General features: G+C 41.8%; 47 protein-coding genes (1 of these 47 running past the window's edge). 12 read left to right on the top strand and 35 right to left on the bottom strand.

The window, feature by feature from the left end; genetic code table 11:
- Positions 1 to 1,783: the 5' portion of a penicillin acylase family protein gene (locus MHN81_RS11610; RefSeq protein WP_239425780.1), read on the bottom strand. The gene continues 584 nt to the left of window position 1, outside the view; 1,783 of the gene's 2,367 nt are visible here — the first part of the coding sequence; it begins with the start codon at positions 1,781 to 1,783; its stop codon lies off the left edge, out of view.
- A gap of 1,080 nt (positions 1,784 to 2,863) precedes the next feature.
- Here MHN81_RS11610 and MHN81_RS11605 point away from each other — a divergent pair.
- The 7 genes from MHN81_RS11605 to MHN81_RS11575 all read left to right on the top strand — a co-directional run bounded on the left by MHN81_RS11605 (position 2,864) and on the right by MHN81_RS11575 (position 23,627).
- Positions 2,864 to 3,622, top strand: coding sequence for a thioesterase domain-containing protein (locus tag MHN81_RS11605; protein WP_023398711.1), 759 nt, complete (start codon positions 2,864 to 2,866; stop codon positions 3,620 to 3,622).
- A 133-nt stretch (positions 3,623 to 3,755) separates the two neighbouring features.
- Positions 3,756 to 5,000 (top strand): HlyD family efflux transporter periplasmic adaptor subunit, encoded by a 1,245-nt coding sequence (locus MHN81_RS11600; RefSeq protein ID WP_023398710.1) that lies wholly within the window; start codon positions 3,756 to 3,758, stop codon positions 4,998 to 5,000.
- 27 nt (positions 5,001 to 5,027) lie between these two features.
- Complete coding sequence (locus MHN81_RS11595) at positions 5,028 to 5,738, top strand: ABC transporter ATP-binding protein (RefSeq protein ID WP_023398709.1); 711 nt, start codon at positions 5,028 to 5,030, stop codon at positions 5,736 to 5,738.
- Complete coding sequence (locus MHN81_RS11590) at positions 5,735 to 8,155, top strand: ABC transporter permease (RefSeq protein ID WP_239425779.1); 2,421 nt, start codon at positions 5,735 to 5,737, stop codon at positions 8,153 to 8,155. Before MHN81_RS11595 ends, MHN81_RS11590 begins: the two co-directional genes overlap by 4 nt.
- Positions 8,156 to 8,333: 178 nt before the next feature.
- A complete protein-coding gene (locus tag MHN81_RS11585; protein WP_239425778.1) occupies positions 8,334 to 9,365 on the top strand; it encodes an aspartyl/asparaginyl beta-hydroxylase domain-containing protein in 1,032 nt (343 codons plus the stop codon).
- Positions 9,366 to 9,538: 173 nt separating this feature from the next.
- Positions 9,539 to 16,261, top strand: a complete 6,723-nt coding sequence (locus MHN81_RS11580) for a non-ribosomal peptide synthetase (RefSeq protein ID WP_239425777.1) — start codon at positions 9,539 to 9,541, stop codon at positions 16,259 to 16,261.
- On the top strand, positions 16,248 to 23,627 hold the full coding sequence (locus tag MHN81_RS11575) for a non-ribosomal peptide synthetase (protein ID WP_239425776.1): 7,380 nt from the start codon (positions 16,248 to 16,250) through the stop codon (positions 23,625 to 23,627). Before MHN81_RS11580 ends, MHN81_RS11575 begins: the two co-directional genes overlap by 14 nt.
- Before the next feature lie 232 nt (positions 23,628 to 23,859).
- Here the strand turns inward: MHN81_RS11575 and MHN81_RS11570 are convergent, their stop codons facing one another.
- From MHN81_RS11570 to MHN81_RS11465, 22 genes are all read right to left on the bottom strand, one after another.
- Positions 23,860 to 24,252 carry a hypothetical protein gene (locus MHN81_RS11570; RefSeq protein ID WP_239425775.1) on the bottom strand — a complete coding sequence of 131 codons (393 nt, stop codon included), beginning with the start codon at positions 24,250 to 24,252 and terminating at the stop codon, positions 23,860 to 23,862.
- A gap of 957 nt (positions 24,253 to 25,209) precedes the next feature.
- Positions 25,210 to 25,641 carry a glycoside hydrolase family protein gene (locus MHN81_RS11565; RefSeq protein ID WP_211012451.1) on the bottom strand — a complete coding sequence of 144 codons (432 nt, stop codon included), beginning with the start codon at positions 25,639 to 25,641 and terminating at the stop codon, positions 25,210 to 25,212.
- Between the two features lie 3 nt (positions 25,642 to 25,644).
- Positions 25,645 to 25,875 carry a hypothetical protein gene (locus tag MHN81_RS11560; RefSeq protein ID WP_239425774.1) on the bottom strand — a complete coding sequence of 77 codons (231 nt, stop codon included), beginning with the start codon at positions 25,873 to 25,875 and terminating at the stop codon, positions 25,645 to 25,647.
- The gene (locus MHN81_RS11555) at positions 25,865 to 27,757 is read right to left on the bottom strand and encodes a hypothetical protein (protein WP_239425773.1); all 1,893 of its coding nucleotides are present in this window, start codon (positions 27,755 to 27,757) and stop codon (positions 25,865 to 25,867) included. The genes MHN81_RS11560 and MHN81_RS11555 overlap by 11 nt, the downstream gene beginning before the upstream one ends.
- Positions 27,754 to 28,137 (bottom strand): hypothetical protein, encoded by a 384-nt coding sequence (locus MHN81_RS11550; RefSeq protein WP_211012448.1) that lies wholly within the window; start codon positions 28,135 to 28,137, stop codon positions 27,754 to 27,756. The genes MHN81_RS11555 and MHN81_RS11550 overlap by 4 nt, the downstream gene beginning before the upstream one ends.
- Complete coding sequence (locus tag MHN81_RS11545) at positions 28,134 to 29,507, bottom strand: hypothetical protein (protein WP_239425772.1); 1,374 nt, start codon at positions 29,505 to 29,507, stop codon at positions 28,134 to 28,136. The genes MHN81_RS11550 and MHN81_RS11545 overlap by 4 nt, the downstream gene beginning before the upstream one ends.
- Complete coding sequence (locus tag MHN81_RS11540) at positions 29,504 to 30,760, bottom strand: hypothetical protein (RefSeq protein ID WP_239425771.1); 1,257 nt, start codon at positions 30,758 to 30,760, stop codon at positions 29,504 to 29,506. The genes MHN81_RS11545 and MHN81_RS11540 overlap by 4 nt, the downstream gene beginning before the upstream one ends.
- A gap of 1 nt (position 30,761) precedes the next feature.
- On the bottom strand, positions 30,762 to 34,133 hold the full coding sequence (locus MHN81_RS11535; protein ID WP_239425770.1) for a hypothetical protein: 3,372 nt from the start codon (positions 34,131 to 34,133) through the stop codon (positions 30,762 to 30,764).
- Complete coding sequence (locus tag MHN81_RS11530) at positions 34,133 to 34,495, bottom strand: hypothetical protein (protein WP_239425769.1); 363 nt, start codon at positions 34,493 to 34,495, stop codon at positions 34,133 to 34,135. Before MHN81_RS11530 ends, MHN81_RS11535 begins: the two co-directional genes overlap by 1 nt.
- On the bottom strand, positions 34,492 to 38,334 hold the full coding sequence (locus tag MHN81_RS11525) for a phage tail tape measure protein (RefSeq protein ID WP_239425768.1): 3,843 nt from the start codon (positions 38,332 to 38,334) through the stop codon (positions 34,492 to 34,494). Before MHN81_RS11525 ends, MHN81_RS11530 begins: the two co-directional genes overlap by 4 nt.
- A 44-nt stretch (positions 38,335 to 38,378) precedes the next feature.
- Positions 38,379 to 39,128, bottom strand: coding sequence for a hypothetical protein (locus tag MHN81_RS11520; RefSeq protein ID WP_239425767.1), 750 nt, complete (start codon positions 39,126 to 39,128; stop codon positions 38,379 to 38,381).
- The gene (locus tag MHN81_RS11515) at positions 39,115 to 39,276 is read right to left on the bottom strand and encodes a hypothetical protein (protein WP_211012441.1); all 162 of its coding nucleotides are present in this window, start codon (positions 39,274 to 39,276) and stop codon (positions 39,115 to 39,117) included. Before MHN81_RS11515 ends, MHN81_RS11520 begins: the two co-directional genes overlap by 14 nt.
- Positions 39,266 to 39,586: a co-chaperone GroES family protein gene (locus MHN81_RS11510; protein WP_239425766.1), complete on the bottom strand. Its 321-nt coding sequence runs from the start codon at positions 39,584 to 39,586 to the stop codon at positions 39,266 to 39,268. The genes MHN81_RS11515 and MHN81_RS11510 overlap by 11 nt, the downstream gene beginning before the upstream one ends.
- Positions 39,583 to 40,020: a hypothetical protein gene (locus MHN81_RS11505; RefSeq protein WP_239425765.1), complete on the bottom strand. Its 438-nt coding sequence runs from the start codon at positions 40,018 to 40,020 to the stop codon at positions 39,583 to 39,585. Before MHN81_RS11505 ends, MHN81_RS11510 begins: the two co-directional genes overlap by 4 nt.
- Complete coding sequence (locus tag MHN81_RS11500) at positions 40,017 to 40,652, bottom strand: hypothetical protein (protein ID WP_239425764.1); 636 nt, start codon at positions 40,650 to 40,652, stop codon at positions 40,017 to 40,019. Before MHN81_RS11500 ends, MHN81_RS11505 begins: the two co-directional genes overlap by 4 nt.
- On the bottom strand, positions 40,649 to 40,966 hold the full coding sequence (locus tag MHN81_RS11495) for a hypothetical protein (protein ID WP_211012437.1): 318 nt from the start codon (positions 40,964 to 40,966) through the stop codon (positions 40,649 to 40,651). Before MHN81_RS11495 ends, MHN81_RS11500 begins: the two co-directional genes overlap by 4 nt.
- On the bottom strand, positions 40,967 to 41,302 hold the full coding sequence (locus tag MHN81_RS11490) for a capsid cement protein (RefSeq protein WP_211012436.1): 336 nt from the start codon (positions 41,300 to 41,302) through the stop codon (positions 40,967 to 40,969).
- Between the two features lie 15 nt (positions 41,303 to 41,317).
- Positions 41,318 to 43,354, bottom strand: a complete 2,037-nt coding sequence (locus MHN81_RS11485; protein WP_239425763.1) for a prohead protease/major capsid protein fusion protein — start codon at positions 43,352 to 43,354, stop codon at positions 41,318 to 41,320.
- On the bottom strand, positions 43,341 to 43,556 hold the full coding sequence (locus tag MHN81_RS11480) for a hypothetical protein (protein ID WP_211012434.1): 216 nt from the start codon (positions 43,554 to 43,556) through the stop codon (positions 43,341 to 43,343). Before MHN81_RS11480 ends, MHN81_RS11485 begins: the two co-directional genes overlap by 14 nt.
- Positions 43,543 to 45,057 carry a phage portal protein gene (locus tag MHN81_RS11475; RefSeq protein ID WP_239425762.1) on the bottom strand — a complete coding sequence of 505 codons (1,515 nt, stop codon included), beginning with the start codon at positions 45,055 to 45,057 and terminating at the stop codon, positions 43,543 to 43,545. The genes MHN81_RS11480 and MHN81_RS11475 overlap by 14 nt, the downstream gene beginning before the upstream one ends.
- 76 nt (positions 45,058 to 45,133) lie before the next feature.
- Entirely contained in the window at positions 45,134 to 45,328 is a 195-nt protein-coding gene (locus MHN81_RS11470) for a hypothetical protein (RefSeq protein ID WP_239425761.1), read from the bottom strand.
- Positions 45,325 to 47,313 carry a terminase gpA endonuclease subunit gene (locus tag MHN81_RS11465; protein WP_239425760.1) on the bottom strand — a complete coding sequence of 663 codons (1,989 nt, stop codon included), beginning with the start codon at positions 47,311 to 47,313 and terminating at the stop codon, positions 45,325 to 45,327. The genes MHN81_RS11470 and MHN81_RS11465 overlap by 4 nt, the downstream gene beginning before the upstream one ends.
- A 107-nt stretch (positions 47,314 to 47,420) precedes the next feature.
- On the opposite strand from MHN81_RS11465, the gene MHN81_RS11460 reads away from it, so the two are divergent.
- A complete protein-coding gene (locus MHN81_RS11460; RefSeq protein ID WP_239425759.1) occupies positions 47,421 to 47,663 on the top strand; it encodes an adhesin biosynthesis transcription regulatory family protein in 243 nt (80 codons plus the stop codon).
- A gap of 19 nt (positions 47,664 to 47,682) precedes the next feature.
- Here MHN81_RS11460 and MHN81_RS11455 read toward each other — a convergent pair whose 3' ends face one another.
- The 4 genes from MHN81_RS11455 to MHN81_RS11445 all read right to left on the bottom strand — a co-directional run bounded on the left by MHN81_RS11455 (position 47,683) and on the right by MHN81_RS11445 (position 49,957).
- Complete coding sequence (locus MHN81_RS11455) at positions 47,683 to 48,315, bottom strand: hypothetical protein (protein ID WP_239425758.1); 633 nt, start codon at positions 48,313 to 48,315, stop codon at positions 47,683 to 47,685.
- Positions 48,316 to 48,320: 5 nt separating this feature from the next.
- Complete coding sequence (locus MHN81_RS11450) at positions 48,321 to 48,815, bottom strand: terminase small subunit (protein WP_239425757.1); 495 nt, start codon at positions 48,813 to 48,815, stop codon at positions 48,321 to 48,323.
- Positions 48,808 to 49,044 carry a hypothetical protein gene (locus tag MHN81_RS28090; RefSeq protein WP_343224730.1) on the bottom strand — a complete coding sequence of 79 codons (237 nt, stop codon included), beginning with the start codon at positions 49,042 to 49,044 and terminating at the stop codon, positions 48,808 to 48,810. The genes MHN81_RS11450 and MHN81_RS28090 overlap by 8 nt, the downstream gene beginning before the upstream one ends.
- Before the next feature lie 295 nt (positions 49,045 to 49,339).
- Positions 49,340 to 49,957: an LPD29 domain-containing protein gene (locus MHN81_RS11445; protein ID WP_239425756.1), complete on the bottom strand. Its 618-nt coding sequence runs from the start codon at positions 49,955 to 49,957 to the stop codon at positions 49,340 to 49,342.
- Between the two features lie 551 nt (positions 49,958 to 50,508).
- Here MHN81_RS11445 and MHN81_RS11440 point away from each other — a divergent pair.
- The 4 genes from MHN81_RS11440 to MHN81_RS11425 all read left to right on the top strand — a co-directional run bounded on the left by MHN81_RS11440 (position 50,509) and on the right by MHN81_RS11425 (position 52,045).
- A complete protein-coding gene (locus MHN81_RS11440; protein WP_211012425.1) occupies positions 50,509 to 50,760 on the top strand; it encodes a hypothetical protein in 252 nt (83 codons plus the stop codon).
- Positions 50,761 to 51,015: 255 nt separating this feature from the next.
- A complete protein-coding gene (locus MHN81_RS11435; RefSeq protein ID WP_211012424.1) occupies positions 51,016 to 51,279 on the top strand; it encodes a helix-turn-helix transcriptional regulator in 264 nt (87 codons plus the stop codon).
- A 23-nt stretch (positions 51,280 to 51,302) separates the two neighbouring features.
- Positions 51,303 to 51,440, top strand: coding sequence for a hypothetical protein (locus tag MHN81_RS11430; protein ID WP_239425755.1), 138 nt, complete (start codon positions 51,303 to 51,305; stop codon positions 51,438 to 51,440).
- Positions 51,441 to 51,460: 20 nt separating this feature from the next.
- Positions 51,461 to 52,045 (top strand): hypothetical protein, encoded by a 585-nt coding sequence (locus tag MHN81_RS11425; protein WP_239425754.1) that lies wholly within the window; start codon positions 51,461 to 51,463, stop codon positions 52,043 to 52,045.
- A 103-nt stretch (positions 52,046 to 52,148) separates the two neighbouring features.
- On the opposite strand, the gene MHN81_RS11420 is transcribed toward MHN81_RS11425, so the two are convergent.
- The 8 genes from MHN81_RS11420 to MHN81_RS11385 all read right to left on the bottom strand — a co-directional run.
- Positions 52,149 to 52,586: a hypothetical protein gene (locus MHN81_RS11420; RefSeq protein ID WP_239425753.1), complete on the bottom strand. Its 438-nt coding sequence runs from the start codon at positions 52,584 to 52,586 to the stop codon at positions 52,149 to 52,151.
- 101 nt (positions 52,587 to 52,687) lie between these two features.
- Complete coding sequence (locus MHN81_RS11415; protein WP_239425752.1) at positions 52,688 to 52,918, bottom strand: hypothetical protein; 231 nt, start codon at positions 52,916 to 52,918, stop codon at positions 52,688 to 52,690.
- The gene (locus tag MHN81_RS11410) at positions 52,911 to 53,123 is read right to left on the bottom strand and encodes a hypothetical protein (RefSeq protein ID WP_239425751.1); all 213 of its coding nucleotides are present in this window, start codon (positions 53,121 to 53,123) and stop codon (positions 52,911 to 52,913) included. Before MHN81_RS11410 ends, MHN81_RS11415 begins: the two co-directional genes overlap by 8 nt.
- A complete protein-coding gene (locus MHN81_RS11405; protein WP_239425750.1) occupies positions 53,113 to 53,502 on the bottom strand; it encodes a hypothetical protein in 390 nt (129 codons plus the stop codon). The genes MHN81_RS11410 and MHN81_RS11405 overlap by 11 nt, the downstream gene beginning before the upstream one ends.
- 782 nt (positions 53,503 to 54,284) lie before the next feature.
- Positions 54,285 to 56,699, bottom strand: a complete 2,415-nt coding sequence (locus MHN81_RS11400) for a phage/plasmid primase, P4 family (protein WP_239425749.1) — start codon at positions 56,697 to 56,699, stop codon at positions 54,285 to 54,287.
- A complete protein-coding gene (locus MHN81_RS11395) occupies positions 56,699 to 56,947 on the bottom strand; it encodes a hypothetical protein (RefSeq protein WP_211012415.1) in 249 nt (82 codons plus the stop codon). The genes MHN81_RS11400 and MHN81_RS11395 overlap by 1 nt, the downstream gene beginning before the upstream one ends.
- The gene (locus MHN81_RS11390) at positions 56,944 to 57,360 is read right to left on the bottom strand and encodes a hypothetical protein (RefSeq protein WP_211012414.1); all 417 of its coding nucleotides are present in this window, start codon (positions 57,358 to 57,360) and stop codon (positions 56,944 to 56,946) included. Before MHN81_RS11390 ends, MHN81_RS11395 begins: the two co-directional genes overlap by 4 nt.
- A gap of 4 nt (positions 57,361 to 57,364) precedes the next feature.
- The coding region (locus tag MHN81_RS11385) for a hypothetical protein (RefSeq protein WP_239425748.1) at positions 57,365 to 57,671 on the bottom strand (307 nt) is incomplete at its 5' end.

Raw genomic sequence — 57,671 nt, 5'->3', positions numbered from 1 at the left:
GCCTAACTAATTCTTCTCTAAGATGCTCAATAAATGACACGTATAACGCTGGGTAAGGGGAATCCGAAGACATATCACCATCCCAAGCCAGAAAACCTTTTCGAATCGCTTGTTCAGGGTTAAACCCATATTGTTCAATCAGAATACGTTGAAGGTGGCGTACATTGTCATCCACGACATCCAGTTGCATCACTCGGTTAAACTCAGCATCGACCTTTTGTCCATTGTCGATACGTTTTTTCAGGATACGCTTTATACGGTTTGCTCTTGTCGGCTCAGCCCAATCGCTGCCGACAAAATATGGATAGCTCGTTGGCAGATAATTTTCATTTGCATTGGCAATAAAACCTTCAGGTGGGTTGTAAATATATGGCATCTCTTCCCAAGGTACATAGCCTGTCCACGCGAATTGAGTATTCGGTACCGGTACTTTGCCTTGTCCCACCTTTCGAATTGGAATAAGGCCTGATGCACTCATGCCAATATTGCCCGCTCTGTCAGCGTAAAATACGTTTAATGAAGGTGACACTAAATGGCTTAAAGCACTTCTGAAGCTGTGCCAATCTTTAGCGTAGTTGAGCTGCAACAGTGCTTTTAAGCTCAAATCAGTAGCGTCTAACGCAGTCCATTTTAGCGACATACCATTTAGAGAACCCGGCACGTAATCAAGGATTGGGCCACTTTCAGTACGCGCTATAAAAAGTTCATACGGCGGTTGTTTTGTTCTCAACGCATCAGGAAATTCTGACTTGATATGTATTTGTTGAACTTCGATATCGAGTGGCTTCCAGCCTGTGCTCGATGCGTATTGGTTAGGCGAATTAGGATTAAACTCATGTAACACAACATCCTGTTTATCTATCGTAAAATTTGCGCCTCCCCAAGCTATATCTTCATTTTTACCAAAGATGACAAAAGGCAGGCCGGGGAAAGTCATACCAGCACTGTTAATTTTGTCCCCTTTGATTTTTGCTGCATACCACATCGAAGGCAGTTCGATACCAAGATGCGGATCATTTGCCAAAATAGGCACGCCATTTGTCGTGTGTTCACCCGAAACAACCCAGCCATTACTGCCTAAATCTTTCTGTTTGCCAAATCGCTGAGCTTGCAATTGCGCATAGTTGCTTTCAATATCCAGCGTGGTTTGCTCAGCAAGAGAAGTAGAAATATGCGCTTGAGGAATATCGGGATAAAGCGCTCTGAAGTGCTGTTCAGGCAGCAAACTCATCGCTCTAACAGCATCTAACTCTCGAGATAAATTGAAGCTCAACATAAGCGAGAACAACTTGCCGATCACAATTGAATCAACGGGAGTCCAAGGTTTAGGCTCAACATTAAACAGCGAAAACTCGACGGGTAATTCGTCCGTTTGAGCAAGCCATGCATTATAACCTGCAGAAAAAGCCACCATTGCGGCCTTAAAATCATCGTCGTAATTTTCCCATGAAGCTTCCGCAACAGCGTGCAAACCTAGGGTTCTCATCCAGATATCTTGAGACAAGCTACTTCGTCCGAATATCTCGGCTGTTTCGCCTTTGCCCATTCGCCTTTGGACTTCCATTTGCCACATACGGTCTTTGGCATGCAAGAAACCCATCGCAAAAAATGCATCTGAGTCAGAATTTGCATCTATCGACGGCACCCCAAATTCATCAACAGTAACAGAAATATCCTGTTCAATACCTTGAACAGTAAAACTTGAATCCTCTTCAAATATTGTCGACTTCACCCAGGAGAATGTATACAGGACAGCCAGAATAAGAGGTAGCAACAGAAACACGCCTGTCCTTGACAGCATGGGGTAGCGGTTAAACATAAATTTAATCTCTTGATTTTTATTATTTTTATATAAGAACAGTGATTGACATGTGACAGTTCAGCCAATGCGAAGGGGGCTTGATCAACAAAATGAGACTAAGCTAAGAGATCCGTTTATAACTAAACGAACAACACTTTTGCCACTAAAAACCTTCCTTTTGCATATGAAAATCCATTTTCGCAACTAAAAAACCAACTGATCACCACTGCGTTATTATTTTCAATCTAGAACTCACTATTAACTCCTTAACATTTTGGTTCTAGATACCGTTATTATGATTAAACCAGTTATTACAATAGTTGCACAATTGAAACAGCATTGTCAACGAAGTAAACATCAAAAAAACAGACCTATACCATTAAGAATAATGGATAATTTCGCCTGATTTTTAGCCGCACTGCGCTAACAAAGGGCTGGAAAGGCATTCGCTAAAGTAAATTTTAAAAATGTTATTTTCACCCTCCTTGAAAATTATGAATGTTTTAATATTCTCAATAGAAATTCAGAAACCCATACACAAAAAACAAAACACCATTAAAACAATAAGATCAAATCAAAAACAAACAAGTAACAATGCCGTTGATAGGAGCGACCATGTCGTTTAGACATATAAAAACTCACCACAGACTGATACACAGCAGCGTTACATAGTCGAATCAAGCTGCCTGCACACGCCTGGCCACCATTTCTACAACCCAACATCAAAAGCCACAAAACTCGTTAATTAAAAGTATCAAAAAGAAACCACATCAAAATCACAACCCCATCTCTCCCTCGCCAAAGCCGATTTCAACGTAAATTAAAGCTAACCAAATTGTTGACAAAGTTAGACTTATGATAATAACATCACCCAATAGGTTACAGGTGCGTAAACTGGAATTTCTGACAGGTTTTCACTTGTGCAGAACATCAAACCTGGTTGTAGTAAGGCAAGAAGTGTGTAGCCAACTGGAAAATGCATTTCAGCAATAAGCCGCCCCTTATCCTCTAACCTATTGTTAATATTTTAGGAATAATAATTATAATAATAAGGAGCATTAAGTGCTTAAGTCCTTCCTGTCTATTAATCAGGTTTCAAGCCCCAGATTCAGGGTCTTTTGCTTTCCATATGCAGGTGGTGGTCACACCACATTTTCTGATTGGCCTGATTATATTGATAATGACATTGAAGTCCTTGTCGCCAGCTTTCCAGGGAAAGGAAAAAGGTTTTCTGAACCCGCTATAGATAATATGGAAGAACTAATTAATTCTTTGCTTCCTGATTTTAAACAACTCAGCGATGTGCCCTACTTATTTTTCGGCCATAGTTTGGGGGCAAGAGTTGCGTTTGCACTCGCCAAAGAATTAGAGCAATTAACAATTAGACAACCTCTACGGCTTGTCGTGTCAGGAAGCCCAGCACCGAATCCAAATGAAAATGTGCTCAAGCTGAGTGATAAACCTGACCATGAATTCATTGAAAAGCTTCATATTATTGGGGGGACCCCACCAGAAGTACTCGCACAAGAAGAACTTATGGAACTCATACTTCCCTCTATTCGAGCGGATTTCAAAATCGCAGAAGAATACCAAAGCCTACCCCACCAGCTCAATGTGCCAATCACCGTTTTTACAGGTAAAGAAGACCTAGATGTTAACCAAAGCAACCTATCTCTATGGCAAGATTTTAGTAAAATTCCCATAAGTATAAATCACTATGAAGGTGGCCACTTCTTTATTGAAACGCAAAAAAACCCACTTAAAGATCTCGTAACAATTATCAATGATAATGCAATAGAGCCTGAACAACTTGTTATATAAATAAACACCTTAAATAGAAAAAAATAATTTTATTTACCATATAACATAAAAACAAAAAGCATAATTATTTGATAACCCCCCTACTCACTATGATAGATTTGGAAATTAGTGAGGAACTCAAAGGTTCATTGAAATGGATATTAAAAAAGAAAAAAAGAAAAAGCCAAAAGTATCTAAACCAGTTATTGTCGCAGCGAGCTTAGCACTCATCGCCAGTGCATATATGTTAACAACCAAATCTGGAGCATCCGTAGATGGAGAGTCTATGGTTACCTCTAAAGTAGAAAAAGGTTTATTTACTGTAAAAGTTGAGGGGTTTGGCACCTTAATACCTAATGACCTCCGCGTATTGACGACCATGACTCCTGCCACGGTTAAAAAAATAGTCCAACGTCCAGGCGCAATTGTAAAACCGAATGACTTACTTGTCGTACTCGATAACCCTGAACTGCACCAGCAAGTACAAAGTGCACAAAAACAAATGTCCCAAGCCCAAGCAAATCTTAAGCAACTAGAACTCTCTCAAGAATTGGCAATGTTGGATGAGCAGTCAACGCTCAGTCGACTCAGCGCAGATATAGAAGCGATGGAACAGCAACATGAGGCTGAAAAGCAATTAGTTGAATCGGGTGTAGTATCTAGGCTCAATTATATAAAAAACCTTTCTACATTGAACAAACTCAAAGTTCAACATGACATTCAAACCACAAAAATCGCGACTTTAGAAAAAGTTCATGAGCAAAAAATTATTATTAGCCAACAACAAATGAGGCAAACTGAAGGCGAGCTACATATTGCACAAGAGCGGGTAAATCGCCTCGAAGTACGTGCTGATTCAAATGGGGTTATCCAACGCCTGTCTGTTGAAGAAGGGCAAAGCCTCACCACCGGGCAAGAAATCTTAATGATAGGAAGTAGCAATAGTCTGATGGCTATGCTTCAGGTGCCCCAAAGCCAAGCTCAATATATAGAAATTGGCCAAAATGCAGTTATCGATACATACCAAGACAAAATTAATGGCACGGTGAACCGAATCGTCCCCGAAGTACAAAACAATACGGTCACTGTAGAAATTGCCTTGCCTAACCAACTCCCTAAAAGCGCACGTCCTCAGCGTAGTATTGACGGACACATTGTCATTAATGAAATTGAAAACGCGCTATTTATCGAACACCCAAAAGACGCACGAGCATTTCAGCCTGCGATGCTGTATGCACTTTCAAATGACGGCCTAAACGCAACAAAGAGAAATCTTATGTTTGGCTATAGTAGTGGTAAATACATCCAAATTAATTCTGGAGCAAAAGAAAATGATGAGTTCATCATCTCTGATGTACCTACACAGGTCAAAGGGAAAGCGAACTTTGACATACAGTAGCCAGTAAAAAACAATAAAGGAAAACCCATGAACAAAGACATCAAGATTGAAATAAATCATGTGTCCAAGGTTTACGATACAGATCTTGTCGAAACACATGCTTTAAAAGACATTAATATTAAAATATACGAAGGCGACTACGTTTCTATATCTGGACCTTCTGGTGGGGGTAAGTCAACCCTGCTATCGATCATCGGCCTGTTAGACGAAGCCAGTGGTGGAGAGTTAAAAATTGAAGGTAAAGATGTCACATCACTTACCCAAGATCAGGCTGCCGAAGTAAGAAATACCAAGCTAGGTTTTATTTTTCAATCATTTAACCTAATCGAAGAACTGTCAGTATATGACAATGTGGCTCTGCCATTGACTTATCGCACAGACGGGCTTGCAGCGGAAGAAATTGATAAAAAAGTAACAGAATGCTTAGAAAAAGTTAGCTTGTCACACCGACTCGACCACTTTCCAAATCAACTCTCTGGTGGTCAGCAGCAAAGAGTCGCGATTGCCAGAGCGCTTGCCGCAGATCCCGCCATTTTATTAGTTGATGAACCGACAGGTAACCTTGACTCAACAACTGGTGATCAAGTCATGCAGCTTTTAGAGGAACTAAATGCGCAAGGTACTACGATTTGCATGGTAACTCACGACAGCAGATACGCGGACATGGCTAGAACTAAATACCAGCTAAAAGACGGGGTTTTGCAAGTTGAAGAGGAACAGTTGAGTGAAGCCGTATGAAGAATTCAACGTTAGTAGTCAAACAATCCATTAAGAGCCTGAGTCGCAAGCCAACCTTAATGTTTGGTGTCATTGCAACACTTGGCTTAACACTCGGCGCATTTATATCTGTTTTAACGCTTGCATACTACATGTTTCTCAAACCACTTCCCTACCCTGATCAGGAGAGATTAGTCACGGTTGAGTACAGAGCGCTAAATGCGGAAGGGGGCGTGATGGGTAATGCATTTACCTACCCAGGCGCCATTGAAATCTACAAAAATAATGACTCTTTTGATGCTAGCGCACTGATGTTTTATGCAACCTCAGTGATGACATCAGATAGTGCTCAACCAACCCTTGCTACCACATCGGTGACACCTGAGTGGTTTGATATCACTAGTGCGAAAACGTCTTTAGGTCGCGTATTTACAGCTGATGAAGGATTGAATAGTCACATACCCCTAGCAGTTTTGAGCCACAAAACGTGGCAAGAAATGTTCAATTCAGATGAAAGTGTACTAGATCAAAGTGTGAGTTTTAATGGCATCTCTTACAAAATTGTCGGGGTTTTATCACCCGATTTTATTGAACCAAGGATCCGTGCAGATCAGTCATCTACAAGCGTTTGGCTAACTTGGGACCAAAACTCCGCAATGGCCAAAGAAACTTGGTCGTACATTGATGGTGGTATCGTCTACGTTGCGAAAGTAAAAGCAGGTGTGACAGCAGATATTGCCGCTCAGCAATCATCACCAAGAGCCAGTGAGCTTTTTAACCAAAATAATGTCGGTATTCCTTTTTTCAAAGGGTGGTCAATCGAGCTAATCGTCACTTCATTGAAGGATAAAGTATTAGGGGACAGCCAAAAAACGGTGACCATGTTGGTTCTAGGCGCTTTTGCACTCTTGTTGATAGCAATGGCTAACATCACAAACCTATTTATTTCAAGAACAATCGAACAACACCGAAAACTCGCAATCAACGCTGCTCTGGGTGCTAAAAAATCTCAATTGCATGTCATATTCTTACTAGAAGCAACATTACTCATGTTACCAGCGGCACTATTTGGTCTTGTTATTGCTTATGTGGGCATCGAGATCATGCAAACATTTTTCACTGACCTGCTTCCAAGAAGCAATGAACTCCAGCTCAATTTCATGAGCGTCATGTCTGCATTTGTACTTATGATAGTTCTGATACTCACTTTCTCTCGAGTAAATTTATCAATGATAAATTACAAAGAGCTAAGAGCCGCAATTCAATCAAGTGGTAAAGGCTCCGGTTTACAGGTGTCACAAAAAACTCGCTCCAGTTTAATGATTGCCCAAATTGCCATTGCAAGCATTATCATCTTCGCAACTTCAGTTCTGTTTTCCGAAGCCTATAAAAAAGTTAACCAACCTCTAGGCATGAAAATCGATGGCTTAATCAATGTCGACTTCTCACATATGGAAAAGCACTCTGTAAAGTGGGATGAAATGGCTGCACTACTCGTAGAAACGAAAGCCCAAATTGAAAAACTACCGCAAGTTGAATCTGTCACATTTGGTGAATCCCCACTGTCCTCTTTCAGTATGTGGGCCGCAACTGACGTCGAAACAAATGAAAACTATGTACCTATTGGCAATAGTGTTGATAACAACTATTTCAACACGCTAGATATTTCCTTCATCGAAGGGAAAGGCTTTGATCGAAGCGAACTCAATGGTGAGAGCAACGTGCTTGTTGTCAATCAGGGATTTGCTAAGCTGCTGGCTGGCAATGACAGTGCACTAGGTAAAAAACTCTTAGTAAGAAATAAAGAGCACGTCATTGTAGGTGTAATAGACAATATCATGGTGCCGGGCGCTGAAAATGATGCTGCACGTTTGTACACTCCTATGAATAAAGCAAGCCAGACCATGCTGATCAAAATTAAAGACAACCAGACACTTGATAGAACTGATATCGTTAACATTATTTATGGTATTGATTCGAAGTTGGCCGTGTTTGAATTTGAGTCACTTGCACAGACAAAATACATGTCTCAATTTGGCGAAATCGTCACCATTATTTCTACTCTCGCCATTTCTTTGATAAGCACAATCCTAGCTGGATTGGGTCTTTACGGTGTTCTCAATTACACCACGCAGATGAACAAATTTGAACTTGGCACGCGCTTAGCACTTGGATCTAAACGCAAACAATTAATTTTGTTTGTCTTTAAAAACAATTTTAAATCGTATGTTGTAGGAGTCTCCATTGCAACTGCTATGCTGATCATCGCTTATCTAATAGACCCTAACTTACTCTCTCAATATATAGGCTTTGAACTTGTTGCAATTGGCGTATACACACTTGCGCTGATTTTAGCAATTTCTTGGATTGCCTGTTATGTACCTTTGAGACCTATCTTAAATAGACCCCTTGTCTATAGCTTAAAATCAGGAGATTAACTAGCCCTATAGGTGAGTTGAATGACAAGGTTCAACTCGCCGAACCTCGATAAAAATAAAAACGAAAAGCAAAAAATAAAAAGATGGCAAATAAAAAGCCACAACACAAAAAACTAAAATAAAAATAATACGACCCAAAAGTTAAATAGTTATATTTAGCAAGTTAAAGGAGCTTGAAATGTCACTTTCAATATGCAGTAAATTAAATATGGATATTGACCTACCAGAACTAAAAAAAGAACTAGAAATTATCCAAAGACTTCAGTGGCACAAAGAGTCTCCTTTTATTGCTGAAAATGTCCCAGGATTAAATACTACTGTTTATCATAGTGGAAACTGGAAAGTGGTCAGTTTACGCTCCTTAGGAGGCAGCGAGTCCCGGACAGACCCTGGAGGCCCAAGCATCCATGACTATGAATATAACGAGATGAGTAAACACACACCATATATTCGTAAGCTGATGTCATATTTCGGTGGTGATATTCGTACCGTTAGACTGTCCTCAATGGGACCAGGCATGACAATACAAGAACACTGCGATACTTTTGTAGCACTCCAATATGGTCAAGTCAGATTACATATCCCCATTCAAACCGATGAGAATGTCATTATGAGGTTTGGTAAAGAGGAGTTTCACTGGCCGGAAGGTGAGTTGTGGTACGGTGATTTCTCAGTGCCTCATAGCGTAGATAATGGCAGTGACAAACATCGTATTCACTTAATCTTTGATGCCTATATCACTGATAAACTACTTGAATTATTCCCGCAGTCAGAGCAAAAGGCGATCGCTGCAAAACAGATACTATGCCATCAAAATAGCCAACCACTCGCTGTTGAATCTCTAAAAAAATACCAGTGTGACTTTGATATCTCAGCCGCCTTGTTAAAAGGTATATTTGAAACAGATGATGGCATCCTAGGTATTATTTCCGGTCAAATAAAGTTAATCGACAATAGTGAACTGCAATTTTGGTTAGATGAAAAACCTCTCTTTACTTTAGAACCGCTTAGCGATGGACTATTTAAATTCCGCGGGTGGAGTGTCGAGCGCACCATCGAATTTAAATGGCACGAAGATACGCTATCCGAAATGGTATGGCAGTTTAATTGTGGACTGCATAAAACATTGGTGTCAATTCCCGTCACCGCCACTACAGAAAAAAGTACAAAACCAAGGTTAGTTGAAAAGCAATGTGAACCATGCGTTTAAAAATAACCCAGTAATAAGAAATGGGGTTTATAACAATAAAATCAACACGCCCAATCGTTAATAGCTAAATGATACCCGCCTTGGTTAAAGCCGGGGGGGTCAAACTATTGAAGTGGTTAAATTGTCTAAAACCCCGCCCTAACTAACCTTGTATATAAGCACTGTAGAACATTATGGCTAACGACTTAAATATCATTAGAAACTTTATAAAAGAAAAAATTCAAAACGGGTTAAAGGTCAGCTCACAAAATGGCAAACTTATCATCAAAGGTAATCTTGCTGCACTGTCTGACGAAGACAAACAATTTTTTAAGCAAAATAAAGAAAGTATTATCTCTGTTGTTTCACAACTCTCCAATACTCGCGCAAAACTAAAACCCCATACCTGCCCTAAAGACCGTATTCCACTTTCATTCTCGCAACAGCGATTATGGTTTTTAGACAAGGTACAAGGAGGGGGGGTAGAGTATAACGTCCCGCTTGTATATAAAATCACCGGTTCATTAGACTTAGCTTCGGTAAAAAAAGCCTTACAGTCCATACTTGAGCGACACGAAGTGTTAAGAACCGTTTATATTGAAACTGAACAAAGCCTTGTTTACCAAAAAGTATGTGATAACACAAAAGTCGATATTGAACAGCATGACCTCACTGAAGTAGCAGAGGATCAAAAGCAGTCGCTAGTTAAAAATATCATAACAAAGAGTGCTGCCAAACCATTCGATCTTAGTTCAGACCTTATGCTCCGCTGCCTCTATATACATACTTCAAAGGCGACTGACACTCAACCTAGCTCTGGTGTGCTGTTTTTCAATATACACCACATAGCCTCTGACGGCTGGTCAATGAATGTTATGTCCAGAGAGTTTATTACTTTCTACCAAGCCTATACAGCAGGAGAAAGTGCTGATCTTCCAGCATTGCAATTTCAATATGCCGACTATGCATGTTGGCAACGAGAGTGGTTGGACGGTAAAGTTTTAGAATCGCAATTATCGTACTGGCAGAAAAAATTAGACGATGCCCCTGCACTCCATGGCATAGCGACTCGAAACACCAGACCAAAGGTCAAACAAAGTGCAGGCAAAACAGTCAGCGAAACACTCCCTTTAGACATTGCCTCTACACTACAAAAAATAGCAAATGACTTTCAGCTAACGCCATTTATGCTCATTCACGCAACATTGGCTTTGGTCATATCAAAACACAGTAATTCTCAAGATATTGTCATCGGTACACCCGTGGCTAATCGACTGGTCGCTGGGCTTGAGCCGTTAATTGGTTTTTTTGTTAATTCTCTTCCATTAAGATTGAATACCAATCACACCAACATGGCAGCCTATTTTGAACACGTAAGAGAGGTTCACTTAGGAGCCCAATCCAATCAGGATGTGCCATTTGATCAACTGGTTGAACATTTAAAACTGGAGCGCAGCACCAGCCATTCTCCACTTATTCAAATTATGCTCACCACAATGACGGACTACAAACTGCAAAGCGACGTCAATTATGAGCTGCCAGGTGTTGATATTGAGCCACTCAGTTTAGCCGAATCGACGTCGAAATTTGATATGGATATCGATGTGAGCTTCACAATGAATGGCCTGTGCATTGACTGGACGTATGACGAAGCCCTGTTTGGCGAGTCGCAAGTTCAACTACTTGTACAGCACCTGTGTAATGTGCTTAGCGCCATCAGTGAATTGGGCGAGCAGTCGAGTGGCCAAGTAGCACTTGCCAACATCGCAATATTGTCTGACAACGAAATCGACAAGCTACTTGATAAGGCTGCGGGCCCGAAAATAGCTCGGGAAACACCGCAGTGTTTACACCAAATATTTGAACAACAAACCAAACTTACGCCCGATGCATGTGCAGTTATCACTGCTCAAGGCGCCACCAGCTATCGAGAGTTAAATCACAAAGCCAATCTTATCGCCCACAGGATAAAGACATATACAAAAGAGATGACGAATCCACTCATCGGTTTATACATCGAACGCTCTGTGGAGATGATCGCAGGGCTTCTCGGCATATTAAAAGCTGGCTGTGGGTATTTGGCGCTGGACATCAAACACAGTGACAAGATTATTGTCGAGCGTGTACAAGATGCAAACGTCGGGCTCATTCTCTCCAATTCAGCCAATGCCCAAGCCCTAAGCGACACTGCCAATATTGATGTTATTCATTTGGACAAAATTAACTGGGAGCAAGAAGTATCAGATCTCAACATTTCTGTAGACCAACAAGCTCTTGCTTACGCGCTCACAACGTCGGGGTCAACAGGCAAGCCTAAATTGATTGGTATGCACCACAAGCCGTTGGTCAATCTCATTTATGCGATGCAGGAAAATTGCCAAGAAATAGCTAAGCCACACACTGTTTTGCAGTTTTCGTCGATTGGCTTTGATATGAGTTTTACCGACATATTTTTAGCCTTGTTACAAGGCGGTTCATTGCAATTGGTTACTGAGACTGAGCAATTTGATGTTGAAGAGATAGCTACTAAGCTTCACGCAGCCAACATTAGTCTCGCTAATTTACCCTACTCTATGTTGCAAACATTAGCCAGTTACAGCAATGAAAAACAGCTTCAATTCCCATCACTTGAAGTTGTTATTTCCACCGCAGCGCTTTTGGTCATCACGCCAGAAATCCGTACGTTCTTTAAACGCCACCCCAATATCAGACTTGTGAATCAATATGGTCCATCAGAAACTCACGTGTGTACCTCGACCGTACTGACCAGCGAGGTGGATGAGTGGCCAGAAAGTATCGCCATTGGTGCCCCTATCACTAACACGCATTGCTATGTTGTAGATCACAACGGTAAATTGGTACCAGACGGTGCTATCGGCGAATTATTTATTGGCGGTGAATGTGTCGGTAAAGGGTATCTAAACAATACAGCGCTTACTGAACAAAGCTTCATTCCTAACACCTTCCCCGGTGATACTTCGCCATTGCTATATCGCAGTGGTGATCTCGTACGCTGGCTAGCCAATGGCGAACTAGAGTATATCGGCAGAAAAGATGAGCAAGTTAAAATCCGCGGATTTAGAATAGAAATTGGTGCAATTGAAAGTCAAATAACGAACTGTGACAAGATTGCCAAGACGTGTGTGATTGCCATTGAAGACCGTGAGATGCTGGTCGCCTATATTTTGCCAAAAGAACCGATTGAGATCTCTGAATTAAAAGCAGAGTTATCTCAAAAGCTGCCAGAGTACATGATCCCTAACAGGTTTGTCGTAGTCGAAAATTGGCCACTAACGACCAATGGTAAAACCGATAAAAAAAGGCTTCCTGCCTATGACGATGTGATAGACGATGAACATGCTCTGTCTCCAGAAACAATCACAGAACATGCATTGGCAGCAATATGGGCAGAGCTATTGGGTGTGCCAAAAGATTCAATTGGCCAAGAATCTAGCTTCTTTTCACTGGGTGGGCACTCTTTATTGGCGGTCCGCCTCACGTCAGAAATTCGTACTCAGCTTGATTGTGAAGTGGCCATAAAAGACGTATTTCAATCGCCAACCCTCACTGCGCTGGCTAACATAATTGACACTCAGAGTAACCGTGTTGAACGCCCGCCAATCATCCCAGTAGAGCGCACTGGTAAATACCTTCCCCTGTCATATTCACAGCAACGATTGTGGTTTCTGGACTCGCTACAAGGGGGGACGCCAGAATACAATATGCCGATTATTTTTGAGCTGCATGGTGACATAAACTTGGCACTGCTCAATCTCGTCTTCCAGACAATTGTGGATCGCCACGAAGTTTTGCGCACCAACTTTGTTAATACTGATGGCGAAGTCACACAGCACATTAAGCGCTCAGAAAATGCGCCATTTGCAATCAAGGTCATAGATCTTACTACCACTGACAGTACAGATCAGACTGCCCAAATACAGCAATTAGTTGAACAAGAGGTACGTACTCCATTTGACCTCGCTCACGACTTAATGCTACGAGCCAAGTATATTAAGACAAGTGAGCGTGAAGGCGTACTCACGGTAAACATGCACCATATTGCCTCAGATGGATGGTCGTTAGAGATTTTCACTAATGAGTTCATAACGCTATATAACGCTTTTCATTCAGGGCAAGCCAACCCCCTACCAGCGCTCGACATTCAATATGCCGATTATGCCCATTGGCAGCGAAGCTATTTAAATGAAGAAATGCTTGAGTCGCAATTGGCCTACTGGCAGCAACAATTGGCAGATTTACCAGAAGTACATAACCTGCCAACACAATATCCACGCCCTAACATCAAACAGTACGAAGGCGATATTGTAAAACTCAGTTTGCCAGAGCACGCTGCGCAGCAACTACAAACAATGGCCAAAAAGCATGGGGTGACCCAGTTTATGCTCTGCCATGGTATTTTTGCACTGTTGCTCGCCCGCTACAGCGGCACCAATGACATTGTGATAGGTGTACCGGTCGCTAACCGCCTTCATACGGAAGTGGATAATTTAATTGGCATGTTTATCAACAATCTGGTTTTGCGACTAGACGTCGAACAAGGCTCTATCGCAAAATACTTACAGCATGTGAAAAACACACATTTAGAGGCACAAGAAAACCAAGATGTACCGTTTGAACAGTTAGTTGAAAGCTTGAATGTCGCCCGAAGCACAAGCCATGCTCCGGTTTTCCAAATTATGATGACAACCAACACAGAGTATGGCATCACCTCCAGCGAAGAAGATTTCACATTACCAGATATAGAGCTCAAGCCCTACTCTTCAAATGTGATTCACGAAAAGTATGATCTTCATGTTGATTTTCGAATTACCAATGACGGAGTCGATTTAAGCTGCACCTTTGATTGCCACTTATTTGACAAGGCATTTATCACTCAATTTATGAGCCACCTAGAGCAAATGGTGTTTGCTGTGAGTGCACTACCTTCAGTAACGGATCAGCAACTGTGCCCCTCTAAGTTACCTATGCTTAGCAAAGAGGAAACAGGCTTCTTGCTCAATGCGCTAAACGATACGGCTTCGGACTACCCAACGGATCTATGTATCCACGAGTTATTCGAACACCAAGCAACAGTACACCATGATAATATCGCAATTGTATTTGAAAATGAGCAGCTGACTTATGGTGAATTGAATGCGCGAGCAAATCAGTTGGCTCACTGCTTAGTCGCTCAATATGATGTTAAGCCAGATACATTGGTTGGCCTATGTATCGAACGCTCTCTAGAAATGGTCATCGGTATACTCGCCATACTTAAAGCGGGTGGCGCATATGTGCCGTTGGATCCAAGTTACCCACAAGCACGCTTAAGCTATATGCTTGACGATGCATCCTTAGATGTTGTGCTGAGCGCAAATAGTACATCCGTGGTACTGGGTGAAATCTACAACGGCAGGATCATTGATATAAAAAACAATGTACACTTTGCTCAATTCCCTACTACAAATGTCAATCTTACAGCACAGGGCTTAACTTCATCTCACTTAGCGTATGTCATTTATACTTCTGGTTCGACAGGTAAACCTAAAGGCGTCATGGTAGAGCATCAAGCGTTGGTGAACCGCATTCACTGGATGCAAACCCAATACAATATGACTGTCGACGATACTGTGCTCCAGAAAACACCATATAGCTTTGATGTGTCGGTTTGGGAGTTTGTTTGGCCACTGTCTTATGGAGGACGGTTAGTCATTGCAAAACCAGAGGGGCATAAGGACTCAGCTTACCTATGTGACCTAATTCAGCGCAGCGCTATCACGAAACTTCATTTCGTACCTTCGATGCTCGGAGCCATGCTCGAAAATGAAGCGTTCAAACTCTGTACCAATTTGAAACAAGTCTTTTGTAGCGGTGAAGCACTGCAGGTGAGCCATGTAGAAGGAGTAAGGCAAGCATTACCGAATACAGAATTACACAATTTATACGGCCCAACAGAAGCTGCAATTGATGTAAGTTACTGGAACTGCTCTGGAGATATCAGTCACGGTGTACCGATAGGAAAGCCCATTGATAACATTCAGCTTATGGTGCTGGACAAGTTCCTAAACATGACCCCACATGGCGTAGCTGGAGAATTATTCATTGGAGGTACTGGTTTAGCCCGTGGCTACCTCAACCGCCCTGAACTAACGACAGAGCGCTTTATTGATAATCCGTATTTCGACGCGGGCAGCCCTAATAGCTCCAAACGACTGTACCGTACTGGTGATTTAGTTCGTTATTTATCCGATGGAAATTTAGAGTTTATTGCCCGAATAGACCACCAAGTTAAGATCCGTGGTTTTAGGATCGAACTTGGTGAAATAGAAGCACAATTATCTCAGCAACCTAGGGTGGAGTCATCTCTGGTTGTGGCAACGGAACTTGCAGGCAGCCAGCAGCTTGTAGCGTATGTAAAACCAACCGATACGTTAAGTGAAGCAGAGCAGAGTAACTATATCAGCGGATTAAAATCAGCACTTAATAGTGTACTGCCTGACTATATGGTGCCGAGTGTTTTGATGATAGTCGATGAGTGGCCTTTAACCCCTAATGGTAAATTAGATAGAAAGGCATTAGCTCAACCACAGCAAAGTATCGAAGTAGAATACGTTGCTCCCCAAACAGATACAGAGCGTACGCTCGCCAAAATTTGGGCTGAGTTACTCAAAATTGAAGCGCACCAAATCAGTATTCACAACGGTTTCTTTGAGTTAGGTGGACACTCAATACTCGTGATCCGTTTACTGAGTCGTATAGAGCAGGAACTCGGTCTCAAGCTGGATCTGCAAGGTCTTTATGAAGTCTCAGAACTTCGGGAACTCGCACAAATTTGCGACTCCTTAAAACTGAATTTAAATGCACAAGACAAACTCAATGAACTAGAAGAAACGGAGTTTGAAGATGTCGAATTCTAAAACAAATATTCCAGCACTGCTGCAAAAATTAGCATCACTCGATATCACTTTGTATTTAGATGAAGCGACAAAACTACGCGCAAAGGCACCTAAGGGTGCCATTACGCCTGAGCTATCGAAAACAATTAAAGAAAACAAAGTAGATCTGACGGCCTATTTGCAAAAATTAGCCTCCATGACGGCTTCGCAAGTGACTCAAGAGCAAATCGTGGCAGTAAAAGACAAAGGTAATAAACTGCCTTTATCTTTCGCCCAGCAACGGCTTTGGTTTATCGATCAGCTTAAACAAGGCTCTCCTGAGTACAATATGCCCATAGCCTTTAAGATTTCAGGCGTACTCAACTTGGCCTTGGTTAAACGTGCTTTTTCCTGCATTGTAAGCAGACATGAGATATTGAGAACCAACTATATCAATGATAACGGCACGGCTTATCAGCAAGTAAAGCCTCTATCTGAATTCAATTTTGCCATTGATGAAATGACACTAAGCTCTGCGCAAACAGACTCTGAGCTGGCAGATATTGTACAGCGAAATATGTACACACCGTTTGACTTAAGCAAAGACCTAATGCTGCGTGTGAGTTATATACACACCAGCCAAGCCAGCGGTATTTTAATCTTAAACATGCATCATATTTCATCGGATGGTTGGTCTATCGAAGTGCTTATCAAAGAGTTTTTTGCGCTATATGATGCATTTAAAACGGGACTCTCAGATCCGCTTCCTCCATTGAATATTCAATATAGCGACTATGCTGTATGGCAGCATGAGCATGCACCTAGCCTTGATCAACAATTTAAATACTGGCAACAACAATTAAGTGATATGCCATTAATACATGGTTTGCACCGCGAACCTACGCCGTTAGAAGATCATACGCGTCAAGCACAGACTGTTTCAGGTGGGCTCCCTACCGATTGCGCCAATAAGCTTTTAAAGCTTGCGAAAGACCTAAATGTCACACCATTTATGCTAATGCATGGCATTTTCTCCATTGTGATGTCAAAACACTCCAATAGTGACGATATTATCGTAGGCACGCCAATTGCCAACCGTTCGCAAGCACAATTGCAGCCGCTCATTGGCTTTTTTGTCAATACACTCGTATTGCGAGTAGACACAAGCATTAATATGTTAGAAGAGTACTTTGCTGCACTGAGGAAAGTTCACCTATCGGCCCAGCAATATCAGGAAATGCCCTACGACCAACTGGTTGACCGATTAAAAGTGCCTAGAGACGGTGGGTACAACCCGCTCTTTCAGATCATGTTTACCAGTAATACTGAATACGGATTAAACGATCAGCAAACTCTGAATCGCTCGGCGTTGGCAGATGTAGATGCAACGGTTTTTGAATCACAGGGCACTCCTGCTCAATTCGAGCTGCATATCTCGCTGAATATCAGTGACAGTGGTGTTGATATTTGTTGGCAGTATGATCCGAGTATCTACAAACAGTCTTACATCGAAAAACTTCATACCCACTTGCAAGTACTGCTCGAAAGCTTTTCTAATATCGCTCACCCTGCTACAACCAAAATATCAGATCTGGCACTCTTGCCACACACCGAACAAGCGCATTTAATTAATACTTTGAATGCCAGAGAGATTGAATACTCGCAATCACACAGTGTATGTACACTCTTTGACCGGCAGGCAAACTTAAATCCACATAGCGTAGCTGTCATATTTGAAGCGCACTCCATTACTTACAAAGTGCTCAATGACAAAGCAACTGACTTAGCTAAACTACTGATTAAAAATTATAAGCTCGAGAGTAACAAGCCGATAGGACTGTTTGCCGAGCGCTCCATTGAAATGGTCATTGGTATGCTGGCGATTTTAAAAGCGGGCTGCTCTTATGTTCCCATGGAAATTAACTCCCCAGCCCAGCGGTTAGCGCATATTCTCCAAGATGCGTCACCTCAGCTTATTCTAAAGCACAGCAAAAATGACCTCGATATTGCCAACTGGCATGGTGAAATATGCAACCTGTCAGAAGCAATCAGCGCACTCGATAACACCGAGATAGACCAAGATCAAACGCTTCTCTTGCCCACAGCGCCAGATGCGCAGACTCCGGCCTATATCATTTACACATCAGGCTCGACGGGCAAACCCAAAGGGGTTGAAATACCTCACATCGGTATCATAAGACTGATCACCAATCCAAGCTTTATGCAATTGGATAGCAGTACTGTAATGATACATACCGCAAATATCGCTTTCGATGCGGCGACACTAGAAGTTTGGGGGCCATTACTCAATGGTGGTAAGGTTATCTTATACCCAGATAATATCCTCACTCCGCAACAGCTCAATGCCACCATAGATAAACATCAAGTCAACTCTATGTTCCTCACCACTGCATTTTTTAAAGAGTGGTTATTGCTCGAAAATAGACTCGAATCCCTACAACAGTTAATTGTAGGAGGTGAGGCGCTAGATCTGGCGACAGTGCAGCTTGCACAGAAAAAGCTCACGCACGTACAGCTCATCAATGCATATGGTCCAACAGAAAATACGACGTTTACAACATCCCACAAGTTTAAGTTTCCGCTGCCTTCTAAAGTCGTCCCTATCGGTAAACGACTACATTGTGATGAAATTTATATACTTGATAAATATAACAACTTAACGCCTCATGGTGCTATTGGCGAACTCTGTGTAGGTGGTGACGGACTTGCAACAGGGTATGTCAACAAACCAGAGTTGACCGCGCAAAAATTTATTGCCAACCCTTTCGTGTCATCAAGAACATCAGATGCATCGGATCGTTTGTATAGAACAGGCGACTTAGTTCGATACCTACCTGATAACACACTTGAATATATTGGTAGAACAGATGACCAAGTTAAAATTCGCGGTTTTCGCATTGAACTGGGAGAAATAGAAAGCAAACTGGTTGAGCATCAAAAAGTAACATCTGCGTCTGTCATCACTTTTAATAGTGGCAAAACAGTGAAACTAGCAGCTTATATACAGTTGTGCGATACAGTGCGAAGTGAAAGTGTTGACACCACTTTAGCCGACATCAAGAAAAACCTAGTCGATAAGTTGCCAAGCTACATGGTGCCCAGTGCATTTATAGTTGTAGACAGTTGGCCTATGACTGCAAATGGAAAATTAAATAAACGCGCTCTTCCCAATCCAGATACGCACACACCAGCAGCAACCATACCCGCACGCACCGCAACAGAAAAAGACATCGCAAAAATATGGGCCGAATTATTGGGCGTTGACGCAACGACCATTGGCATTGATGCCAATTTCTTTGAGCTAGGCGGACATTCACTACTTTGTATCCGGCTCGTCGCTGAAATATCTCAGGCCTTTAGTATCGACATCTCTGTTGAGCAAGTGTTCAATGCTCAGAATTTAGCGCATTTAGCACAGCAAATAGACTCCAGAAACGCCGAGGAAAGCAATACTATAGCGCTCGTCCCCATCGAACGGACTTCAGAGCTACTTCCCGTTTCCTATGCACAGCAACGCATGTGGTTTATGGATAAGCTACAAAGCGGCTCTGCAGAATATAACATGCCTGTGGCCTTTAATATCGAAGGTGACGTAGATTTCGGACTTCTCGAGCACGCCTTTAACGAAATTATCAGACGCCACGAAATTATTCGAACAACTTACCATGAACAAGATGGCGAAATTAAGCAAAAAGTACGACCAGTAGAGCTGATTGACTTTAAAATTGAGGTAACAGATCTCACAGCCTATAGCACGGTGTCTCAAACACAGAAGCTAAATGAAAAGCTCGATGCTGAATTTTCGAGACCTTTCGACCTTGCCTCCGATTTGATGTTGCGCGCGCACATCGTAAAGCTCAGCGAGCGCAAAAGCACATTGATTTACAATATGCACCATATCGCGTCTGACGGCTGGTCGATGGAGGTTATTACCAGAGAGTTTACTGCCTTATATTCAGCATATAAACAAGCTCAGCCATCTGCGCTCAACGATTTACCTATTCAATATGCCGACTTCGCACTTTGGCAAAGAGCATATTTGGATGAGACAAAGCTAAAACAGCAACTTCACTACTGGCTGGATAACTTACGAGATGCACCTGCCACACACTCGTTACCGCTTTGCCAACCTAGATCTCAAAACCTGACCAATCCTGCCGCAGTGGTTGAGTCAACGCTTGGTGAACAGCCATCGGCTAAGTTAATGGCCATCGCGAAAGACGCCAAGTTAACGCCTTTCATGCTGATGCATGGTTTGCTCTCACTTATCATAACCAAACACAGTAACTCTCATGACATCATCGTTGGCACGCCAACCGCGAATAGATTGAAAACAGAACTGGCACCACTTGTAGGACTATTTGTCAATACACTCGTACTACGTGTGAATACCGAACAGGCTGATTGGCAGGACTTTTTTAATCACTTACGTGAAGTCCACCTAAATTCGCAAAAGCACCAAGATATTCCTTTCGAACAATTGGTTGAACACTTATCAGAGTCACGCTCTACGCAAGTCACCCCTATCTTCCAAATTATGGTCACCATAAACTCAGAGTTTGGGCAAATGGATAATGCGCAGCAGTCAACAGAGGAACATGGTGATGCGCGTTTTGAACTGTTAACTGCGCAACAAGGGTTGGCCAAGTTTGATTTGGAAGTTGACTTTGTTATTTGTGAAAGTGGTATCAAGGTGCACTGGCAGTACAACTCAAGTCTATTTACTCAGCAAAGAATTCAAAAGATGAGTGATCACCTGTGTACGCTTATGGAGAATTTATCTGCAAGCTATACAGATCTCAAAGATGCCCCGCCTCTGACATTGCCAGCGTACAGCCGCGAAGAAGAAAGTCAGCTTTTGCGCCTCTCACACGGTGTAAGCAGAGCCTTTAACGACAATCAATGTATCCATGAACTTATTGAGCAAATGGCCCATGAAAGGCCTGACAAAGTCGCGCTTATAAACGGTGATACTCAGTTAACCTATGCGCAGCTCAATGCACAAGCAAACCAACTTGCTCGATACATCATGAACAACTTCGACGTATCAGCCGAGACTATGGTTGGCCTTTGTGCAGATCGCAGCGTTGAAATGGTGATCGGTGCGATTGCTATCTTAAAAGCGGGCGGCGGGTTTGTGCCAATCGATCCTGCATACCCTTTGCCTCGCATTGAGTATATGCTTGATGATGCTCAGTTAAAACTGGTGCTAACTCAAGGTAACGGCAACAAGGCTCTGAGCCAAAGTTCTGTCGATAAAATAGATTTAGACCACGTTGTTAATCAAACGGGCGTACTGAGTACCTATACGATCGAAAACATAACAAAAGATCAGCTATCGCTGTGCGCATCAAGCACGGCTTACATCATCTATACCTCTGGTTCAACAGGCCAACCAAAAGGCGTAATGGTAGCACATAGTGCTTTACTTAATTACCAAGAGCATATCAAAACGGTATATCAGGTCAGTGATAATGACGTTGTGTTGCAATTTTCAAACATTTCATTCGATATCTTTATTGAAGAATTGTGTGCGAGCTTGTGTATTGGTGCTCAGTTGGTCCTAAGGAATGAGCAATCAGCTTATAGTTTCGACCACTTCATACAATTTTGTAATCAGCACAACATCACCATTGCTAGCTTACCCACCGCTTTTTGGGCACAAACCACCTCGGGTGAACTTGCTGTACCTGTACATAGTTTACAAAAAGTCATTGTCGGCGGTGAAGCGCTCACAGCAACAACGGTTAAAAATCACTATCAAAAATTAGGCAATGGCACTTCTCTTATTAATACCTATGGACCGACAGAAGCAACCGTCACAGCATCAAGCTATGTCACCTCACCTAAGGATGCCCAAGCGCACAACATTCCTATTGGAAAAGCAAACCCGAACTATCAATTGTTGGTTCTAGATCCCTATCTTTCACCCACTCCTCTTGGCAGTATTGGAGAAATCTACATTGGTGGTCCAGGATTGGCAAAAGGGTATTGGCAACGCTTAGACTTAACCAAAGAGAAGTTTGTAGTAAATCCCTATCATGACCCTCAACATAAACAAAGCTCTGAGTTGCTGTATAGAACAGGAGATCTAGGATACTTACTAGAAGATGGCACTGTGCATTTTGTCGGTCGACAAGACAGTCAAGTCAAAATTCGCGGTTTTAGGGTAGAGCTTGGCGAAATAGAGTCGCAAATTGCCCAAATTCCGGAGATTGACTCTGTACTAGTCAACATCACTGAACTTAACCACAATCAGTACTTAGTTGCTTATGTCAAAGCTGAAAGCCAGATTGTTACGGCCAACTCGACCGAACTTGAGCAAACAATTCAACAAAGTTTAAAAGCCGCGTTACCAGATTACATGCAACCACATAAGATTGTAATCGTATCTGAATGGCCTTTAACTGCGAATGGTAAAATAGATAAAAATGCATTGCCTGCAATTAGCTTTGAAATAAGCGCTCAGCAGCACGAAGCGCCTAGTACCGAAGCTGAAATTGCTCTTACAAAAATTTGGGCTGATGTGCTAGACACCCATATTGATACCTTAAGTATAGGCTCAAGCTTTTTTGAAATTGGTGGGCATTCATTACTTGCTGTGAAACTCATTTCAAAAATCCACACTGTATTACAAAAACCGGTGAGCTTGTCTCAAGTATTTGAATTTAATACCATCAAGACACAGGCCGAGCTAATTGACTCTCTTCGCTCAACACATCTTTGGGATCAGCCACTTCTTCAACTAACGCGTAAAGTGGCGGCTCCAGCCATCGGGTGTTACTTCATACCAGGTGTTGCCAGCACAGATAAAGATTTTATCGACATTATGCAGCACATGAATGAGTTTGAAGGCGAAGTTGGAGTTTTCAGGCATAAGGGTCTTATTTCAGGTGAAAAGCCGTTCACCAGCATTACAGAGAATGTGGAAGCGTTTATTGACGCAATCACAGCACGTAATTTAAATAAAGTTAAGCTCGTTGGCCACTCTTACGGGGGTGTACTCGCGTTAGAATTAGCGGCAAGGTTAATTGACTCGGGATACCAGGTTGAACTTACCATGTTGGATACCTATATTCACCCGGCTAGGTTTGTTGATGCCGCGACATTAAATGAAAATATAGACTCTATTGAAGTCGCAGAACATTTGAAGTCGCTATATAACTTACAGTCACGGCTACACATTGAATACCAGCCAAATTGGAGGTTGGGTCGCACACAGCTAGTATTAGCGACCCAAAGTCCAGCCGATCAAAACAAATATATCGCTTACTTGGACAGGCACGCGTCCCAAATATCAACCAGCAAATTGCCTGGAGATCACTTCAGCATTCTGTTAGGAGACAATGCAAAACACATTGCTAAGGAAATTTTGAATAGCAAATAGCAACTCTTTTTAAATTGTGTCGCTGACATAACGGGGTTATCTGGTCCACATTTACTATAAATGGAGCAGATAACCTCTTTCTCTTGTTAGATTTTAAATTATATTTCCCATCAGTATTTGTGTACCAAGAAGTTAAATCAATTCACGCCTCTCGAGATTGACTTACATTAGCTAAGCTTTAGCAATAGCTATCTAAAACCGACTTACTTAAGCCGAGGTTGATTTTCTGTCACTATAAATATGGAAACTCTTCGAACTTTTTTTCAAATTCGACGTCGTTATGTAAATTTTCAACGTCCAAAAGATTAAAAGGCCTTTTTATCTTAATAACTTTCTCTTCGTCTAAAAGCGTTTTGACAGATAGCTCAACTTCTTCTCCATAAAAATAACTAGAAAACAAATGGCGCCTTACCACAAAGTCCCTATTTGCCCTAGATATACTTCTATACCCTAAACTGCTAAGAACAATGGACATAGTTTGCTTTTTATTATCTACCTTTGTTATTTTGGCCATTCTGTATGGATATAATACTTGCGTTGGTTCGGTAGAGAGTTTGAAATTGTCTATAAATAAAACATCATTCTTTTGAGGCTGTAGCCGAAACTGATACTGCAACTTTTCCATATTTTGGCTATAACTCTGTACCATTAGTAATATAACTAAAGCCAGTGGTACAGCTATAAATTTATTGAAAATTCTAAACTTACTTATTCTTGGAAATTGTTCTGGTGAGCCAGAGCTATTTTTTATCAGTTTTGAGCAATTAAAACAGCTATAACAGCGCGATATACTAGTTGGAAAAACAGGAAAAATCATAAATGATATGTAATTAACACTCGATACATATGCGCAATGTGAACTCCTGCATGAAGGGCACACAGTATCCCCCCCCCTCAATAAGTCCCTTTTATAATAGAATAAAAGCAAACTATTAATACTCCTTATATATTTTTCCGTTCCCAAAAAAGCAATATTAGTTGAACGAAATTAAAAGTACAATATATAACCGCTTTTGTCTTTATAAGCAATAATTGAAGCAACCGAGCAGTAACTTGACTAGCCTTGTAATACAAAATCATCTCGAAATAGCTTTCACCAACCTTATTTTTCTCGAAGCAAAGAAGTTACAAGCGAGCTGCCCAGACTTTCCAATTAAAACACCGTTACAGCGCGCTCTAGAAGGGCTAGAGGTGACTCATCAAAAGGATCAATAGGTAGGCTGCGTGCCTTTTGACATTGCAGATAAAGCTCATCGCAACTGAAAAGCTGAACAAATTGGCATTAGTTACAATGCAGGAACCTTACTGAACGACCAAGGCTAGACAAAACATGAAGGGCTCAGGATGAAACAAGAGATAAAAACAACCCCGATAACAGTTGAAACTATTTAGCAGTTTAGGAAGCTGAAAAGCAAAAAACCGCGGCTCCATAGGATACGCGGTTTTTTCAATAACACTATATTTTAAAGTGTTTTATTTGGTGCGAATGGGGGGACTTGAACCCCCACGAGCATAGCTCACCACCCCCTCAAGGTTTCGATAAAAAACATAAACACCTGTTTTAAAACGCATTTATCAAAACCTAAATGGTACTATGAGAACCACGCATCAATTCTGCTAGCTCAACTGCCCGACCTTTTACCTGTCGTGCCCACCTTGAGTCCAGCATTTCAATTGAGGCTTTTGTGTAGTCTTGGTTCGCTAAAGCGGCTATCATTTTCTTAAATCCGAGTAATCCATTGACGCCCAAATTGAAAGCCATGTTTATTAAAACAGCTTTTCTAGTCTCGCAAAGTGAATCAAAAAAGTGGAGATTTTTCGTTAATGATGTATAAGTTTTTTTAATGTCATTACACAGCATTAACTCTGCTTCTTCTTTATCAATACCTCTATCTTGTAAATTTCGACCAAAACCGATTGTCCACTTTCCAGCAGTACATTTATACATATTTAAGTCACACCCCTCATGTATTTTCAATTGCGATTTAACAATACTAAACGCATCTTGTTCCATATATCACACCTCGATCTTTTGATAATTGTCGTTACGTATAACGTGTTTAACACCGTCATTTGTAGCTATTACAGTGTCACTTAATGAAGCTGAACCAGAGACCCACAACGTACCGTCATTGCGTTCCACTTTCACACGGTTGTTCATTGTGTCTACTGCGACCACTTTGCCCCGGAATTGGACCTCTTGAGGTAAAAGTGTTTTAAAATTTGCCCAGGGGTTATTAGTTGCCATGATGCACCTCTAAACTAATATGTTGCCAAACATCTACTAACGAATTGATTGTGATACCGGTGCTAATACATAGACCTGTTTGTCCTGCGTATCGAACAATATCACCTGGTTCAATTAACCCGTTTGCATCTAAAGGTGTTGTGATTTCGATGACCGATTGACCGCCACTGTTAGCAATCACAGAACGCCCTAGTTGCGCATTCACAGAATGATCTTGTTGTAACGGTGATATCACGTCGTTAGCGCGTAAATCCCCTGCCGTACCGGCTTTGACGAGCTCAGTAGTTACAGCGGCTGTATCACTCATTACAGTTACGCAATTAATCTGTGGTGTACTTTGGTCATCACTCGATTCGCTGATAACAGCAGATTCATCAATAACATGGTCGCATTGTGCGTCAGATAATGTTGACCATTCCCATGGTGGTACTCGGTATCGAGGTTTTGCTGTTAATTTATCTTGTGATTTATCGGGCTGTACGATAGCCCCACATGCATTTGCAACCTCAACCAAGAGTGATAGAGGTGTTTTCGAGTCGTAGCTGTATGAATTAGCCGATAAAGTCCAGTCAGGCACCGTGGACCTATCGAGTGTGAAACCCAACGGCTGTAATTTTTGCTCGACGATTTGCCACGGAGAAATCACGCTATCAACAACACCGGTGCTCTTGCGTGCGTATGGTTCTGCTAAATATCTCACGCGTGATGCAGCTTGGAAACTATAAGTCACATCAGCAACCCCTGAGATACTACGGTCATATGATGTGACAAGGAATAGCCATGTGTGACCATTGGCCGTGATCTCGATTTCACTACCTGGTGTTAAGTATTGCTTAGCGTCTTTGCCTAACAGGGTTCCCGACAACGACCATGTGTAACTCTCAATATCGAGCTGTAGATTAGCTGATGTGGGGTGTATAGGTGTTCTGGTATTGTTATTGGTTGAATACACATTTATCTGATTCATTATTATCACCGCGTCTAGTTCAATTCGAACAAACTCTAAGTGCGCATCTTTGAGGCGAAGCACTTTAAAATCTAATTGTTTTGGTGGCTTTGGTGGCGCCGGGGGTTCAACAGGTGGTAGAGGTCGTTGCCCAAAAACTGGTATACCTGCTTGCTCTATAGTCGTTATCAACGATACTTCTAACGCTTCACCAGCTCCGAAATATGATGTACGGAACGCTGTTTGATATGCGCTTTGCTCAACTGTGGTTTTCAATGCGTGATTAATGCGCGTCAAATTCTCCCACATAGCTGATACAGTCGTTGTATCGGTTGAGCCTTGATTAAACCCAGTATCATGACTAACAACTAACTGAGCTAAGTTTGTGTAGTTTTCCGAGTGACTATGAGTAACAACTTGGCCATGCGGTAGCGTCTGAGTGATTTGATTCGTAACCTTGTCTAGAGAGTCAAACCTCTGGTTAACGCTTTGGCTAACGCTAAATCCATCAGAATAACTCGCACCGAAACTTGCAGATAGTCGAACACTCTTAGGTGTTTTGAACATCACATGATTACCAACTTTAACGGCTTTCGAATGATTGGTATTAATGTGATGTTCAATATTACGTTCAACATTCAAATCATAAATCAATGAACCAGATGTACTAACGCTGCCAACTTCATTACTCCCTGACAATCGAGTAATCAAATTCACTCGACCTTCTGTGACTATCGGTTTAAGTGCAACGACACCAGTTAGAACAAACTCGACTGTACCACCAGCCCTTTTAACAAACTCTAAACGACCATTACCGCGAGGCTCATTGAAATCTAAAGCTAATGCCGCTGCATCACCACGATCAGCAATTTCCAGAACGTTAGCAAATTCAAGCGCCGCTTTGTCACTTCTCCGTTTGTTAAAATCCATTGTCATTGAATAACCCAATCAGCAAGGCTAACTAGGGCACCAGCAAAAACACTGGCAGTTTCATGCCCAAACTTAAGATCAGCATTACTCGCAGCGTTACCTACACTTACGTCACCAAGTGTAAGACCGGAGCCGTCATATAATCGAGCAAAAGTGACGTCACCTGATTGCAACACCATAGCTTGATCTGTTGGTGCCATTATCATGTGACCATCTAAGAACCCCGTATATGCGGGTCTAGGTGTAGTCAATTCAACAAGCAACACTTGGTCTGTGATCACACCAGCACCGGCAGGAACTGAACCAGCATACAAACTGATTTTTGATACCCTGTCACCAATCGTGAGTAGTATTTGCTCCCTGATCTCTTGCGATAAAGTAATCATGTGTAAGCCTCAGGGGTTTGGAAATCAGCAACAGTTGCGTTGTACTCAGCTTGACCATATTCAGGTTTATCCTGTGCAACTATCATGTACTTTTTATCTAGTTCTAAATTATCGAAACGATATACGCCCAAAGCATTTGAACGTGTTTCATCAATCAATGTACCGCTTTGCAGATAACACAGGACACGTCTATCAGGAGCTGGCGCACCTTGTATAGTTGTCTTATTAGATATGTACCCTTGTTGTATATTGAGCTTTTGACGGTTTACGCTTCTATACACGATAGATGGCTGTCCTTCTTCATGCTTCACAACAACGTCATACCCTCCTTGATTGGCTTGCTCTTTTGTCTCAAAGTTAGCCCAAATCAAGCTAAACCCAACTTGCCCTTTAAATACATCTTCAGGTGGAACAACTATAGGGTTAGATTTATGAGTCGTAATTGGGAGAGCTGTAACCGATGCACTGGGGGCAAGCTTTGCAAACGGCATAAGATAAACGCCTTTGGTCGCTGCTGACGATACTGACTCTGATGGTGTGCTAAATAAATACGTATTCCCTGCACTATCAAATACAACCTGTAAAACTGGCTCTAACGCGAGAGAAAGCGTGACAGCTTCACCAAATAGCATAATTGTTTCATCAGCTCTAAATTCAATCTTACGCGTGTCTGACTCAGGTTGATTTATGTATTCAAATAAGTACAACGTATCACCTGGTTTAAGCCAATACGATTCGATGTAACTATCACTTGGGCTCGTATTAGTTAAACCTGTTGTCACATTATGAGTAAACTCACCCATAACCATGTAATCAGTTTTTACTGATTCTAAATCAGCATAATCAGTAAAAGCCTTTTTTATGCCAGGTAACGCTCGATTGTATGCGCTGGCTGTCAATGGGTAATCATATACAGCTAAGTCAAATAGTTTACAGTTATGTTTGACCCCATCATTACCTAAAGAGGCAATACCTACGGGTAAAGCGCTCAACACTAAATCTTGAACTTCTACACCGTTTAACACCAACTTAGTACCCATTAAAATCAATTGATTTCTTTGGTCGTACTTAACTAAGTGACTTGATGCAACACCATTCAACACTAAATTACCGACATTGCTTACATGTAGCTCAAACCCTTGAACGCTAATTAAAGCGCAAGGAATACCGAACGAGTTCGGACAAAAAACTAACTCGATACTTTGAAGGTCAGCAACTAAATCATATTGCACATAACCAGTGTCATGACTAGTTATCAAAGCTTCATCAGTAAATTGAGGAACACCCACATAATTTACATTGTGACCATTACTTAAATCTACCGATGTCGTGAACTTAACCCAACCGAGGGGGTTATCATTTATAATCATGCGCGCCAACCTGAATCAGAAACATCAAAGCAATGTAAATAAGGCCTAGAATTTGTCCCACCGCTCCAAGTTGCACTATCACTAATAACGAGCATGTGACAACGCACAGTATTGTTCGGCATAGTGGGTAACTCTGATAATGTCTTATTATCGTATGACACGCTGCCAGATAAAGGTGTTAATAATCCCGGCAGGCTTCCCCGGTATGTATTTTCATTTTCACATACCATTACAGGTTGATTATTGATATAGAACCCATTGTCGGCAGGGTTAGGATGTGACAGTAAAGAACCCGAGTAATCCATATTATTTGTAAAAATGACTGTTTCAGTTCCGAATAATTGGTGATGACCTCGCGATATCAGATTCTTGGAGTATGGAGTGTTGAACCTAAGACCAAAATTGTACGCCGACCATGAAGTATTAGACCAAGCCCCTGTCGTTGTATTTTGTGACCAATAACTCAAACCGTTTAATAGAAAACAATATCTATCACCGGGTCTAACACTGTTAATATACCCAGCGAAAAATACAGCCTTACATGAAGACCTAGCATACTTAATTATAAAATAGAAAAACGCATCATCAGAAATGATTTCCCATTCAGGTTCGGTAGCGTAAACATGTGACGCTGGCCAACGTTGTTCAATTTCAGCGTCGTACATGTCTATGTCTGTATACGACGAAACCGACTCAACACGAGCTTTGATCGCTCTATAACTGCTAGACGTACCACGTGCACCAGTATTATTATTGGTTGATGTGTTTGAGCCGTTAGGGTTTGGAAAGTCGCTGTTATCAACACGTAACATGACATTACCAACATCACGCCCTGGTTCAAAGACGATTATATGACCATTAGAGGATTCGGCTTTCACCTTCCAACCAGCAGGTGGGATAGACATAGTAATGGTCCCTAATGCGTCACCGGCAGGTACGGCGGTCAACTTAAACCATACTTCAGTACTTGATACCGCAGAAACCCGAAATTCACCGTTATATGTGTTATCTGTAGCACCTTCAACTTTGATTATTTGATGCTGTAAATAACTATGTCCTGCTTGAAAAGTCGCTTTTGCTTCAGCTTTTGCAGCATCATAGACGAGCGAATCAACGGGTTTTGAACCAAAACCTAATGTGAGTACGGTTTTCAACAATGCAGCTAAAGAACCGCAATCCTCGGCGTTATAACCAGACGTCAAAATAGGAGCGCCCTCCATCTTACTTGAAAACCATTTAACCGGATGTGTCATGTTATTGCTCCTTGTTTGTATTGCCGCGTGCAGTCAAAGTAAACGCATCGTCGATTACAACCGCGTCATTTTGTAAGACTGTTCTAATTAGCCAAATCGGAAAGATTGCGCCATGGGTGTTTAGACGTAGTACATTGCCGTTAACCCACCCTTGACCCCATCCGAGTTTAGGGATTGTTAAATATGGTGTGTTAGTGTTTGGATTGATCGGTGAAAAGTCTTCGTTTACGTTACCGACAGCAATTAAACCGACATGTTCACCGATAAGTTTAAAATTGATATTTGATGTAAAAACGATTGCCCAACGTTCAGTAACTGCACCAGCATTCGTTAAAGTGATCGGATAGTCTACGTCATTGAACTCTACATTAGACGGATCGCCGATTAATGTATCTGACCATTCGTTAGTCCATGTTTGTTGGTCATATAGATTGTCGTAGCGGGACCACATATCGTTAGCAATTAAAAGGCTGCTAACTTTAGCCACACCCGCTGTGTAACTGTGGCTTAATTGCTTACCGAGTCTTATATCACCAGTGATTGCGACATCAATAGCAAGTGTCATATCTTCAAAGCGATGTTCGACAGTGTATGTACCATCAGCGACAGACGCACCTAGAGTGACAGTTCCAGCGTCCAAATCTCGCGTGTAATCAGCGTCAACCAGCTCTAATACTTTTAAATCAGCTAGCCTTACTTGACCTACATTTAGCGTCTGCCCCGCCGTCGCTTGAAATGTTTTTCGCTCTGTTTGATGCACTAAAACAGTGTCACCCTTTGTGAACACAGGGACTCGACCATCACTAGGCAAACGTACTGGATCAAGCCCTATGATATCCGCATCAAGTGGTAAGTGATTGTATGTCACACATGAATAGCGTAGTGTTTTTACGTCGGTAGCTTCTGCAAATGTCAGTGTGATTACGCCAGTCTGGGAGTCTATGCGACCAGAGATATAACTATGAACAATTAAACCTGATGCGTTTGCCGTGGCTGTTTGCAACGTACCTGTGTTATCCAGCACTTGAACAGTCAGTGATTGTGGTGCAATTGGTGCACCAGGTGTGCGAAAAATTACATTGCCGTCTAAGTGTGTATGGTCGATGGTTGTAGTCAATGATATGACTTGGCAGTTACTAGCTTGTGAGTTCCAAGAGTTAATTTTGACAACACCATTTATAGACTCAACAGTCCCAAGCGGTGCCCCCAGAACACCAGTATTTGAATAGGTTAACTCGTATAAGCTACCTAGCCGTTCAACGTATCGTTTCCCCGCGAATTCAAATGCAAGAGAACCAACGATGAATCTTTCTTGTAACGATTTTTCGATTTCCAACTCTAAATGAGACGGTGCGAATAATACTGATTGTGCACCACCCGCAGAGCCTACGCCGCTAGTTACAGATAATGTTGTTAAAACCGGTAACGTTACATCAACTAACTGACTGGAAGTGCGGTGAACTCGATTACGATAAATGTGACTATAAGAAACTACAGATTGAAATTCTCGATTGAGTAAAACAACACCAGACATGTAATCTACGGTGCCAATATGAACACCTGAATTGTTAACTAAGTTCCCAATACCATCATCTTTTACAATGACAGTAGACGTAGTTTCGAACTCTTTATATGTCTGACTACTAACACGCACTCTTATATTTTTTGTATTTGCTGTCAGATTAAAACTTAGAGTTTTGGGCTCAACACCGCCTGACACCTCTATTTTGTAATTTGCACCCGATATCACAGGGTTAAATTCTGACGTAGACAGATCGCCCGCTTCACTATAATTAATGGTGTAGGATGCTGAATCAGGAATAACAGAGGGTAAAAACTTTATTTCCCCGGTAGAGTGGTCCACCTCTAACACACCGTCACCTGAAGTCTCATTGATTGAGAACGTGTCCCACGTTACAGATACAGAATCTTTAATGATGTTTTTGCCACTGGTTAACGTATGTTTGAACCAAGGTTTTGCGACAGCTCCTGACCTGTCTATGCTCGCAACCTCTGTGCCCCACTGATAGATGATTGAACTACCAACATCAGGTTGAACAGCTAGCGTTAATTGAGCCGTACCAGTCGCAAAATCAACTTGCCCCACGCCAGCGTTAGAGCTCACAAGGATACCTGAGCCGTTGTCTTTAAGCGTGTACCACTTACCTTGCGCTAAATAGCTCACTTGTAATGTACTTGGGTTAGGTATCGGTTCAAGGCTCTTGACGTACGTATAGCCTCTATTTTGTGCTGTGATTTCATAAGCGTCAGAAAACGTGGACACTTGATTAACTGAAGCTGGTGTATAAGTTACTGTTTTTTGCTGTGTGCCAAAATCAGGAAGTGAATTATTAAATTGAGCAATGCCATTTTGATAATCGATGAAACCAACGACTAAATCCCCTATCACCATTTCACTGTTATTGTCTGTGACGGTAGCATTTCCAACTACTATCTTAACGCTACTTGGTGTAACTGCACTGCCAAAGTGTAACGACGTCAAGAGCAAATTAGTGTTGAATGTAACGTGATTAGTCCCAGATACAATTGTGTTGATTTGACCTATCGCATTGACATCAACTATCGGTGTTTCTGTACGTGAAGACGGCACCAATTGCGCAAAAATGCTGTTAACGTTCACAGTCATTGAACCAAGTGTTGCGTCCTGATTAAGTTCTGACGTGCTATAGTATTTCGCTGCATTTGCAACAATCGTTTCATTGATTACGCATGGTGTATCATTGAAATCAGTTGGTGAAGGGTCGCCGCCGGTGAATTTATAACGAAGTGGTTCGCTTATCTCACACATAACAACTTTGCGCGTAAACTCATGCAATGAACCGCTTAACATAACTGAGAAACTACGCACCTCGGATGTACTATCTACAACCCTGACATACTGTTGATTCAATCCCTCCGTTAACACTAAGACTTCACCAACTTCAGGATCGCGTATGTCTTCACGTTGTACAATACGTATAGCACGTTGACCTAAAAGCTGAACACCAAGCAACGAGCCCGGCCATTCACTAGACTGTGCCAGGTAACTTTCAACAACATTACGTGCATCGCTACGGACGTCATAATGATCTCGTGTACTCATTAAAGTGACTGAAACACTCGGATCCGAAGGTGGTACAATCAAGCCAAAGTTAGCACCGAAGTATTTTTCTACTGATGGCGTATCGATATGAGCGTAAACTTTCATTAAATCAACTGAGCCATACGCACGATCTAAGTCTGATATGTCCTCAAAAATTCCGTTCTGCTCACCGTCTAAAATGACATTACCGGTTATTCTACCGCCACCATTATCAGTGTTGTCCATTCTCTGCGAGCGTTTGAACTTTATGTCTCCTTTGTAAATACTCATTAATTTAGTACCTCGATTAACTTAATCTTTTCTAAATAAAGTTGCTCACCCATAACGTGATTTATAACCAAGTGATCAGCTTGAGCTAGGTCGAATTTAACCTTGTATGTTTGCCCGTTAAATGTGAGTGTTAGCGGTTCAAATTTAATGCGAAGTTCTGAAAGCTGATTGGCAGTCTCTCGCGTTATCCAACTTCTGTTACGTGCACCTTCTAACGTAATTGGACGACCATCGAGCATTTGACCACGTTGAATGATTGCTCGACCTGTGATTGACTGTGAGTTTTTTTGAGCAACCGGGCTGTATCCAAATGAGTCAAAACCAAGGCTAGGTAAAGTGATGTTTTCAAGTGTATTCTTCACGCGATGTTTAACCCCGCTTGACGTAGAACATTAATGATTCTGTTTATTTCTTGTCTGTTAGCTTGAGCTGTTGCAGATTGCCCACCACTTTCAAGCCTGATAACAACTGTTTCGCTTGGTACTTCCCTAATGATTTCTTGTGTTGTGTTTGTACTAACACTTAATTCATTTGATAGTGATTTTGTTTCTTGAAGTGCAGCCTTGGCTTGCTCAATCTGGTTGAGAAATCCGGTTAATTCAGAGTGTCCCAAATCTCTAAAAGCAACCTTCGCGCTATTTGCATATTTGTTTAATTGTTCTAGTGAAGTGCTACCGGATTGAACTTGTTCGGTCCATTGACGCATGTGTAATGTTTGGCTAATGATGTCTTTTTCACGTTCAAAAGCGACATTACTTTGTTGTGCCAGGTCACGCCACCACGAGCTAGTAACGCGATTGTTCGAAGCTATAGAATCCTCTAATTCATCGTATCGTTTCCGCAGGTCTGCTGTACTTTGTCCGCTGAAACTAAATTGTTTATTTAAATGCTCATGAGCACTTGCGAACAACGAGACATGACGTGCAGCACTAGCAACAGCTCGACCATGAGCGGCTATCGCCTTGGTACTTTCCCGATTCCAACGAATGCTATTTTTTACAGATTGTGTAGATTTTTCTTTTGCTGCTGAATATTGACTCTCTACCGCTGAAGCACTAGCTGTTGCTTGAGTATTCTCTTGCTTGACACGTGTTTCTGTTATCACAGCATCAGTCAAAAACGACTGTGTGATTTTGAGTCTATCTAGTTCTCGTTGATACTCACCAAAAGTAATAGTGCCGCTTTTGTAACGTGATGTAAGTCGTTCAATTGCTGTCGTGTTTTTTTCTTGTATGAGCTGTAGTTCAAAGCTTGTTTTCGACTCTAGTTCACTCTGAATTCGTAGACGTTCTTTAACCAGAGCTAATTGACGTTCGGCATCAATGCGCTGCAATGTTAGCTGTAGCTTTTCACTATCAGACTTAATGTTCTTATTGAGCTGTAAATCAAGCTCATTTAAAGCGCTTTCTAAATCAATCTCAGCAAGCTTTAACTCTCGCACTGATTCACTCAGGTTTGTATTTTCAGCAACTGAAAGTTGTTTACTTAAAGCAAGCTCTCTTTCTTGTTCGACTAACTTACCCTCTGCAAAACTTAATAGTGTCAGAGTTTCCTCATATTCTGAAACAGAAATTTTGCCATCAGCATAAGACTGACTAAGCTTTTCATTCTCCGTTACTAGTTCTTTGCGCGTAAGGTTTAACTTTTCAGCTTGTGCTTGAAGTTCTTTAGTCCGTTGAATTTCCTCGCGCTCTACCTGTGCTCGTGCTTCATCGCGCTTAACCTGCTCAGCTATCATCCTATCGCGGATTTCTGTTTCTCGATTAGCACGGACTAATGCAGCGGTTAGTTCTACATAAGACTGCTCGTGCTCCTTCACATACTTGTTTGCACTTACTAGTGTTTGAAGCTGCTTAAGTTGGTTTTCACCTAGTTGACTTGAGGAGTTTTGGTATTTTTCATAAGTACTTATGAAGTCTTCGTATGCTGCGCTTGACTCATTGAATATGCGTTTAAAACCAGATTCAATGTCTTTGGTATCTTGCTCTATTGATAACGCAAGTTTCCGACTTGTTTCACGTATTTTGTTTAGATGTTCGTCGCTTTCTCCTGATAACTCAGCCAAGTACAGCTTTATTTCATTGAGTGCTAAGCCAAACCCTTTAACTGTTATCGTTAAGGTATTAAACAAGTTTCGTACATTTGCAAGCGCAACAGTTAAAGTGGACCCTAACGCCTTACTAGTAAAATCTTCAGTAACCTCAGAAACAAGGCCTATAGAATCGAACAACTCACCAAAACCGGTTGTTAAATTACCTAATTCGTTCATCAATAAAACCGAAACATCATCAAGTGCTTTAAGTAGCTCTGATGTGGTTCTGATACTTGAATCTAGTTCGTCGCTGAACGCTTCACCTGCTGAACGCTTCAAACTACCGAACTGATTTACTAATCTAGCTATTTGGGATTCTTGATTGGCGTAAGTTTTTGCCGCTTCTTCAAAGTGCGCGGTTTGTTCGATGTAAGCTTTGTTCGAGAGGTCGATTGCATAACGAAGACGTGTCACTTTATTCGATAACACTTCAAACACTTCTAAGGTTTCTTGAGAGTCAATTCCCATATCTCTCAAAATGTTGGAGAGTAAAACCCCTTCCCCCTTAGCTTCAGAAAACCCTTTAACCAGCTTAAATAAAACTTCCTCTGGTCTCTCCCCTAAGTTCTTCTCGATTTCATCTGCTGTTAAACCAGTTAGCGTCTGCAACCTTTCAAGATCAGCGCCGCCACGTTGTGACGCTTGCAAAATCGACTGAGAAAGTCGTGTAAAGCCTGAGCGCGAACGTTCAGCTTGTTGTCCTGACTCTTTGAGCACTGTACCAAATGCAGCCGCTGCCGCACTTCCTACGTTGATCGCACTAGTACCGGTGACAATCTCCTTTGTCATGAATGCGATCTCATCTTCAGCAATGGCAAAGTTGTTACCAAGTGCCACAACAGAAGATGCCAGGTTATTAATTTCCGGTATGCCCTCACCGGTCATCGATAATATGCGAGACAATAAGGTAGCCGCATCATCACCCGCTAAATTCGTAGAAACATTCAACGCGTCGGCGGCTGCGACCAAGTTCATTAAATCTGAAGTTGATTTGACACCTAATTGACCGGCTATCTCTGCAAAACGCGCTAGCTCATTTGTACTAGTTGGCATAATTTCCTGTGCCAACACAGCAAGCTCTTTATGCATTTCTGCGATTACTTCTCGGGCCTGTCCTGTCGTTTTCTCAACTTTAGTGATTGCTGCTTCTGACTCACCGTAAGCCGTTGTTGTTTGCCTTACGACTTCAATCGCTGACTGTGCAGCTATCAATACTGTATAAATCTGTGCGAGGCGACGTGTCGCGTGTGTCAATGAGTCAGTTGATTTACTGGCTTTTGTCTTAGCATTACTATCAGCTTCAATTGCTTGTTTTGACACAGCAACTTGTGCTGATGTTAAACCCAATTGTAATTTAAGCTCAGCCTCTTTCCTGATGTAATCACCAGTGCTGATGACGCCGTTTTTCTTGTCTCTATTTAATTCTTCTAAGCGTTTCTCATATTGCTTGAGAGACATACTCAAAGTTCGCGCTGCCAACTCATTTTGTTTAGCTTGCTCAGCCTCTTGACGCTCTAATTCAATACGCTTTTGTGTTTCTTCGTTGAGCTCACCCGTAACATTTAAACGGCGCTTTTCGGATTCTATTCGCTGGTTAACAGTGTTGGTCTGCTTAGCTAATTCAGCATTTAAACGCTGCACCTCTGTAGCTTGTTCCTTGTGAGCTTCAGCTAATTGCTCAGAAACTTGAACCAAGTTACGGCTATGTGCACCAAAAGCTTTTATATCTTTTAATGATGTGTCGTAAGTTCTTTGAAGGTCTGTAAGTTCTTTTCTTTGCTGCTTAATCTGAATTTTAGCGAGCTCGACTGACTGCTTTTGTTCATCAGTGGCATTCTTGTTTTTATTAACTGATGACGATAATTTTTTAAAATCAACCTCGGCTTTTGCAACCGCTTGGCGAGTAGTGTTTAACTGTTCTTTTAGTTGTTTATATGAATCTAAAGCACCTTGTTTTACTTCAATATCAGTAAGTGCTCTTTCTGCTTTCAATGCAGTTTTACTTAAACCAAGTAGTTGCTCAGCCGCTTCTGTCAACTCATCACTAGATAAGTTCTTAGCGTCAATGACTAGCTGTACAATTTCCTGATTATGTTCGTTATTACTCATTGAAAGACCTCTAAAAAGGCCGCGCTAACGGCCAACAGTTGGGATTAAGCCGCTTGTTCAATCTTGATGTATTGTGATTCACCAGTACCTATTACCGATTCGTCTTTCATAACATTTAAATTGAGTGGGACACTCGAAAAATCTTCGCTAATAAAACTAAGTGCATCGGCAGGGCTAAATCGAATACGTAAGAATGTTAAACGTACCGGTTTATTTGTGTCGGCTTCGTTTAACCCATCGAAGATAATGCGATATTCTTTTCCTTGCTGCGTAATACCCTGAATGTTATGAGTAGTCATCGACTCGTAAGTTACTTTTATTATCGAATCACTTGTAATCGAACCACTAGATAAAGCAATCAAACCGCTGTTACGTACTTTGTAGTCAGTACCTTCAACATATGTTTTAGTTCCAGCACTATCTGTAACTGTGATTGCTTTTGATTTATCTGGGATTTTCTTAAATGGTGTGAACGCATCGAGTTTTACAGTATGTTCCTCCGCAGCTACTGCAACACCGTTCACAGTATTTACTAAGCCACGCAACGCAATCGCGATATTGCGAGGTGAAAAACTTGTGGATGTAATACTTGCAGATATCTGATTAACACGAGAAACAGTATCTAAAACACCACCACCTGGATTTTCAAAATCAATCATATCTTGAGATTCTTCACTGATAGAAAGTTCTAACCCGTTGCAATTACCTAAAGGTAATAACCCCTCATTAGCACCAATTTCCTCAGCGTATATAGAGCCTCGGCCTTGGAAGCTTCTATTTTTAGTTTTCTGCATTTTCATCACCTTCAATGAATCCATGTTTTTCAAAAAGCGCTTTCATTTCAGGTGACACATTCACTGAATCACCTGGTGTATATTCAACGCCGTTGTACTCGGTGTTGCATGAAAAAGTCACCTGTACTAGTTTCGATTTAACTGGCATGTGCACCCCCTAGGACAATGTATAAAATGCAATCATCAGGAATTGCTAACCAGGTTTCACCGTCTGGGGCTTCTGGCATTTCAGTGCCGACATTACCTTTCGGAATGCGCACAACATCACCAGCTTTCAAATACGGTGTTTTAGGCTCGCCGTTACGGTGGTAACTAACTTCGTTGGGGACCATTACTTCACACAGTGTTGATTTCTCTACAGCACTTCCAGCTAAAACGATGGACCCGATTTTTTGTTCATTTGGGATAACTTTTAAAATCGCGATATCACCAATCGGTTTAATTTGTTCCGCTATCATTCTTCTCTCCATTTTTCTTGATAATTCAGTGTAAAAACTGTCTCAACGAGGGCTACTTGCTCACCCGGATCGGGGTAATCAAATTTTGCAGGGCCGAGCGCAACACTAGCTTTCGCGGTTTCTTCATGACCTACATATATTGCTGAACGCATCTGATAAAGCAGGTCATCAAGACGGCTAATCACAGTGTCTTTGTCACGAGTATCAACCAACGCTGCAACATTAATCTCTCGACTAATTTTTGTTGCGTCGTTTATTGCTTGCGCCGGTGCGTCATTACCCGGCTGAAGTACTAACGCTGGTAGTTGTTTGTCTTTAATTAGGTTTTTTATATGTTGTTGTACAAAACCAGTTCGTACGTAAGTACCCGGTATAGCTGTTAATTTGTCTTCAATTTCTCGCATCACTGCATGTATTGCAGGTATTTGGTTCATCGTGAAAGCCTCCTGAAATCCTTTTTAAACTCAGTGCGTAACTTCGACTTAACGGCTGGTTGCATACGCCCTCTTGCACTGACAAATAGTTGATTGATTGAACGTGAATGCAGTACTTGAACCTTATAGGGCTTAGTACGTGCTTTCTGGATAATTTTTTGCAGCTTTCGAGACTTGCCAGGGGTACGTCCCCGCCCTTTATGTAACCCTTGCTTGAAATGGCCTACAGCGTGTTTGTTTGATAAGGCAATCCCCGTTTTGAAAGACCCTCTCAAGGGGGTTTTCATCACTCGCGCATTTGGTATGTTTTGAAAGCCACCACGCCGATTGATACGGACTGCGATTCCGTCTTCTGTCTTGTGATATTGATATCGAGTTAAAAGAGTCTCACGCGTATTAGCAACGACGACGGCTTTCAAGTTATGTGGTGCTGCTCGTGAGACTCTTTTGATATGACCATTGACGTAACTAGGTTGTAGGGTCGTTTCTGTGGTTATGTCTCTTACAGCTTCAGAAATAGAAAAAGTGACTGTTTTATTGATGGCTAAAGCCGCTGCTCGATCTGCTGTTTTAGGCTTGGTCTTAATCTTACCGATCAATTTATCTAGGCTTTTTGCGTCGTACACTGTCATAGGTATTGCTCCACAACATGAACGTACGTTTTACCTGTAACAACATTTACTAAGCCGTCAACTTTCCAAGATCTACCTAAGTCATCAGTAAAAGAGTCTCCCTCTTTTGGTTCAGGTACATCAGTAATCAAGATACCAGCTTCAACAATACAACCTCTCACAATGTTGTATTCATCGATAACTGGTTTACCTGTATTAATAGTTATCGAGACATTTTCGATGGTTTCACCGCTAGTAGTGACATACACGCAAGTATGCCCTAGAGCTTCGCTAACTAGCTCCCCCATAAGACCAAAAATATCCCGATAGCTCATTTAAGCCACCACTGTTTGAACAAGTCTCACAGTACACGTCGTTTCAGTCGCGATAGCTGGAACAGCAAACACTCCGACCACTTTAGAACCAGAGGCGCTACTGACAGATTTTGAAGATGTTAACCACTTGGCCGCATCACCTTCACCAGCAGAGACAGACGCAACTTTAGGTAGTTCGAATACACCTTCAGTACGTCCGTTAAAGCGTTCACCTTCTTCAGCGGAGACAGACGCAATAACAACAGTCGAGCCAATAATGTACAAATTACCTGAAACCACACCACCAGTTGGCGCAGTAAACTCTAAAGATTTTCCGTCTTGAATATAGTTTTTCATATGATTGTTTCCTTATTACTGTGCACCAGTAGCCATAGCGGTGCCGCGATGGTCGATCCATCCAGCACCAAAATCTTTACGAACTAGGATTTTCATACCGTCGATGTCGTGGCTAGTGTATGTTTCGGTATACATTTCCTCTTCACCAGCAAGATAGGCATACTCGAACGTATCAAGCATGTTAGAGAAGACGTGATATTGCTGTTCATTAACCGCTGAAATACGAGGTTCAACAAGCAATTGCATCTTATGACGTAAGTGCTGCTCAGCCATGGTGTTAGCTATATGGCTCGGGTAAAGTAATTCTTCTGCGAGAGCTTCATTTTCGTCTGACACAGCAAGGTGGTCCCAAGTTACATTCATGTAATCCTTACTGAGTGTTTTTTGCTGACGCCCTAATTTACGAATTTTCTTTAGGTTATCTTTCGATAACTTTGAGCCCGCTTCTAGTAGGTTATTATGCTGAGCGTGATAGACAGGTTTTTTGTCTCTCATCAGTACTTGCTCTGGTTTGTTTGTGAAGAAGTTGAAACCAAGGATCAAGCCCCAAACGATATTAGACTCTAAGTTTCTTCCAGCTCTACCAAAAGAAGGGGCCACCCGATCAAATGCCCCCATATCATCATTTATGAGCATTTGACGAGTAAACCCGATCTTACGTGCAAACGTAGCGATAGAATAAGCTTCACCGCTTTCTGTGAACGTACCCGCTTTGTACTCACCGTCTTCACCGAGAGGTAATAGGTTTGGCGCATCACTGAGGGAGTAAGTTTTCTTTTCTCTAAAATCGTTTACAGTAGTGCGACGCCCAAGATCTCGGAATGTTTGCGGCGTTTCCTGATATGCTTCCTGTAAATTTTTATTCATCACATTTTCAAGCAGCAAAGGAAAGTCACTTGTACTGTGGAACGCACGAGCGGCAAGTGCCTGTCTACTCAACCCAAGGGTTGTACCTCCGCTTGCGTCAACGTAAAATCGAGCCATGTCAAACAAGGTCATACCTGTAAAATCTCTAACCAAGGTCTGAGATACATTTTCATGCATTGGGCGTCCAGACCTTTGAAGCAAGAACGATTCACCAGCTTTACGGATGTTTTCACGCTGATCAGAGCGGCCATCACTAACGAATGTCGCGTAATTTCGAATAGAATTTTTTTGTGAGTTATCGGACTGAGCATTGACTGCTGTTTTGTAAATCGAATCTACCGAGTCGCCACGTGTATATGCATCAATTGCAACTTGATCATCTAGTCCGATTTTACGTGTCACAGCCAACATTTCAGTCAGATCAGCACGGCTAGCAGTAGCTGCTTGTGGCGCTGGCTGCTCTACAGGTGGTACATTGTTGTTACCTTCTGAACGAGCTACAGGCTCAGTTGCACCTGCCTGCGCTGGCTGCTCTACAGGTGGTAAATTGTTGTTACCTTCTGAACGAGTTTTATCTGTGGTCTCGTTCGAGTTAACGTCTTCACTTGGCATAGTTACATCCTCTATGATTACTGTGTGTAGGTTTTCTTTTGTACGCTCTTGCTCAGAACGCACACCGTTTGTGGTTTCGAACGAAACCGGGGTAAAACTTAATTCTGTTGGTTCCCAGTCAATAGCTCTGTACGTTGGAATTTTGTCGTCATCTGCTTGAGACTTTTGGAATTTATGGACTTTGTAACCAAGTGAAACATGACGTAAAATACGGTCTTTCACCTTGATCCACATTTCTTCAGAGGCTGGGTCTGTGGCGAACCTTGCGAGACCTAAAATCTCTCCGTTTTCAATTTTGTATTGTTCAGTGATTCCGAAAACATCGCGACAAGACCATGTGTTGTGGTTATCACAAACTGACAAACCTTTGTCTAATCGAGCTGTACGAATAGATTCAGGTGTGATGTCGAGTTCTTCCATATACTCGGTGTCATTCCACCAGTCATAACGACGACCAGCCTCACCAGTAGAGAAGCAGACCCATGCTGTGCGATTCTCGACATCAATAGTGTCTTGCTGAATCTCAGCTCGTACACTGAAAGTGCCTTGTCTTACCTGTTTATTTGTTGGCATCTGTTTTGTCTCCTTGTCGCTTTGCATCAGCCCTACTCATTAAAAAAAACACCACTGAAAGGATCAGGGAGATGAACGAAATTAATAACCCGATCAATGGCGCGTAAACACTGATATTCTCAAGTAACCCTGACGCGACTGTTACACCACCAACACCCGATGTGCTGGCAGAAACTGACGCTGCGACATCAGTCCTGATCATCGTTTTGACCCTCCGATTTAGTTTTTACAGCACCACTTGCTGTGTCATTTTCATCAATCTGATTACCAGCACTTGAAAACATCGAAGGGTCAAAATCGAATGGCAGACCATCTAGCAATTCTTTGTCTTCTTTCCATCGCTCTATGATCGCCATAAAGTCTCGACCAAGCTTTTGCGCCGCTTGACTCGGTGACAACATGCCATTTCTGACTTGTGACATGATGTGTTCAAAGTCCACTTTTGGATCGACTGATAACCTCGGCGGGAATGTCCAGCTAGCTTCAAATTCTTCTGTTGAATTAATTGACCTGTCTTGTAGCTCGAATTGGTCCATGAACCAGCCAGCGATAATGTCTAATGCTGGTTCAAGCATGATGTGCTGATAAATGTCTAATTGTTGATGAAACTCGATACGACCCATACGACCTGACGCAAAGTTGGTTTGAGAATTATCACCAGTCATTGATTCGTATGTAGTACCTACACCAACAGCAACATCCCTTTTTAAGCTGATATCGAAATTAGTTGATGCGTCGGCTTTCGGTGGTGTCACAACATGTGGGGTTTGGCCGTTCGCGACCTTCTCAATCATCCCTGGTGACACTTCTTCAGGTAGTTCACTGTCTGAATCGCCAGCTAAACCACCAGCGCTAGCCGATTCTTCAACAAACAAGGCAAAACAAGCGGCGATTTGCTGTTGCATCAACTTAGCGTCTTTATATATCTCGTAGTTTCGTAGAATGTTTGCTGATGCATCAAACCAGGTGATACCTAAGTGCTGTCCTGCACGTTCTTTCAAGTAGATATGTACAACGTCATTGACCGAGTAAAACTCTGATTTTCGGTGATGTCTGTGTGCTATTGTTTGAGTTGGAGTGTCATACAGCCAGTAACCAACCAGTTTACCATTGCGATACTCCATACCATCGATAATGTCGACGTCCGTGTCTGTACCTGTGCTCGACTTTGAACGGTCTAAATGAGACTGCTCAAAACTTTGTAGTTCCAATTCACCTAACGGTGTTATGTGCTTCCTGATGAAAACACCGCCTGATTCAACAATAGTCGACATCCAAAGGAACTGAAGACCATAGAACGTATGATGACCATCGAAATCACACGTTTTCTTTTTAGCCCAACGTTTCCATTTTTTGTTGAGCTTGATTAATTTGCGCTTTTGCTTTTTGTTGGGCTTTCCATCTTCGTGAATAAATTTAACTCGAATACCCGCACCAACTGTACTAGCTGCAATCACTCGTTTTGCGCGTTTTGCTAACGGATTGTTCCTGCACAACTCTTGTCCGCTAGCCATAGCGTTATTTAATGCAGCGCTTACTTCTTGTGACGCGTTTGTTTTAGGGCGCTTCCAACCATTGTTACGAGGGCTTTTCGATGAGATATCGTATTGACGGTCTAATAGCTTAATAGCAGCACGAGCTTGTGCATTCTTCAATGCTTTTGTTGCGCTAAAAAAACTAACAACCCTATCCCAAACTTCCATCTAAAAACCCCAAAACTGCATAACTATTTTGTTGCAATTTAGACAGGATAAACGGGTTTTATGATTTGGTCAATTGTTAGTAACCATTGCTCGAAATAATTTGCTTTCTTCTTACGGTACTTCCAGCTAACTCTCGCTTTAAATCTGCGATTGCAATACGTAACTCTTTGGCGCTTTGAAACTCAATCCATTGATCACCTTCTCGGACTTTTAGCGCCCCCGAGTAGTAGGCACGTTCAAGTCTCGCTAAATAGTTTTGTTTTTCGTTCATCGCTTTATCCATCCTTTTCGTTTCTTTTTTCGGGTCGGTTTTTTACTAACTGGTTTAGGTTCAGGGGGTTTTTCTTCAACTTCATCCGGTGATAAATCCGGGTAATACTTAGCTTCTAGACTGTTCCAGTCGGCATCTTTCATACGGTCAATTTGCAGCATTGACGCACCGGAACGCGCATATACTCGGCAATCTAAGAAATGGTTATCATCACGGACTTTTTGCCATTGATAAGTTTGAAACCCTCGGTTGTCAGTAAGCATTACGTGCTGTTCAGCGGTGATCTGTAAGAAAAACTCCTCGTCATACATTGGGTAATGACAATAACCCGAAGGGAAGCCGTTACCCGTTGCCAAAGCCTCGTCAGTTGGTTTTTTCAGGTTTAACCAGCGGTAAAACTCCTCTTTGATGACTGAGCCGCCTACGTGCCACAACATGGTCCCATTGCTGATACGTTTACCGTCTAAGTTAATATCGACTGGTTTTGGTGTACCGAGGATTGTTGATAAGTTTTCGTCCTTCTCCCCTTTAACTGCAACGACTCTTGCACTACCGTAGTTACGAACAAAGTTATAGACTTGCTGTGTCTCATAACCTGAGTCAATACAGGTCTTCAATACAGGCATTTCAACACCGATGCAGTTAGTAAAAGTCCGATCTAAAAACTCTCGTAATCGCTCGTGTGTCTCGTCTTCTGAGATATGACCGGGTATCACCCCCTTTTCAATCGACCAGTTTTCCTTGCGTCTACCCCATGCCACGACCTCATAAACTAGATAACCTTTTTGTACATCAATACCACACGTTAAGAACAATCCACCACGAGGCACAATCCCAATTTTGTAGGCTTCACGACGTTCATAAAGACGTTCATGATCAGGCTGATCACTAACTTCTTTCCAGGTCTCAGCCATTCTAGTGTTATAAAAAGCTTTAAGTGATTCGGGGCTACCTTGTGCGTCTGAAAACTCTTTCGCAAGCGTTGTCGGTTCAATGAATGGGCTAGCCAATGAAGAGACTTTGTACCCATGGTGCCAAGTAATTTCAGGCTTTGTTGCTTCCCAGTAACCATTACGTATTGATTTTAATCTGTCCGCTTCAGTCCACAACGCACCACACTCTGAACACCTAATTGCAGCTTGCTGATGTAAAAATTCACCTTTGTCATTTTTGGGGATGTGCACATCAGGCCATGTGAGTGTTTTTGCATGATCGCAATGAGGGCAAGGTTGCAGGAAAACAGATTGATTTGAGTTTTTATATTCTTTAGCTACGCGAGACCTACCCTCAACGGTAGGGGAACAGGCAACAACTTTTTTTGCTCGTTTTCCGTATGTTGTTGAACGGCCCCAACCAACAGCAATAGAGTCACCTTCACCGCCAGAGCCACCAGATCCAGCACCAACGTTGTATGGGTATTTATCAACTTCATCGAACAGCATTATCATACAAGCACGCATTGCCAAATCGCCGGGGTTACGTGCCGATACAATGGAGATTTGACCGCCGGGGTACTGCTTTTGCAGGATAGTGTTACCTTCACCTCTACGATTGTCAGAAAAGATATTCGCTGTTACAGGTGTAGCATTTACGGATTTAACTAATCGCTCTTTGGACCATGCTTCAGCTAGCTTTTCGTTTGGAGCTATGTACATGATCGGTGATGGCTCCTGATGCATGTAATACATTGCTGTATTCAACATCAGTTCTGTTTTCATGAACTGAATGCACGCCATCACGGTTACTTCTTGCACTTGCGGGTCAGAAATACTCAGCATTGGTTGACGAGCTGCTTCGACTCGCTTCGTTTTCCAACGCCCTGACTCAGCACTATTGTCAGGTAGATAGCGGTATTCGTCAGCCCATTCAACCAGATCTAATTTAGGTGGTGGCCGCAGACATGTACGAAAGATATCGGTTAAGTCTACCTCTATCTTTTCGATAGCTTCAGGACTGGTTATAAGGACGTCTTTTACTACACCCACTGCATAACTCAAAGATTGCAAATAACAACATCATATGTGCAACATTTGAGTTATGCAAATACGTTTGATAAAGTGCAAAATAATTATGAGTTAACCAATAATTATTTATGCGATATCTATTCAAAGGAACACAATCACCTGAACGGTTTGAATTAATATTGAGCCTAACAAAGATTACCAGTGAAGACGTTATCGGAGCACTGCAAGACTATTACGTCAGAGGTATAGACAAAAAGATTGCAGCAGCTTTAAACGGAGTTAAGGCACCAAACCTATCACCCGCGTTCAAAGCTATGGAAGAGAGAGCCGCTATTGTTGAAAGGATAAAAGAGATTGATGGAGTACGTTAAAGTCCCTATAAGATAAAAGTTATTTAAGCTTATAGAAATTTAATTGCTGACGAATAGCAATTAAACTATCACAAAGTGTTATCAGTGAACGTACGGCCCCACCAGTGGTAACACGGTCGTGCCAAAGTACATTTCTTTTCAAATCAACAAGATCAGCCTCTAATTCAATTAGTGAATCAATTAGCGTTTGGTCATATGGAAATAGAGAGACCAATCTGGGTATATAAAAAGCTCTCAGTTCTGCTTGTAAAAATGAGAAAGGCTCTGAACGAGTCAATACGGAAACACTATCGTTCAACTCGTTACAATTCGAATCTTGAGACTTTAAATCTATAACCAACTGTTGATGTTTTAGAATGGTTTCCCCTGAACCAAGGTATTTTGGAGAGATTTTTGAGGGGTCAATCTGCATTAAAACTTCATCCATTAATTCTTCTATGAGCGTAATTACATTTGAAACCATACTCTTTTGCGTTTCTTTCCACTTTTCTTCATGTAATTTCTTTTGAAGTGGCTCCAAAAAAACAATCACGAAAAGACAAGATAAACTCACACCTAATAGTACAGAGGATAAAACTTGAACAGCTCCTGTAGATGCACAGACCAGTATGAACATCAAAAGTGAGATAAAAACAAATCCTGATTTAGTCACGCGATTCACCCTCTAACATACTTGTGCGAATAGTCAGACAGAGCCTTTAAAGTTTCGTCTGCATCTTCATCTAAAATACGACACACTTCGTCTTGGTCCTGGTGAGCTAAACTACCTGAAAGTCTATTAGATTGACCAATCAATTTTGCACGAACAGCCTGAAGTGCATCGGCTACATTTAGCATAATGTCATCAACGTTAGCGACTTTCTCTAAAGCCTTTGCCAACTCTAATTCAGCTAACAACGCTTGTGCTGATTCTTTTCTTGTTTTGGCCTCAATCAGATTCATTGAACCCGCTTCCTGTTGGTTGACACCAAATCGTTCTTTTGTTCGGTCGGCTTCAAACTCAACACGCCAATTAAAACACGCACGAGAATCATAAACGACTGAGCGCCCTTCTTTCCCCAAGTCAGGCATGCCTGCATCGCGCCATTCACGAATCGTTTTAGGTGTGACACCAAACAAATTAGCTAATTCAGCTTGGTTAACTTTATTCATTGATCTTCCTTACTATTTCGTACGCTTTATAAAACGCGCGCTTGCCTCGATGATAGTTTGACGATGTTAGACCTTCTATATTTTCAATCACGTCATCATCAGTAAGACCTAGAACCAAAGACATTTTTAATCCTTGGATGACTGTCTTACTTCTGATGTTTGTAAGTTCTATATAAAGATCGAATTTGTCTTGTTTTAATGAGCCAGGTTTAATGTCCATATCATTGATTAGAATCAGTTTATTGATTCAAACACAGTAGCATTGATTTGCTCAATTTTAAAGATATGGAACATTGATTTTTGAAATTTCTGAGTGGCCTTTCTCCGCGTGTCTGCGCCCCTGCTCCAAAAAGTCCTTAAAAAAGAACCTACTAAGGGGCACCCGATAAAATCAAAATAATGTATCAGATTAGAAACAAAAGAAAGAATCAATAAAGTGAATCGAAAAATCAGAAAAGTGATTTTTAATAGGCATAAAAAAAGCCCGTCATCATGACGAGCTTTTGTTCAATAGGAAAGTTTGATTAGATTAGTTGTAATGCTTTACTGAATGCTTCTTTTACACCAGTAGACTGTGTTGCCGTAATGAACGCACCGTTAACCTCAGCAAACCAACCAGCATTGGTATGTACAGCTTTTAAATGTGGCTTAAAACCGTTGGATAAGTCGAACTCTCCCGCTTTGTCAGTTATCAATCTTTGCCATGAGTAAAATGGATTAAAGTGATCGAATGGTGACGTTGAAAGTCCTTCACCTCGCCTATAACCGTCAACAGTTGGTATATCGTCACAACTCCCGACATGTTCTAGCTTTAATAAATGAATCGCTTTCGAGATAGTCTCATCTGATAAAGAACGTTTTGTGAAAACATAATCTACACCACCATAGATAGTGTTAAATTCAGTTGCTGAATACTCGTAAATATCTTCCATGCCATTGAACGAGCCTTGTTGATATTTATTTACGATAGATTCTACTTGCTCAGTTGTAGGCCCGTCAGTCCATGATACATCTATAGCCCCATGGCCGCGTTTTCTCACTGAGAACTTAACCAGTGGAAAATGATGTTTTAAATCTTTCCTAACGTTTTTCGCTACTTCAGTTGATACGTTAGACGATACTTGATTTAAATGCTCGTACATTGTTCTTTCTCCTTAGAATCACTTAACTGATTTTTAATTTACAGAATCACTTAACTGATTTCAAGATTTAAAATCACTTTTTTGATTTTGGGCAGGAGGGGTAAGACAGACAAGACAAGTAAGACAATTCAATTTTTCGATACTTGTCTTGTAAAAACCTTATATATTTCAATTTACTATACTACTTATAAGACAGAAGACAGTTATATCTATATATAAAGTAATATATAAATATATATAGTATATAAAGGATATAGCAGCACCCCGTACGCACGCTGAAATAGTAAGGTTGAGCGACTTTTATGACTTATCCGTCTTAATACCTTTGTAGTATGTTGATTTGTAAAGATTTTTCATAAGACAAATGTAATGTGACACAGGTTTTCGGTGTTGCCTTACTGTCTAACAAAAAATATAGTCAATTGATTTAATTGAAATTTATTCACTTTTGCAACTGTCTAGTTATGCAAACTGGTTAACTATTAACTTGACTATGAAATTTTTTATCTCTAACATTGTGTTATCATTTTAGTGATCATGGGATGAACGAAATGTCTGAACCAGAATTACAACATAAAAAATCATTGAGCGATCTTTTACTACCAATGGAAATTGGCGAAGTAATTTATATAGAAGTGTCTAATAAAAAAGAAGCGACTACAAAGATGCGTCAAGCGACTACAACAAGTAGGTTGAGAGGTGTACTTAAAACGCGTACATTTGAAACATCGTCGTTTACTGCTGTTCCTTCGGATAACTGTCCGACAGTTCAGTATTTAGTCCGAGTCGTACGCAAGAGCTAACGACCGCGGACAGTCTCAGTATCAGGGATGGTTTCGAGGAATTGCCGTTCATAGTCTGTAAGTTCCCCCACTATGTGCCACACTCCCACCTCATCCTCAATACTGAAATGCAGGTTAGATAACAAATCATTATCGGGTATAAAAACATTCATAATTTCGTTCCTTGGGTGTATCTCAATTTGATAGGGTTATCTTATCTATTGTTAACGTTAAAAATCACACCATTAACCAAATAGTAACAGGATTGTTTTAGTTATGAAGGAAATAACAGGTGATCATTTACGCGCTATGCGGCTTGCAGCTAACAAGAAGCAAAGTGAAATGGCAGAAAAGGTAAAAATTAATATTAAGACTTACGAAAACTACGAAAACTCTGTGAGTCCTAATATCAAATTAAATCATTTTCTAACATGGATGCGGTTTTGTAAGCTCGACTCCAACGTAGACATTATGGAAATGTTGGAAGATTGCAAAACCAGAGTTGAAGCCTCAGGGAGGGTACGTGTAAGATCAAAATGACCCACATATAAAAGGAAATCATTATGAACTTACAATCAACTGTAAAATTCAATCCAGCTCATGTATTTGGCGGTGGCACTTACAAGCCAGGTCGTCCAAGTGAACAACAACAAAAAGCAGCGGTTATACCTGAAATTGTGAAGGTTGTACCAGCTCCTTAGCATATGCGGAGTTTTAGGTAATGGAGATATCCCCTTTTAGATTTATTGTTATATGTACTGTTCTTGTAGCTGCATTTAGTTTTGCTCTACTCGATTCAACTGCATTTAATCTCACACTTTTGGCAGTAGTCGCGTCCGTTGCGGTCATCTGTCAATATAGAGCTCAATTCGCTTGCAGAGATAACGCTATAATTCTGGGGACTCTCCTTGTTGTCGAGTATATCTCGTTCAACTACTTAATAGAGTTAAATGGTGACATGTCCCCTATGTACCTCGGTTTGCTAGTGTTTGGCCTTCAGGTTTTCTATTCAGGTATTGCGTTCAATCTATTCATATATAGACCGATAGTTTCGTTGAAGCTTACAGGACGCTTTCAAATGCATTACTCAGATAATTTTTTAATGTATTTGATCGGTTATGAAACATTAGTATGCTTCATCGCATTGATTGAAAGCACCGTCCGCAATTCTTCCCCTGAATACAATAGTTGGACTTTTGTTTATGATAATTTCGAGCTGTTCACGTACCTTGGCCGTGCGGGTATGTTTGGCGTGTTGATGATTATTTTATTTGATAATCAAACAGTCGAGCGTGAGGGGGTTTAATGAGAAAAAACATTCCTCTTTGGGCAACCATCTATTTTAAATCTAAAAGATTTGCCAAAAAGCCCCTTAAAATTATATTTTAAAACTCAAATAAACCCGCGCATCATTGCACGGGCTCAGTAACGTCAAAACAATGGACCTCACCGCCTGTGCGGAAATCTATTGTTTTGACAGTATTTATGAGGTCTTTAAGATCGTGATTTTTACGTAAGCCATACATAGCCGCTTTTTGACCTGAACCAATCGCGTAAGAGCTAGCTAAGGGTTCAGTCTTCAGTTTCCCACCTTCAACAATGCCATACCATACGCCGTGTTCATGGTGATATTTAATAAACTCTAAATCAGCTAAACTCTCAAAAGAGTTCGCTTTATAACTTTCTTCTAGCTTGTGAATATCACATGTTTCACCTGAACAAAATACACGCCATCCATTCACATCAAACCATTTTTTTGCGTTATCAGTGACTATCATGTTTTTTGTTGTAGTGCGGCTATCGCACGCTACCATATTACAAAATGTGTCATATACTATCGTCGTCAAACTAGGCACCTCAGGGGGTATAGGAGGATAAGATTCCCCGCCGTTTCGAGCAATCACGGCGGAGGTATTAAAAGTTAAAATCGCTATGAGAAAACATCTACTCATATTTTTACAATCTCAGATATTTTGCTTTTAACTTCTTTGTCTGTAAGAATTTTGCTCTTTGAACCTGATGCATAATTGAAAACACCGTCGGGTGAAATATACGCCCCGTTACTTAAACCGGTTTCTGGGTTTCTCGATATTGCGAGGCCGAGAGGGTGCATGATTTCAGTATTGATTTTCTCTAACAATCCGAGCTCAGAGATAGTATTCCAGTCAATCTCACGCATCACGACTTACCTCTTTAGCAGAACGCCCTACATCGCCCTTAACTTTAACAGGTTCATACTCACCACCCAGAACTTTAATAGGCTCCCCTGCATCGCCCAGAATCCAGTAAGCGCTGCGATCACGTGATGTCGTTTCAAATACTCGGCCTTTATCACACCCATGTTTCGGGTCGATAGGTAAAGTTACGGTAAGTCTAATTTTCATTGTTTAATCCTTTGTTGATGAATTGGCTGTTGTACAACCGTTTGATTGAATAAATTAATGCGGCGATAAAACCCGCTGAAGCTAGCTGATCATTACTTCCAAATTGGTCCCATGTGATGATCACAACCGCTAACAGGGTCGCTAATGCAGTTGAAAGAAATGCAGTGAAAAATATGTTAGATAGTTTCGGCTCTGGTTCACTGTCGATCCGCAAAGCGCCGTCAGTAACATAACCGCGTGATTTAAAACGCTTACCATTTAAACCATGTTGAAAATAATCAACCGACTCAAAAACAGCGTTATCGTACTCAGTTATGTAGTAATGAGTTGCCCAAGATGGTTTGTTTATCAGTTCATGTTCCGTCAATTCACGCTGCATTTAACAACTCCAATTTGCTAACAGTAGTTTGTATGACCGGGGTAAAGGTGTACGCCCGGAAGATTATTAGACACATAGGTTTACCAAGCTCACAGGGCATTTCCTCACCTGTCTGAGCATCAATAAACCTGATACCGCCTGATCTCCACTTGCCTGTTTTTGGGCAGTAGTAACCGACGATATCGCGTATTTCATTTGCCTGAAGCGCGTAAAACCACCATTCAGCACGCGATTCATGAGGGACTAAGCAAACAGTGGTAATACCTAATGCTCGTTGCTCTATGCATTTGAGCATCCAGGGGCGTATGTTCGAATAAGGGGGGTTTAACCAGACATTCCCTGTCGTCAGTTTTGACCAATCCATCAGCAACGAGTTTATAAGGGGTGAAAGGTAAAAATCTACCAATCGTGATTCCCATAGAGCCGCCGCATCCATTGAGAATTGAAACTCTCGATTGATAGCGTTGAACAACCAACGGGGGGGTACGTGTTAAGTCCCTGTAAGCTTTGCTTGTTTGGCTAGCGTGATTATGCATTTTATCTCTTCTTCGGTGGCTTAACTGATGGCATTGGTATTTGTGCAACCTGTCGGATCTTGCATTGACCATGCTTAACACCGCCAAAGAAACGTCTTTCTAGACATTTCACATGTAAAACAGTGCATTTATCGCAAACTAAATGTTTGCAGGTCATAGCAACAGAAGTACAACTTTCATTGATCAGACGGCAAGGTGGCGGTATCGGTGGATCTGGTATCATTTTCTTAGAATCCTTGCTCATATTTAGACACTCCCCTGGTGTATTGACGCTACATTACTAAAACCGCCCACGGCGCCGGGAATCACTCGAATACCTGCAAAGCCTCTGATCTGCTTTCCGTTGACATACTTACGGTCTTTTACAATGGGTAAATCGGAATCTCTTAGTAATCCTGAGAATTTGTGTTTAGTAAGGGGTTTTTGTGCTTTCGTAGTGCACCAAACCCTGTAAGCAGTATGTAATTCATCAACACTAGAAAAACCGTCGAATGGTACTTCTGTCATTTGATTTACGAAGTCACCTAAAATGAACATATCTTCTTTCAAATCTAACTTTTCACGCTTGCTAGATTCCGCTTCTGTAAAGAAACCTTTCGCACGCAATCTGGCTAACCCTTCCATAGCCCACTGTGCAATCCCTTCTATCTCTGCGAGTAGTTTTTCTCGTAATTTGGGGTCTTCCTTTCCCGCGAAAGATATCCAAAAAGGAAACACCATTAATCGATTAACTAGAGCACCGCTTGCGTCAATGAACTCAGGCATGTTGTTTGTACTGAGAGCAAGCCGGGTATTAAACACCGTTGTCTGTGCGTCTTTAAACTTAACGTCGTAAGTGATTGGGTCGCCGCCAGTTAACGCTTTAATGGTGCTTAAAACAGCGTCACGCTTTGCAACGTGCACCGTGTGCGCATCAGGTATAAGCGCCAACTTAGATTTACTCATGGCGAACAGGGCACTATTCTCGGCGAGGTTGGGCAACATTGGAGCAGACACGTTACCTTTGCCCACGAGCGCACGCATAATGTCACTAATGACCCCCTTACCACCGCGAGACTTGCCGAGTAAGATAATCATTTTTTGTAGCGTGATATCGCCCGTTAAAATGTAGCCGAACCACTCTTGCAACATGTTGTGCAACTCAAGGTCATCAGGCCAAATTGAATATAAAAATTCGTGCCATTTTGGGCACTGCGCTTTTCTGTTGTAGTTGTATTCGCAGTGATTAAATGTAAACACATCAGGTGTGTGATTTTGTAATTGAGGGGTGCCGCTCGATACGTCAACGATACCGTTCTCAAAAATTACGATATCGTTATTCTGTTCAGGTAAAACGGGGACATTAGCTAAGTCCACCAGCACGTTATATATACCCCGCGTAAATCTATCCGCTGGTTTAAACTGTGCATAGAATTTCTGTATCTCAGATTTAACTACATCGTCGCTGATAACGTCCCAAGATTTACCATTAAACTGATAAAAGATCTTGTCGCATCTAATCAATTCACGACCATCGTAACGGATACCGTCAAATGCTAGAGCAAGGTCATAATGCGCTGATTTCATCGTTAGTTGCGGTAACAAAATCTCGCCTCTGCCACGATCTAACCGTTGGGTACTTCTTAAATTCTCTTTGGCTTCATTGACATCAATTGTTATAAGTTCTTCTTCAGCCGGTGTAAGCTCGTTGTTGGCTTCCCATCCGTCGACAGGTTCAGGAACAGGTCCAATTGCTCTAAATGTAGAGACAGCAGTTTTACAACCTGGTGCACTTGTTGGGTATTTGTAGGCGCGTTCAACTATCGCAAAAAATTCTTTTTTCTCGTGTTCTTCCCATGGCGGCATACATCGAGGGTTATAGTGCTCCCATAGAATATTTACAGCACTGTTGTAGCTAACACCATGGTCATGTGCATAACAAGCAACACCGAAAACTGTCTTTGAACCAGACCCTAATACTGCCGGGGGTGCAATCACTGACGCCCATTTAACAACTTTATCTAAGTAACGCGGTGTATCATCGTAACCTGTACCGTCTTTTAAACCTGCACGAGCTTCTAGCCAGATGTTCAACTGAGCGTCTTGGGTTGCACTTAGTGCGAATGCATCTCGCAGTTGTTCCGCTGTATAGTGACCACCTGCCGCAGACGTAATCACGTATTGTTTCGGATTGCTTGGGTCCTTTAAATGCAACGTGCCAGGAACACGTAAAACACGGCAGGGGTCTACAACTTGATGATCTGTGTCGCTATGTATTGCAATCTGCTTTTGAAGTGCCGTGAATGTCTCGGTATCACACTCCCCGTTAATCAACCAATACGCATGACCGTGTGTGTCATCGCGCTTAGTCACAAACGTTGGTGCTATCGGCCAATTCGGTTCTAAAGCACCGTCAAAATCAGCAAAGCAAGCTCTAACGCGAGTAACATTGTCGGCACTTCTGCCCTGCCCGTCAGTTTCATTTACACAGACATAAACACCACATTGTAACGCTTGCATTTGCTGCAAATAATCAGCAGCGTTTTGAATATCACAGTTAAACCATGCGCTTAACTTCTCGTTCCTGTTCGCTTTTACATCATGGAAAACTTGCCAGGTTACTATTGAATCTTTAGAACCTGTAAGTAACTCAATAAACTGTTTAACTTGCGATAAATCCATTACACAGCCTCACAAACCATCTTGAACACCTGTTCAGCTTGCGCAACTGTTTGTCTGTTTATGTTTGGCCTCTTAGATCTAAGGTATGTTTGAAGTGATGACTGAGCAAGACCAGAAGCGGCCGCAACATTTTCTATTCCATACTGGACAACTAAATTTTTCAGTCTTGTTTGTATTTCTATTTGTTGCTCATGTACAACAGCCGGATCATTAAGTCGTTCAACTGCTTCGCGTATTTTTTCAATCATCGCGTTAACCTCTCAATTAATTCCTTTAAAATTCCGTCGACATCTTCGGCATTACAGGCGAAACCAGCGGCACCACCGAGGTTTGTGATCAAGTTGATGAACTTTTGTTGTGCAAACTCTCGAGACTTCGGACCAAATTGACGAACCTTAAAACCGTCTGCTTTGGCTTCAATGGCAGTGAACACTCCGATCTGTTTTCCCACCATGTCAGGGGTGATAGTGATCGGTGTAATACCGATAAAGTCACTTGATTTAATACTCTGGTTCATCTTCTTTGACTCATTCGCAAGACCGTATCGAACAGGTACACCTCTCGCGTCAACTAGCACACCGACATTATTTCTGAATAGTCGACCACCTAACTCAGTGGCGCGTAATCGCACCACCTCGCTAGCTTTACCTTCCGGTGTCATATTGCTACACCGCAGGGTTTAGGTAGTTTGCTTGTGCTTTACCGTGCTGTATTAGCAGCTCAGGGGTCCAGCCTTGTGCTGCGTATTCTGCGTAACTTGCTTCACCGGGGTTCATGATGACCGGATCGGTGTTCCCCATTGGAGCACCAGGAGCAGCGGCAGCACCCGGAACAGCGGCAGCACCCGGAACAGCGGCAGCACCCGGAACAGCGGCAGCACCCGGTACAGGAGCAGCACCCGGTACAGGAGCAGCACCCGGTACAGGAGCAGCACCCGGTACAGGAGCAGCACCCGGTACAGGAGCAGCACCC

Origin of the sequence: Pseudoalteromonas sp. Of7M-16, assembly GCF_022347805.1 — a bacterium.
Lineage (GTDB): Bacteria > Pseudomonadota > Gammaproteobacteria > Enterobacterales > Alteromonadaceae > Pseudoalteromonas > Pseudoalteromonas luteoviolacea_F.
This window is presented reverse-complemented; position numbering and strand designations above follow the sequence as displayed.

Excerpts from the sequence above, each read along its gene's own strand:
- MHN81_RS11600 (WP_023398710.1), top strand. The coding sequence starts at position 3,756 with ATGGATATTAAAAAAGAAAAAAAGAAAAAGCCAAAAGTATCTAAACCA.
- MHN81_RS11595 (WP_023398709.1), top strand. The coding sequence starts at position 5,028 with ATGAACAAAGACATCAAGATTGAAATAAATCATGTGTCCAAGGTTTAC.
- MHN81_RS11590 (WP_239425779.1), top strand. The coding sequence starts at position 5,735 with ATGAAGAATTCAACGTTAGTAGTCAAACAATCCATTAAGAGCCTGAGT.
- MHN81_RS11585 (WP_239425778.1), top strand. The coding sequence starts at position 8,334 with ATGTCACTTTCAATATGCAGTAAATTAAATATGGATATTGACCTACCA.
- MHN81_RS11580 (WP_239425777.1), top strand. The coding sequence starts at position 9,539 with ATGGCTAACGACTTAAATATCATTAGAAACTTTATAAAAGAAAAAATT.
- MHN81_RS11575 (WP_239425776.1), top strand. The coding sequence starts at position 16,248 with ATGTCGAATTCTAAAACAAATATTCCAGCACTGCTGCAAAAATTAGCA.
- MHN81_RS11570 (WP_239425775.1), bottom strand. The coding sequence starts at position 24,252 with ATGGAAAAGTTGCAGTATCAGTTTCGGCTACAGCCTCAAAAGAATGAT.
- MHN81_RS11565 (WP_211012451.1), bottom strand. The coding sequence starts at position 25,641 with ATGGAACAAGATGCGTTTAGTATTGTTAAATCGCAATTGAAAATACAT.
- MHN81_RS11560 (WP_239425774.1), bottom strand. The coding sequence starts at position 25,875 with ATGGCAACTAATAACCCCTGGGCAAATTTTAAAACACTTTTACCTCAA.
- MHN81_RS11555 (WP_239425773.1), bottom strand. The coding sequence starts at position 27,757 with ATGACAATGGATTTTAACAAACGGAGAAGTGACAAAGCGGCGCTTGAA.
- MHN81_RS11550 (WP_211012448.1), bottom strand. The coding sequence starts at position 28,137 with ATGATTACTTTATCGCAAGAGATCAGGGAGCAAATACTACTCACGATT.
- MHN81_RS11545 (WP_239425772.1), bottom strand. The coding sequence starts at position 29,507 with ATGATTATAAATGATAACCCCCTCGGTTGGGTTAAGTTCACGACATCG.
- MHN81_RS11540 (WP_239425771.1), bottom strand. The coding sequence starts at position 30,760 with ATGACACATCCGGTTAAATGGTTTTCAAGTAAGATGGAGGGCGCTCCT.
- MHN81_RS11535 (WP_239425770.1), bottom strand. The coding sequence starts at position 34,133 with ATGAGTATTTACAAAGGAGACATAAAGTTCAAACGCTCGCAGAGAATG.
- MHN81_RS11525 (WP_239425768.1), bottom strand. The coding sequence starts at position 38,334 with ATGAGTAATAACGAACATAATCAGGAAATTGTACAGCTAGTCATTGAC.
- MHN81_RS11520 (WP_239425767.1), bottom strand. The coding sequence starts at position 39,128 with ATGCAGAAAACTAAAAATAGAAGCTTCCAAGGCCGAGGCTCTATATAC.
- MHN81_RS11515 (WP_211012441.1), bottom strand. The coding sequence starts at position 39,276 with ATGCCAGTTAAATCGAAACTAGTACAGGTGACTTTTTCATGCAACACC.
- MHN81_RS11510 (WP_239425766.1), bottom strand. The coding sequence starts at position 39,586 with ATGATAGCGGAACAAATTAAACCGATTGGTGATATCGCGATTTTAAAA.
- MHN81_RS11505 (WP_239425765.1), bottom strand. The coding sequence starts at position 40,020 with ATGAACCAAATACCTGCAATACATGCAGTGATGCGAGAAATTGAAGAC.
- MHN81_RS11500 (WP_239425764.1), bottom strand. The coding sequence starts at position 40,652 with ATGACAGTGTACGACGCAAAAAGCCTAGATAAATTGATCGGTAAGATT.
- MHN81_RS11495 (WP_211012437.1), bottom strand. The coding sequence starts at position 40,966 with ATGAGCTATCGGGATATTTTTGGTCTTATGGGGGAGCTAGTTAGCGAA.
- MHN81_RS11490 (WP_211012436.1), bottom strand. The coding sequence starts at position 41,302 with ATGAAAAACTATATTCAAGACGGAAAATCTTTAGAGTTTACTGCGCCA.
- MHN81_RS11485 (WP_239425763.1), bottom strand. The coding sequence starts at position 43,354 with ATGCCAACAAATAAACAGGTAAGACAAGGCACTTTCAGTGTACGAGCT.
- MHN81_RS11480 (WP_211012434.1), bottom strand. The coding sequence starts at position 43,556 with ATGATCAGGACTGATGTCGCAGCGTCAGTTTCTGCCAGCACATCGGGT.
- MHN81_RS11475 (WP_239425762.1), bottom strand. The coding sequence starts at position 45,057 with ATGGAAGTTTGGGATAGGGTTGTTAGTTTTTTTAGCGCAACAAAAGCA.
- MHN81_RS11470 (WP_239425761.1), bottom strand. The coding sequence starts at position 45,328 with ATGAACGAAAAACAAAACTATTTAGCGAGACTTGAACGTGCCTACTAC.
- MHN81_RS11460 (WP_239425759.1), top strand. The coding sequence starts at position 47,421 with ATGCGATATCTATTCAAAGGAACACAATCACCTGAACGGTTTGAATTA.
- MHN81_RS11450 (WP_239425757.1), bottom strand. The coding sequence starts at position 48,815 with ATGAATAAAGTTAACCAAGCTGAATTAGCTAATTTGTTTGGTGTCACA.
- MHN81_RS11445 (WP_239425756.1), bottom strand. The coding sequence starts at position 49,957 with ATGTACGAGCATTTAAATCAAGTATCGTCTAACGTATCAACTGAAGTA.
- MHN81_RS11440 (WP_211012425.1), top strand. The coding sequence starts at position 50,509 with ATGTCTGAACCAGAATTACAACATAAAAAATCATTGAGCGATCTTTTA.
- MHN81_RS11435 (WP_211012424.1), top strand. The coding sequence starts at position 51,016 with ATGAAGGAAATAACAGGTGATCATTTACGCGCTATGCGGCTTGCAGCT.
- MHN81_RS11430 (WP_239425755.1), top strand. The coding sequence starts at position 51,303 with ATGAACTTACAATCAACTGTAAAATTCAATCCAGCTCATGTATTTGGC.
- MHN81_RS11425 (WP_239425754.1), top strand. The coding sequence starts at position 51,461 with ATGGAGATATCCCCTTTTAGATTTATTGTTATATGTACTGTTCTTGTA.
- MHN81_RS11415 (WP_239425752.1), bottom strand. The coding sequence starts at position 52,918 with ATGCGTGAGATTGACTGGAATACTATCTCTGAGCTCGGATTGTTAGAG.
- MHN81_RS11410 (WP_239425751.1), bottom strand. The coding sequence starts at position 53,123 with ATGAAAATTAGACTTACCGTAACTTTACCTATCGACCCGAAACATGGG.
- MHN81_RS11405 (WP_239425750.1), bottom strand. The coding sequence starts at position 53,502 with ATGCAGCGTGAATTGACGGAACATGAACTGATAAACAAACCATCTTGG.
- MHN81_RS11400 (WP_239425749.1), bottom strand. The coding sequence starts at position 56,699 with ATGGATTTATCGCAAGTTAAACAGTTTATTGAGTTACTTACAGGTTCT.
- MHN81_RS11395 (WP_211012415.1), bottom strand. The coding sequence starts at position 56,947 with ATGATTGAAAAAATACGCGAAGCAGTTGAACGACTTAATGATCCGGCT.
- MHN81_RS11390 (WP_211012414.1), bottom strand. The coding sequence starts at position 57,360 with ATGACACCGGAAGGTAAAGCTAGCGAGGTGGTGCGATTACGCGCCACT.